Origin of the sequence: Brucella sp. IR068 (genome assembly GCF_049065885.1) — a bacterium.
Classification (GTDB): domain Bacteria; phylum Pseudomonadota; class Alphaproteobacteria; order Rhizobiales; family Rhizobiaceae; genus Brucella; species Brucella intermedia.
Genome location: NZ_JBAKHE010000009.1, coordinates 1 through 57,671 on the forward strand (window position 1 = coordinate 1; position 57,671 = coordinate 57,671).

The window sequence follows — 57,671 nt, forward strand, 5'->3', positions numbered from 1 at the left end:
CTCAAAGCTAAAGCCGAAGAGGTGGATATTCACCCGCCCCCATTCCTCGCTTGCAACCCTGACCAGCCTCTCGGAATGGGGGCTGAACGTCAGCACCTGTCGCATCTCTAATTTGCTGAAAACGTCGCAACTTTAACTTGCTAAAACAACGTATGTTAGCCAGGGTGGGTTCCAGCGTAAAGTGCGACTTGCCGATGAGCTGCCTTTTGCGTCGTGCGTTTTGTACCGATCGACCGTGCACCTGCCCGCTCTGCGTCGTTGATTTCGATCATTCCCTAGAATCGCGGACCATGGGAGACACGGCGGGGTTCACAGCCGTCCGTTTTGGCTTCTAAGACCAAAGCATGCGTGTACTGCTCGTCCATATGCGCTAATACGCAGGCGGCGCCGTGACCCGCAAATCGAACGGTGGCAGTATCCGGCGTTGGACGCAGCGAGCGCCATTTCCGGCTCAAGCCCGGAACGGCGAGGAAGGTAGTTTTAAAGATGTTGGAAGCACGTATTCGCAACACTTCGCTTCGGGACAAGATCATTACCGCGGAGCAGGCCGCGAGCCTGATTAAAGACGGCATGGTCGTCGGCATGAGCGGTTTCACCCGCGCTGGCGATGCCAAGGCCGTGCCGGTGGCCATGGCTGCGCGCGCTGCGACCGACCCCTTCAAGATCACGCTGATTACCGGTGCATCGCTTGGTCACGATGTCGACAAGCTGCTCACCGAAGCCCATGTGCTTTCGCGGCGCATGCCATTTCAGGTCGACAGAACCCTGCGGGCCGCCATCAATCGCGGCGAAGTGATGTTCATCGACCAGCATCTTTCCGAAACCGTCGAGCAATTGCGCTCGAACCAGATCGGCCCCATTGATTATGCCGTCGTTGAAGCGCTTGCCATAACCGAGAGCGGCGGGATTATTCCCACGACATCAATCGGCAATTCCGCGAGCTTTGCCATTCTGGCCGAAAAAGTCATCGTGGAAGTGAACCTCAACCAGTCCATGGCGCTTGAAGGTCTGCACGACATCTATATCCCAACGAAGCGCCCTTCCCGCGACCCGATACCGGTCACGGCCTGCGACAGCCGCGTCGGCCTGCCCTACATTCCGATCCCGCCGGAAAAGATCGCGGGCATCGTCATCACAAAGGAGAATGACAGCGCATCAACCGTCGAACCGGCCGACAGTGAAACCATCGCCATCGCTGGCCATCTCATCGAATTTCTGATGCGGGAAGTAGCTGCCGGGCGTCTGGACCTGACGCTCAATCCGCTTCAGGCGGGTATAGGCACCATTGCCAATGCAGTCTTGAACGGTTTTGCCGACAGCCCGTTTCACAATCTGCGCATGTATAGCGAAGTGCTGCAGGATAGCACCTTCGATCTCTTCGATGCCGGAAAGCTGGACTTTGCATCGGGATCGTCCATCACGCTCAGCCCCGCTTGCGGAGAGCGCGTGTTCAACAATATCGACCGTTACCGCGACAAACTCATTCTGCGTCCGCAGGAGATCAGCAATCACCCGGAAGTCATCCGTCGTCTCGGCATTATCGGCATCAATACCGCGCTGGAATTCGACATTTACGGCAATGTGAACTCCACGCATGTGGACGGCACCCATATGATGAACGGCATCGGCGGTTCAGGCGACTTCGCCCGCAACGCCTTCATTTCGATCTTCGTGACCAAATCCGAAGCCAAGAACGGCGCCATATCGTCCGTCGTACCGATGGTTACGCATGTCGATCACACAGAACACGACGTGGATATTCTCGTGACCGAGCAGGGCCTTGCAGACCTCCGCGGCCTCGCTCCGCGCGAAAGGGCGCGCGCGATCATAGACAACTGCGCGCATCCGGACTATCGCGACCAGCTTAACGACTATTTCGACCGGGCCTGTGCGCGTGGCGGACATACCCCTCACCTGATCGAAGAAGCTTTCAGCTGGCATCAGCGCCGCCGCGAAACGGGCAGCATGCGCAAATGACGAGTTGGATTCTCCAGAACTGAACAGCGCGTTGCGTTTTAAGTTCTTGCTTATAAAGCGGAACCTTCTTTTTCTTGGAACGTTAACCGGCACATTGTTTTTGGATTGGAAACGATGTGCCGGCAGCAAGGGCCCTGCTCTTCTTCCGGTAGAACGGCTCAACCGGACGACGCGGAGGAACGGTCGTCGGATGGGCAATGCAACCCCAAGTTCCGGGAAGGATCAGACCGCCCATGTCCATCCTCATCAGCCTGCTGATAACAATTCTCGTTATCTTCCTCATACTTTATCTGATCAACATGCTGCCGTTGGATGCCAAGGTCAAACAGATCGCTCAAGTTATCGTGATCATTATCGGCATCATTTCGCTTCTGAAATATCTGGCGGTCTTCTGATTTAAAGCCTTCAGCAGCTACGATCCCGGAGTTTGTGGCTTTGCGCTACTCCGGGATCTTCCAAAACGCCTTGCGAGAGGCGCTCCATACTTATATTAGCTATTGATGATTTATGTCCCATCAGGATCGTTCTTTTAAACATAGTTGTGCTTATTTACATTTCTTCGTAATATATAACCACCATGCTACCTATGATTGTGTCATTAATGGCACTCATAAACAAAAAATTGTAGGACGCGCATGGTGATACCTTTCCCCTCTCCGGCGTTCCTTTTATAAGGCCCGCAAAATATAGCCCGTTCATTCTGGGTTAAGGCGGGGTCGTTGATCATCCTCACTCAGGGTTGGGAGTGCGAGGGAATGAAGAAGACTGCTCTTGTGAAAGCAGCACTGATAACGCTGTCTGTCGTTGCGTTCTCGCTGGGGGCAACGTCGATAGTGGCTTTTTCCGCTGGCGCCACTCCTGGCATCATTGCGCTTAGCCTCAGCGCGGGCATTCCCGCTGCAACGGCCTTCCCTTCCCTTGCCTATATTTTCCACCAGCATGGGAAGCTGAAAGACGCTTATCTTCAGCTGGAGAGGGCCCATGTTGAACTACAGGCACGGTCGCGGATCGACCATATGACCGGTCTTCTCAACCGTGAGGCGCTTTTTGAAGCCATGAAGATCAGCCGTTCCCGTATCGAAACCGGCACCCTGCTCGTTATCGATGCCGACCACTTCAAGGCGATCAACGATACGTTTGGCCACGGCGTCGGCGACCGCGCCTTGAAGCTGATCGCTTTCGCGCTTCAGAATGTGACGCGGAAGGGTGATCTGGTCGGCCGGATCGGCGGGGAAGAATTTTGCGTGTTCTTGCCGGGCGCGAGCGGAGAAACCGGCATGCGTGTTGCACAGCGTATACGCGCGGAAGTGGAGAACACACCGTTTCACACGACCGAGTATCAGGTCTATCCTTTGACGATCAGTATCGGTGTTGCGTCCGCGCCGAAGAACGAGACGAACTCGCAGGTGCTAAGCCGTGCGGACCGTTGTCTCTATATGGCAAAGCAGCGCGGGCGCAATTGTGTGGTCTTCGATGAGGAAAGCGGACGGCTAGCCAGCGCGTCCATCGTTTCCATCGCGAGTGTTCGGGAAGTGGCACGCGGTTAGAGCATTTCCAGCAAAAGCGTGAAACGTCTACGCGGGGAAATCAGTTCACTGAACTGATTTCTTATCCCGCTTCGATGCGTTGGATAATGCGATAAAATAAATAGTTAGAGCGGTTCCGGCGATTCTGTTAAAACAGGAACCGCTCTAGCGCCAGCCCCTACTCCCAAGGTTCGATGATCTCTTCGGACCAACCAACCGGGACGAAACCCATTTTCTGGTAAAGCTGCAATGCGCGCGGACTGTCGAGCGTATTGGTATGGATCGTCACCTTTTGCGGTCCATGCGCCCAGGCCGCTGAAATAGCCTCGCTTAGAAAGAACTTGCCAAGCCCCCGCCCCTGAAAATCGTCAATTAGACCGAAGTAAAGGATTTCTGCGGTGGCGGGTAATGCCGACAGGTCCAATTCGACAAAGCCCGCCGGACATCCCTCCGCATAAAGAACGTGGATTTCGGTGGTGCCGGCGTGGATCGCAGCCGCAACCTCTGCGTCCGTCTGAACGCGGCGCATCATCCAGTGATGCTTGCGCCCCACCCGTTCATAGAGATAGCGATAATAGTGGACGGGCATGTCGCCCGCACGCATGATTGCCAGCCGGATACCGGAAGGTACCGGCACCGCGACTGCCTGACGGGCAGACATTTCCAGATGGGTGATGCGGGCAACCAGCTTTTCCGACATGCTTACTCGGCTTCACCCGTCACGACAGGCGTATCCTGCCTGCTGCCCCATTCACTCCAGGAGCCATCGTAAAGGCGGTTTTCGGTATGACCGAGCGATGTGAGGGCCAGCGTGATGACCGCAGCCGTTACGCCCGATCCACAGCTTGTAACAACCGGCCTGGAAAGATCGATCCCGGCCTCATCGAAAATCCTGCGCAGGCTGTCCAGATCCTTCAGTTCGCCGTTTTCGGACAGAGTGCCGACGGGAACGTTGCGTGCGCCGGGCATATGGCCGGATCGCATGCCGGCGCGCGGTTCCGCGTCGCGGCCTGTGAACCGTCCGGCAGCACGTGCATCGGCGACCTGCGAACGCCGTTCGTCCACGATATCGCGCATTTCGGCGAAATCGACCACAGCGGCTTTGTTGAAGGATGGCGTGAAAAGCGTCGATGCAATCTTTGTGGCTTCATCGGTAGCCGGATACCCGGCCTTTTTCCAGCCGTCAAAGCCGCCATCAAGCACAAAGACATTCTTCACGCCCATGACACGGAACATCCACCAAACGCGCGGCGCGGAAAACATGCCCGGCCCGTCATAGACAACGACTGTCTCATCGGCTGTAACCCCCATGGCGCCGACATGCTGGGCAAAAAGCTCTGCCGATGGCAGCGTGTGCGGCAGACCCGATTCCTTGTCGGCGATCTTGTCCTGATCGAAGAAAACCGCGCCCGGAATATGCGCCGCGTTGTATTCTTCCTGTCCATTGCGCCCAGCAGCGGGAAGATACCAGGATGCATCGACAATCGCGATGCCCGGCTTGCCGAGCCGTTCTTTCAACCAGTCACGCGAAACGACGAAAGCGCTTTTATCAGCCATGACAATCACTCCCCTACGGCTCAGGATTCCGGCAAGGCGCCGAAACGAATGCGGAAACGGCGGTTTTCCTTGCCCTTCTTTTCGATCTTGCCGATGTGGATTTCACCCACTTCCTGCGTCTCGGAAACGTGTGTGCCGCCGCAAGGTTGCGAATCCACCACTCCGTTTTCACCAATGAGAACAAGGCGTATGCGACCGAGCCCCACCGGGGGGCGTACATTCTTCGACTTCACGATATCCGGATTGGCCAGAAACTCTTCATCGCTGATCCAGCGAATGGCGACAGCATCGTTGGCGTTCACCCTCTCCATGAGCTTTTCGGTCACGAATTCCTTGGTGTAGGTCGGATCGGGAAGATCGAAATCAACGCGGCTTTCGTCCTCGCCGACAGCGGCGCCGGTAATCGGGAAAGGGCAGACAACAGACAGCAGGTGACAAGCCGTATGCATGCGCATCAGCTTGTAGCGTCGGGGCCAGTCTACATGCAGCACCAGTTTTTCGCCGATTGCGGGTGCAGCCTGCCCCTCTGCCGGCACATGAATGATTTCGTTCTTGTTTTCGCCGGTAACGGTCGCCGCGATCTCTATACGAGAGCCGTCCGCACGTTCGAAGAAACCGATATCCCCCGGCTGACCGCCGGAGGTCGCGTAAAAATTGGTCTGGTCGAGAATAATCCCGCCCGTTCCGGTAATGGCGAGCACCGTGCCCTCCGCCGTTGAAAGATAGGAATCTTCGCGGAAAAGCGCTTCGGTCTCGTATGCCATGATTATCCCTCGAACGGTATGTCTATCTCGGTTTTCGTCTCCAGCCAGCCCGGTACGGGCAGGTTCTTGCCCCGCAGGAAAGCAGGATTGAACAGCTTGGACTGATAGCGATTACCATAGTCGCAAAGCACCGTCACAATTGTGTGGCCCGGACCGAGATCTTTTGCAAGCCGGATTGCGCCTGCAATATTGATGCCCGATGAACCGCCGAGGCAAAGCCCCTCATTTTCCACGAGATCGAATACGATATCGAGCGCTTCCGCATCCGAAAGACGATAGGAGAAATCGGGGGTGAAGCCTTCGAGATTGGCGGTGATACGCCCCTGCCCGATGCCTTCGGTAATCGAGTCGCCTTCGGCTTTCAGCTCGCCCGTCGTGTAAAAGGAATGAAGTGCAGCTCCATACGGATCGGCAAGTGCGATCTTGATATCGGCATTGTGGTCCTTCAGACCGAATGCTGTACCGACAAGCGTTCCGCCCGATCCTACTGCCGCGACAAATCCATCAACCTTGCCACTGGTATCGCGCCAGATTTCCTGTGCGGTGGTTTCGACATGAGCTTGCCGGTTGATTGGATTATCGAACTGATTGGCCCAGACAGCACCATTCGGCTCGCTTTTGGCGAGTTGTTCGGCCAGGCGTCCGGAAAGCCGCACATAATTGTTCGGATTGCGATAGGGCGCGGCTGGAACTTCGATCAGTTCGGCGCCAAGCAGGCGCAAGGCGTCCTTCTTTTCCTGGCTCTGCGTTTCGGGGATAACGATGACAGTGCGATAGCCGAGCGCTTTTGCAACCATCGTGAGCCCAATGCCGGTATTGCCAGCCGTGCCTTCGACAATGACCCCGCCGGGTTTCAACAGCCCGCGCTTTTCCGCATCGCGAATAATATAGAGCGCTGCCCGGTCCTTCACCGACTGACCGGGATTGAGGAACTCGGCCTTGCCGTAAATTGCGCAGCCGGTCAGTTCGGAAGCCTTCTTCAAATGGATCAACGGCGTATTGCCGATTGCGTCGAGCACCGATTGGAACATGGCATCCGTCCTTCCTGTTTCGCAGAGGAAACTATGAGGAACAGCTCTGCCCTTCAAGCAAGCAGGGAATATTTTTCCCCGCCATTACGCAAAGCGAAACCCGTTTCGCGGCCATAAATAGAAAAGCCGCCCGAAATGGGCGGCTTTTTGGAAAAATGTTTGAGAAGCGGAATTATGCCGCGCGCTGGCCGCCATTGCCGTTGGCATTGCGGCGCTTACGGCGGAACGGGCGCTTCGCTTTGGGAGCGGCGTCCGCCGTTGCGTGGGCGGCTCCGCGATGATCGCCAGCTTTCGGGGCTGCGCGGCGCGGTTTCTGTGGCGTTCCGCCTTTGCGATGGGTCTTCTGCGGGCGTTCGCCGGGAGTTGCCGCGCGGGGTGCCGGAGCCGGTGCAAGTTCCACGGGGGCATCCTTGATCGGAAGCTTGCTGCGCGTCACGCGCTCGACCGCTCGCAGCTTGGATTCCTCCGCCGCCGGATCGTAGAGCGTGATCGATGCGCCGCTGGCGCCATTGCGGCCAGTACGGCCAATGCGGTGCACATAGGTTTCCGGCTCGTCAGGCAGATCGTAGTTCACGACATGGCTGATACCCGGAACGTCAATGCCGCGTGCAGCGATGTCGGTTGCGATCAGAATTCGCAGCGACCCGTCACGGAATCCGTTCAGCGCACGCTGGCGCGCATTCTGCGACTTGTTGCCGTGGATCGCAGCGACTTCGTAGCCATCCCGCTCCAGATGGCGCACCACTGCATCCGCACCGTGCTTGGTACGGGTGAAGACGATGACCGAACGCATGGCCTTGTCACCGAGCAGCGCGGAAAGAAGACGGCGCTTCTCCTTGGTGTGAACCGGATGCACGACCTGCGTGATTTCAGCAGCAGTCGTTCCCTGCGGAGCAACTTCGACGCCAACCGGGTCACGCAGCAGGCTTCCCGCCAATGATGCGATTTCCTTCGGCATGGTCGCCGAAAACAGCGCGGTCTGGCGTTCGGAATGGGTCGCCTTCGCGATGCGCTTCACATCGTTGATGAAACCCATATCGAGCATACGGTCCGCTTCGTCGAGAACAAGCCAGCGAGTCTGCGAAAGGTCTACCAGACCGTCACGCATCAGATCAGTGAGACGGCCGGGCGTAGCGATCAGAACGTCGATGCCCGGCGCGATGCGCTTGATCTGCGAAAGTTTGGAAACGCCGCCAAGAACAAGCGCGGTCGAGATATGCGCGTGCTTGGAAACATTGCGGATCGTCTGTTCGATCTGCACGGCCAGTTCGCGCGTCGGCGCGAGGATCAGCGCACGTGCGGTCTTGGGACGGCGCTTGTCGCCAAGCCCGATGATCTTCTGCAGGATAGGCAGGCTGAAAGCAGCGGTCTTGCCGGAGCCCGTCTGCGCAATGCCCAGAATATCGCGACCTTCAAGCTGATGCGGGATAGCCTGCAACTGGATCGGCTTCGGCTCGGTCATGCCAGCGGCTTCAACGCCCTTGAGCAAAATGCCGGTAACGCCAAGAGCGGCAAAGCCGCCCGAAATTTCTTTTGTCAATTCAATCTCTCTCAGTGGCACCATGCTGTCATGGTCCACATCCAATGCCGGTCAAGCGCAACTTGCCGAACTCTATCTGTTCAATGATAACGACGGGACGCCGGAACTTTAAACTCCTGGCGACTTGCGCTGCCGTGCCCGAACATTTCTCGGGTCTCCCCGCCTCCGGACCATTCCGGAAGACAGAGGCGAGACGCAACAAGTCCAATGCCGGGAAAGCCGACAAACACGTCGGCCCATGCGCCTGCCCCGGCATATGGGGTGTTTTCGCCAGAAAAGCAACCGATTTTGCTTAAACCACCAAAATCAGATGATGAAGTCGGCAAGAACCTGATTGTCCGTAATGTCCTGATAAGCCCAGCCCGCTTCTGCGAACTTCTTTTCCAGAAGCTTGAAGTTCGAGGCATTCTTCGTTTCGATACCGATCAGGACCGAACCGAAATTGCGCGCCGACTTCTTCAGATATTCGAACCGGGCAATGTCATCCTCGGGCCCCAGCAGGTCAAGGAACGAGCGAAGCGCGCCCGGCCTCTGCGGGAAACGGAAGATGAAATATTTCTTCAAACCTTCAAATCGAAGTGCACGCTCGCGAACATCCGGCAGGCGTTCGAAATCAAAATTACCGCCCGAAACGACAATGACGATCCGCTTACCCTTGAGATCGCTCTTCTTGAAATCCTTGAGTGCGTCGATGCCAAGTGCGCCGGCCGGTTCAAGGACGACACCTTCGATATTGAGCATCTCGACGATGGTCGCGCAAAGCCGGTTTTCCGGAACCGTTATGACAGTTTTCGGATCAAAGCCTTTGAGAAGCTTGAAGTTTTCCTTGCCGATCTCAGCAACAGCCGCGCCATCGACGAAATTATCGACGTGGGTAAGCTTGATGCGCTTGCCTGCCTCAAGGCTGCCTTTCAGGCTCGCCGCGCCCTGTGGTTCGATAAAGCGGAAACTCGTCTTCCAGCCGCGATCCGAAACATATTGGGTAACGCCGCCGGACAGTCCCCCGCCCCCCACGGGCAACAGGATAAAGTCAGGCTTCTTATCGTCGGGCAATTGCCGTTCGATCTCCAGCGCCACCGTGGCCTGTCCTTCGACAATGCCGGGATGGTCGAAAGGTGGCACCATCACGCCCTTGTTGCTTGCTGCAAATTCCTGCGACGCGGCATAGCAAACGTCGAAAATATCGCCTACCAGCTTGATTTCGATGAATTCGCCGCCAAAAGCGCGCGTCTTGTCAATTTTCTGCTGCGGCGTTGTGACCGGCATGAACACGACGCCCTTGCGGCCAAAATGGCGGCAGACAAATGCAAAGCCCTGTGCGTGATTGCCTGCGGAAGCGCATACGAACACCACATTCTTGTCGGTCGTTTCGACAGCCTTGGAAATGAAATTGAAGGCGCCGCGAATCTTGTAGGAACGGACAGGCGTCAGGTCCTCGCGCTTGAGCCAAATCTCCGCACCGTATTTCCGCGACAGGTAATCGTTAAGCTGCAACGGCGTTTCTGGAAACAGCGCGCGCATTGCCTTTTCGGCCTCGGATACGGATTTGACGAAGGCGGTCATTATTGGACTTTCTGCATTTCCAACGGAATTTTGCCCATCGCTACATGGCTTTGACCTCATAGACAAGGTTGAAGCCTTGCCGGATGCCAAATCAGCGATCTGGAGCGGGCATATATTCGGCAGTTCTAACTGTTGATGTTAACAGGCTTTGTGGCTTGAAATCGTGATACAAATCATGACATAGACAATGGCAATTGCTGCGGTCGTGGCGAAATTGGTATACGCAACGGACTTAAAATCCGTCGTCTTTTAGACTTGCGGGTTCAAGTCCCGCCGACCGCACCACCTCTGCTTACTTTTGTCGTTGTGCGTCGCTGGTAGCTTTACCGGGCGGTTAGAGGCCATCAATACAAAAAGATAATAAAATACAACTCCCTAAATGAGATACATAACATACAACATGAAAAGCCGCAGATCAGGTCTGCGGCTCCTCCATGCTTGAAACCTGATTAGCCGTGCAGTCTGGCGGTAATTTCCGCAACACGCTTGCCCTGGAAATGGGCTCCCTCCAGTTCCTGCTCCGAAGGCTGGCGCGAACCGTCGCCATCGGCGGTCGTCGTCATTCCATAGGGCGCACCGCCACGCACCACATCGTTACCCATCTGCCCCTGATAGGCATAGGAAAGAGGGACGACGATCATGCCGTGATGCTGCATCTGCCATTGCGTGGAAATCAGCGCGAGTTCCGCACCGCCATGTTGTGTGGCTGTGGAAACCATCACGGACCCGACCTTATTGACGAGAGCGCCCTTTGCCCAAAGTCCGCCGGTCTGATCGAGGAAGTTTTTCATCTGGGCTGCCATCATGCCGTAGCGGGTAGCAGTAGCGATAATGATGGCGTCGTAATCTGCAAGTTCCGCCGGCGTAGCGATCGGCGCATCCTGATCCACCTTGTAGTGCGAGGCTTTTGCGACATCGGGCGGAACCAGTTCGGGCACCCGCTTGAGAGTGACCTCCGCGCCGCCTTCGCGCGCGCCTTCCACAGCGGCCTTGGCCATTTTCTCGGTATGACCATAGGCCGAATAATACAACACCAGCACCTTAACCATGTGACTCTCCCTATCCCGGTTTGCGAGGCCCCAACCTCGAAAGCTTCAATTAGGGGAGCGGCCTCCTTTGGAAAGGCGCAACCGCAGCCAAACGAATGAAATGCTGAAATAAAGCAGTTGCAGCCTCGTCCTGCTGGCGCTTAACTGATGGCAGAAAATGGAGTCTGGATATGACCAACAATCCGCAGCAAGCCGTCAGGGCCGCGATGCTGGCAATTGGCGACGAGCTTCTCTCTGGCCGCACGAAGGATAAGAATATCGGGCATCTTGCCGACGTGCTCACAGCGGCCGGCATCGATCTGAAGGAAGTACGGATTGTTCCGGACGAGGAAGCGGCCATCGTCGACGCTCTCAATGCGCTGCGACCGCATTATGATTACGTCTTCACGTCAGGCGGGATAGGCCCCACCCATGACGATATCACTGCGGATGCTGTTTCGACGGCGTTCGGCGTGCCTTGCATCTATGACGAGAAAGCCATGAGGCTGCTCGGTGATAATTACGCGAAGCGCGGGCTGGAATTTACCGACTCGCGCAAGCGCATGGCGCGCATGCCGCAAGGCTCGGAGCATATTGCGAATCCCATCTCAGCTGCTCCCGGCTTTCATATCGGCAATGTCTATGTGATGGCTGGCGTACCCTCCGTGTTCCAGGCGATGCTCGACAACGTACTGCCCACGCTGAAGACCGGACGGAAGCTTCTGTCCAAATCCGTGCGCTGTCCCTTTGGCGAAGGTGTGATCGGTGCGCCCCTGACCGAAATCCAGAAAGAAAACCCGGATACGATCATCGGTTCCTACCCGAAATTCGAGAATGGGCGCTTCAGCACCGAACTTGTCGTCCGGGGCAGCGATCCTGCGAAAATTGATGTGGCGATCAATGCAATCGAGAAAATGATCTCGTCACTCGAAGAGATGGGCGCCGCTTGATCGCCTGCAACCTTTTGCCTGCGCAACTCGTTGCATTATATGCTAAAATAGAAACACAGCCGGAAGGAGTTCTATCATGTCCTACAAGACGGTGGTTGCCTATTCTCGCAGTGAATCCGAGTTGAAGCGGGTTTTGTCCGCCGTTGGACTTTTGAAGCAGAAGCTGCCCGATATTCATGTCATCGGGCTGTATGCCACTCCTTCGCCCATCGTCTATGCCGACCCGAACGGCTTCATCGATCCCGGAATGTTCGAACTGCATGACAAGCAGCACAAGGAACTTTCCGAAAGATTGAAACATGTCTTCGAAGAGGAAATGCGCCGTCAGGGTACCAATTATGAGTATCGCATCACGCGCTCGGAAACGGGCACAGCCGCAGACGGCGTGCTGACGGCTTGTCTTGGCGCGGAATTGCTGATCGCAGGACAACCGGACCCGGACGATCCGGCCACCAACGACGAGACCGCCGATACCATCGTTTTCAATTCAAGCTGCCCTGTTCTGCTCGTACCCTATGCACCGGTGCTGCCTATGGTTTCACTGGATCGTATCGTCGTCGCCTTCAACGGCAAGCGTGAAGCCGCCCGCGCTGCGTTCGACGCCCTGCCCCTGATGAAACATGCGGACAGGACGGAAATCGTTTGGGTTGATCCGCCGGAAGTCGAAGGCGAGGATCAGGCGCTGGCAAGCCACGATATCGCAGAATCAATTTCGCGCCACGGCATCGAAGTAACGCCGACGGCAATCGCCTCGAACGGACGCTACGCCCAGGATGCTTTGCGGGAGCACATTATCGCGCAACGTTCCGATCTTCTCGTGATGGGCGCCTATAGTCATTCAAGGTTGCGAGAACTGGTCTTTGGCGGCGTGACGCGCTCCATGTTGAACGAATTGCCAATCCTCACACTTTTCTCGCGTTAAAAGGCATGGCTGAGGACCGGTTTGTTCGCTCAGCCCCCATGTGATCGCACGACACGCTTGCAAGAACGCCATTTTTGCGGTTATCAGCATCACCCGGCGCTGACTGTGCCGGGTGGAGAGCCTTTTTCTTACTCGCCGCCTGCCTGAATTGGCGCGGGTGGAAAAGCCGCAGATCCTGACAGTTACAGCGCTTGGCAACCGTCACAGCGCATTTTTGGTTTTAAAAGGTCCGGAGAACAAACTCCGGATCGTTCCACGGAGCGTTTCGATGTCCTTGCCAGATAAAGCCTTTCCCGTTTCCTGGGACCAGTTCCACCGCGATGCCCGCGCCCTCGCCTGGCGGATCGCCGGCATGAACCGCGATTGGCACGCAATTGTTGCCATTACGCGTGGCGGACTGGTTCCAGCGGCCATCGTTTGCCGCGAACTCGGCATTCGCCTCATCGAAACCGTCTGCATCGCCTCCTATCATGACTACACATCGCAGGGAGACATGCAGATTCTTAAGGGCGTCAGCGAAACGCTTCTCGAAAATGGCGGTGAAGGTGTCATCGTCGTCGACGATCTGACCGATACGGGCAAGACTGCCGCCATCGTTCGCGAAATGATGCCGAAGGCCCATTTTGCAACCGTTTATGCCAAGCCGAAAGGCCGCCCGCTGATCGATACCTTCGTGACCGAAGTATCGCAGGACACCTGGATCTACTTCCCGTGGGATATGGGCTTCACCTATCAGGAGCCGATTGCAGGCGGAAAGCGCGGCTAAAGCCCGAAGCGAACTTGCCCTAAATCCATAGGGATTCCTTTGAACCGGGGCTCTCAGGTTTACCGGATCATAACGCTACAAAACGAAAACAAACGAATGCTATTGCGGTGATATTTCCGCCGCAATCGCACCTTATAGAAACTCCACCGAAATAACGCCGACCAAGGGCAAAGTGCCTTTCCTAAGCTGCTATCCCATCTCGTAATTTCAGTAATGCCTTTAAATTAAAAGATTTTTTGGAACATTTTCGAAGGTTCGCAGTCTAAGTAATCAGTTGTTATTTTGGCGAATCGGATCATGCTATAAAGAAAGAGGGGATTTTCGCGGTGAAGTCGCAAGCAAAACAACTTATTGCAACCGAAAAGCGTATTCTTACGCCTTCGGGTCGTTTGCAGCAGGTTGCAGCACTTGTGCATCGTCGCGACATGGGCGCACTCAAGGTTCTCCTCATCACGAGTCGTGGCACAGGGCGATGGATCATTCCAAAGGGCTGGCCGCAAGTGGGTCGTACCCTTGCAGAAACCGCTCTTCGCGAAGCCTATGAAGAAGCTGGCATTCGCGGCGAAGTCTCTCCAATACCGATTGGCAGTTTTTGCTACTGCAAGACGGACCTGCCGCCCGAGCGCATCAACCAGTTCGTGGCTGCGGTATTTGCCGTGCAATTCACAGGTCAGGAAAAAGACTGGCCTGAGCGGGACCAACGCATCAGCGAGTGGGTATCGCCGCAGGAAGCTGCATGTCGTGTCGAAGAGAGTGAATTGAAGCAGATTCTGACCCAGTTTGGTGATTCGGGAATAGCGGCGGCCGCCGAGTAGGCAGCTAGCCGCCCCGCCACCGCAATTTCTCCCGGCTTGCGACCTATTTGCGGGGATTTCCCCTTTCTATAGAAAATCCTACCGAAATTGCTCCATGAAGCGCCACGAGGGGCGAGGTTCCAGGCCCTTCGTTCTCCAGCCGGCTTGTTTCTTAAAACTGTCGCTTCTCCCCGTTATCCACATTTGCCCCAACTGGTTACGCACAATATCTAGATGCTGAAGCGTTGCAGCAAACCATTGCTTGACGCTCGAAGCCGAGTCGTTTTTTATGAGACTATCGTTGCGTAAGTAGCGTGGTCGGGCGTTGTAAATCCGTCGATCTTTTTTCGGTCAAGTTGAGTATCGAACGAGCGTCACGCTTTGAAAGTGTGTTTTTCGCTCGGTGCTTTCTTGCGCCCGTATTCTGGGCATTCCGGTCTTTGGAGAAGCAGATGCAGCGTCGGAAAGAAACAGCGTTAACACTAGATTTAGTATTTGCGCTCACACTCCTTACAAGATAAGGTATTTTTCGTTCTGCTGATTTTTAATCGCGAATAGCGTTAGCAAGGTTGCAATTAAGCTCCCCTGAGGCGTTTTTTCGTGGGATTGAAAGAGGCGGAAGCGGATTTCCGGGAGCTTTCTCCCCAACAAGACGCTCCTCCCCGCAGAAGAGCTGTTTTGACAGAGACGCGATACAGACAGGCCGTGGCTGAAAACCGTCACTAAAGCTACTATATATAGAACGTTTGGATGGGACAGATGAAGATCGAACGCCGTTTCACGAAAGAGAATCAGTCGGCCTATGCGGACATCGCGTTCCGGACTGCGACCAGCGAGATCAAGAATCCCGATGGGTCCATCGTATTCCGTCTTGAAAACATCAATGTGCCCGCGCAGTTCAGCCAGGTGGCCGCTGACATTCTCGCCCAGAAGTATTTTCGCAAGGCCGGCGTCCCCGCGCAGCTGAAAAAGGTTGAGGAAAACGACGTCCCTTCATGGCTCTGGCGCTCGGTCGCCGATGAGGAAGCGCTCGCCAAGCTGCCGGAAAACGAACGCTATGGCTCCGAGATGGATGCCTGCCAGGTTTTCGATCGTCTCGCCGGCACCTGGACCTACTGGGGCTGGAAAGGCGGCTATTTCGCCTCCGAAGAAGATGCCCTCGCCTTCCGCGACGAGCTTGCCTATATGCTCGCAACGCAGCGTGTGGCGCCAAACAGCCCGCAATGGTTCAACACCGGCCTGCATTGGGCCTATGGCATCGATGGTCCCGGCCAGGGCCATTTCTACGTCGACTGGCAGACTGGCAAGCTGACCAAGTCCAAGTCGGCCTACGAACATCCGCAGCCACATGCCTGCTTCATCCAGTCCGTTGGCGACGATCTGGTCAATGAGGGCGGCATCATGGACCTTTGGGTCCGCGAGGCGCGTCTGTTCAAATATGGTTCGGGCACCGGTTCCAACTTCTCTTATCTGCGCGGCGAAGGTGAAAAGCTTTCTGGCGGCGGCAAGTCCTCCGGCCTCATGAGCTTCCTGAAGATCGGCGATCGCGCTGCGGGCGCAATCAAGTCCGGCGGCACGACCCGCCGTGCCGCCAAGATGGTCGTTGTTGATATCGATCACCCGGATATCGAGGAATATATCGACTGGAAGGTGAAGGAAGAGCAGAAGGTTGCTTCGCTCGTCACCGGCTCCAAGATCGTCAAGCAGCATCTGACGGCCATCATGAAGGCTTGCGTCAATTGCGAAGCCGGCTCTGAAGCAACTCGGGACGATTGCTTCGACCCGGCGAAGAACCCTGCCCTGAAGCGTGAAATCCGGGCCGCGAAGAAGAACCAGGTCCCGGAAAACTACGTCAAGCGCGTGATCCAGTTCGCGCGGCAGGGCTACACCGACATTCAGTTCAAGACCTACGATACGGACTGGGATTCGGAAGCCTACCTCACCGTTTCGGGCCAGAACTCCAACAACTCCGTCTCGCTGAAGGACGAATTCCTGCGCGCTGTCGAAAATAACGGCGATTGGAACCTCACCGCACGCCGCGACGGTCGCGTCATGAAGACGCTCAAGGCGCGCGACCTTTGGGAAAAGATCGGTTACGCCGCCTGGGCGTCCGCCGATCCGGGCCTGCACTACAACACGACCATGAACGACTGGCACACCTGCCCGACGGCTGGTCCTATCCGCGCCTCCAATCCGTGCTCGGAATATATGTTCCTCGATGATACGGCCTGCAATCTGGCGTCGATCAACCTGCTCACCTATCGCAACAAGGACGGTTCGTTCGACATTGCAGCTTACGAGCACACGGCCCGCCTGTGGACCATCGTTCTCGAAATTTCGGTAATGATGGCGCAGTTCCCGTCCAAGGAAATTGCCCGCCTCTCCTATGAATACCGCACGCTCGGCCTCGGCTATGCCAATATTGGCGGCCTGCTGATGACTTCCGGCATTCCTTATGACTCCGACGAAGGCCGCGCTATTTGCGGCGCGCTGACCGCGATCATGACCGGCGTGGCCTATGCGACCTCCGCCGAAATGGCGAAGGAACTGGGCACCTTCCCGAGCTACGAGCCGAACGCACAGCACATGCTGCGCGTCATTCGCAACCATCGCCGCGCCGCACATGGTGAAACGCAAGGGTACGAAGGTCTTGCCGTCAACCCGGTCGCGCTCATTGCCGAGGATTGCCCGGATCAGGATATGATCGTCCATGCCCGTGCGGCCTGGGACAAGGCGCTGGAACTGGGCGAAAAGCATGGCTATCGCAATGCACAGGCAACCGTTATTGCGCCGACCGGCACGATCGGCCTCGTCATGGATTGCGACACAACCGGCATCGAACCGGACTTCGCTCTGGTGAAGTTCAAGAAGCTAGCCGGCGGCGGCTACTTCAAGATCATCAACCGCGCCGTGCCGGAAGCACTCCGCACGCTCGGCTACTCGGAAAGCCAGATTGCCGAAATCGAAGCCTATGCTGTCGGCCACGGCAACATCAATCAGGCGCCTGGCGTCAATCCCTCTTCCCTGACGTCCAAGGGCTTCACCGATGAGAAGATCGAAGCCCTGAATGCGGCTCTCAAGAGCGCGTTCGACATCAAGTTCGCTTTCAACAAGTGGACGCTGGGCGAAGATTTCTGCAAGGATGTGCTGAAGCTCACGGACGAGCAGCTCAATGACTTCTCGTTCGAAATGCTGCCTGCCCTTGGCTTTACCCGCAAGGAAATCGAAGCTGCCAACATTCATGTTTGCGGCGCGATGACCCTCGAAGGCGCTCCCTTCCTGAAGGAAGAACACTACGCCGTGTTCGATTGCGCCAATCCATGCGGCAAGATCGGCAAGCGTTATCTCTCGGTAGATAGCCACATCCGTATGATGGCTGCCGCGCAGCCGTTCATTTCGGGCGCGATCTCCAAGACGATCAATATGCCGAACGATGCAACCGTCGAGGACTGCAAAGACGCATACATGCTTTCATGGAAGCTGGCGCTCAAGGCCAACGCGCTTTATCGCGATGGCTCCAAGCTCTCCCAGCCGCTCAACGCCTCGCTGATCGCGGACGATGAGGATGAAGACGACGCAATCGAGGCGCTGATTGAAGCACCGGCAGCCGCTCGTGCCGTTCAGGTTACCGAACGCATCGTCGAGAAGGTTGTCGAGAAGATCGTCCACGAACGCGAAAAGCTGCCGAACCGCCGTCAGGGTTATACCCAGAAGGCAGTCGTCGGCGGACACAAGGTCTATCTGCGTACTGGCGAATTCGGCGACGGACGTCTCGGCGAGATCTTCATCGACATGCACAAGGAAGGCGCCGCCTTCCGCGCAATGATGAACAACTTCGCCATCGCCGTTTCGCTCGGCCTGCAGTATGGTGTGCCGCTTGAAGAATATGTGGAGGCTTTCACCTTCACAAAATTCGAACCAGCCGGCATGGTTATCGGCAACGATGCCATCAAGACCGCGACGTCGATCATCGATTATGTCTTCCGTGAACTGGCTGTGTCCTATCTCGGTCGCAACGACCTCGCCCATGTCGATACGAGCGATTTCGGCAATACGGCGTTGGGCAAAGGCATCAAGGAAGGCAAGACCAATCTGGTTTCGACCGGTTGGACGCGTGGATACAAGCCCACGCTCGTGACGAATTCGAACAACGAAGCCAAGGGATCGACGAGTTCTGCGCCGCAGGCCTCCAACGTCACCACCTTGAAGTCGACCTCTCCGGCGGGCAATCGCCCGGCAACGATCGGCTTGGTCACGGATGGCGCAACGGCTTTCAAACGCGAATTCGAGGAACAGCCTGCACCGGCGCAACAGCAGGAAAGCACATCGGCAACGGAGCTGTTCTCGGACAAGGCCGCCGCAGACGCTGCCTCGGCCCGTTCGGAAAGCGCAAATGCCGCCAAGAAGCTGGAAGCTGATCGCCGCATCAAATCGATGATGCAGGGCTATACGGGCGACAGCTGCACCGAGTGCCAGAACTTCACCATGGTTCGCAACGGCACCTGCCTGAAGTGCGACACTTGCGGCGCAACGAGCGGCTGCAGCTAAAGGTCGTCGGTAAAAACAGCAATACTGAAAGCCCGCCTCGCGCGGGCTTTTTGTTTGTCGAATGGTAGCGGGGAAAGATATTCCCCCGTAAGCAAAACTGTAACACTTGGCAGATTGCAATGAATTTTGGAACGAAGGAGCAATTTCAGCGTTTGGATTGAATAACCGGAACGTATAAAGGAGATAGTTATGTTCAGAACTACACTTCTGACGACGACCTGTGCTTTGCTGATCGGCGGATCGGCTTTCGCCCAAACAGCAACTCCCTCGCCTGCTCCGGCAGAAGCGCCCGCAACCACGCAAGACATGCCGGTTTCATCCAAGGACATGTTCGGCAAACCCATAACCGGCGAAGCGGGCAAGGTCGGCTTTGTGGAACCGAAAGAAGGGCAGTTGCTTGTTTCGTCCTTCATCGGGCGAAGCGTTTATGAAAGCGATGCGCCTGACGCACAGTCCGTGGGCAAACTGAATGACCTGATCGCCAGCCCCGATGGACAGATCGAAGCTGCCATCATCGGTGTCGGCGGTTTTCTCGGTGTCGGTGAAAAGGACGTCGCGGTCAGCCCTGATCAACTTCAGCTTGCTACACGCAGCGACGGAAAAACATGGCTGGTCATCAAGGCCAACAAGCAGCAGTTGAATGACGCACCGGCCTTCGACCGCTCAAAATTCTTTGCTGATGGCGTCGCCGATCCATCTGCGGCAACGGAGACCAACGCGCCAGCGACGGACACGCCCGCAAGCGGGACCGCGCCTGCGCCAGCCTCCCCGGCACCCGCTCAGTAGAGCTGGCAAATTCCGTCACGGAAAATGGAACATAAAATTACCCCGGCGACCCAGCCGGGGTTTTCGCATAGGCAAAACACGCCCCGCGGTTGAATTCAGCGCCCAACCACGCTACGCACAATATAACTCCGTATCGAAAACAGGTCCCGGGAAAGAATATTGTCGGAATTCTTGCTTGCTCATCCTTGGGCCGAGACGCTTGCTGCGCTCGGCGGATTATTCCTTTCGGCATTCATTGCGAATTTTCTCATCAAAGCCATCTTGCTGAAACTGCTCGATCGGATTGTCGAGAAAACATCTTTCGGACAGGACGAAGAGCTTAAGAGGCACGGGGTCATCAGCCGCCTTGCCAATATCGTTCCTGCCTTGATTATTTCATCCGGGATCATGGCCGTGCCGGGTCTGCCTGAGGGCGTGATCACCGTCATTCGGAATGTGGCCATAGCCTTCATCATTCTGACGCTGGCATTGGCAGTTAATTCGGCTTTTGGGCTTGTCGATACGCTCTATCACCGTCGTCCAGAGGCGAGATTCCGCCCTATGAAGGGCTATATCCAGGTCGCCAAGCTGGCGGTCTATATCATCGCGACGGTTCTCATCATTGCCACCTTGCTGGACAAATCGCCGGTTATCCTGCTTTCCGGTGTCGGTGCCATGGCGGCAGTGCTGATCCTCGTCTTTCAGGATACGCTGCTTTCCCTCGTCGCCAGTATGCAGATCGCTTCCTCCAACATGGTGCGTGTCGGCGACTGGATCGAGATGAAGAACCTCGACGCCAATGGCGATGTCACGGAGATCGCGCTCTATACGGTCAAGGTGCAGAATTTCGACAAGACGATCACCACAATTCCCATCCGCAAGCTCATCACCGAGCCGATGAAGAACTATCGCGGCATGCAGGAATCCGGGGGCCGACGGATCAAGCGCGCGCTTTACATTGATCAGAACACCATTCGATTTCTGTCGGAGGAAGAGCGCGCCAGACTGGGCACGGTCGATTGGCTGGCGGAATACCTGCCGAAGAAAGCCAGGGAAATCGCCGAATGGAACCAGAAGCTGGGCGACCGCGCCAACAATCCGGTCAACCGGCGTCAGTTCACCAATATAGGCACGTTTCGGGCCTATGTAGAAAATTATCTTCGCAACCATCCCGGCGTGCACAAGGGTATGACGCTGCTGGTGCGTCAGATGGACCCTACGCCCGAAGGTTTGCCGCTCGAGATCTATTGTTTCGCCAACACAACGGTCTGGGCCTCGTTCGAACAGATCCAGTCCGACATTTTCGATCACCTCTATGCGGTACTGCCAGAATTCGGCCTGAGCGCTTTCCAAAATCCGAGCGGCAACGATATTCGCAAACTGACGTTCAACGCTCCCCCTGGAGAGCCTCAATGATTTTGGCGTTCAGCAATTGAACGTTATAGCCAGTGCGGGATGGTGTCAGGCCAAGGCGAACCACGGCAAGATGCATTGACGGAACGACCATGACGCTTTGCCCGTCATGTCCCGACATCCAGAAAGCATCTTCCGGAATACCGTCTTCACCTGCTTTCACGCCGCCCAGTTGAAGCCAGACCTGCGCAGAACCGTAACGTCCTTGCGACTCCGGCGTGGGCTTGCGCATGAACGAAATATAGTCCGCAGGCAGTACCGGTCTTCCGTAAAGCTTTCCGTCATCTGCGAGAAATGCACCCAGACGTGCCCATTCGCGCGCCGTCGCGTACATATAAGAGGAGCCGACAAAGACGCCCGAAGCGTCAGTCTCCAAAATGGTGCTGCGCATGCCAAGTGGGCCGAAAAGCGCAAGTCGAGGATAGGCCAGCGCCTCTTCGCGGCTGTTAAAACTATCCATGAACAGCTCTGATAGAATATTCGCCGTTCCGCTGGAATAGTTGAACTTCGTGCCGGGTGCTTCCTCCAGCGGCAACGAGGCGGCAAATCGGGTCATGTCCGGCTCGAGAAAAAGCATACGCGTGACATCCGCCACGGTACCGTAATCCTCATCGAAGCGCAGGCCGCTGTTCATCGCCAAAAGGTTTGCCAGGGAAATCCTCGACCGGCCGTCATTCTTCCATTCAGGCAAAAGGTCCGTACGTTCCGTCGCCATGCGTCCCTCTGCGATGCGCATGCCGATCAGCGTTGCCATGACGGATTTGGTCATCGACCATCCCAGCAAGGGCGTATCAGCACTAAAGCCCGGACCATAATTCTCCGCGATCAGTTTGCCGTCGCGGATAACGGCGATCGCCCGCATGCCGGGGCCAGCCAGGGCATCGTTTTCGATTACGGCCTGTATCGCCGGGTCGCTCTCGATTTGGATGGGCTCTGCCGGCACTTGCGGCCCCGTCGGTAATTCAAACCGCAAATCACTTTGGTGGATATTCGCGCATCCAAGCGCCGGGCGGTAGGTTGCGGTACTTGGCGCGAAAAAGCCGAAAATGCGCACTGTTACGCTGCCGCGATCCTTGTCGACGGATGCATTGAGAAACCGGAGCAACGGATTCCCCGGTGCCTGAACATCGTCTGCAAGAACACTGGCAGCATCACGTCCTACTATGAAGACATTTGAACAGACGATCTTGGCGGCGTAGCCCGTGCCGACACGCAAAAGTTCAGGCGGTTTGACAGCCAGCCACACGATTGCTCCAAGCAGGGTGGCAAGCAGTGCTCCCCCTGCAAACTTCAGAGTGCGCTGCATGCTGCCCCTCGCAAAATTGGTTGCATCAGATCATATCAGTCCAAGGTGGCTTGCCAACTCCCGCGCTGCCGCGCCACCTGCCCTGTTTGCACCGATGGTTGAAGCTGACGGACCGTATCCGACGAGATGAATGCGGGCATCGGCAGCCACTTGTGTCGCCAGACGCCCGGTCATGAGAATGCCGCCTTCGGAGTTGCGCAACTGCAGCGGGGCAAGATGATCGAGCGAACTGCGAAATCCGGTGCACCACAAGATCACGTCGAAAGATTGTTCCCTTCCGTCTTCCCAACGAACCCCGGTTTCCGTAATCTCCTTGAACATTGGCAGCCGGTTGAGCACACCGCGAGCCCGCGCTGCTTCAATGGCCGGAGTCAGCGGCAAGCCGGTCACAGAAACGACCGATCCCGGCGGCAAGCCTCGGCGCACACGCTCCTCGACCAGAGCCACCGCAGCGCGCCCCAGTTCAGGCGTAAACGGTCCTTCCCTGAATGCAGGCTCCTTCCGCGTCACCCATACGGTTTCCGTCACGCGCGATATTTCGTCCAGAAGCTGCACGGCCGAGATGCCAGCGCCGACGACCAGAACCCGTTTACCTCTGAACTCCTCCGCTGTCTGATAATCACGAGTGTGTAGCTGCTGGCCTCTGAACAGTTGCGAACCCGGATAAGGCGGAACATAGGGCGTCTCCCATGTGCCGGTCGCGTTGATCACCCCGCGAGCCGAGTAATTGCCCTGATCAGTCTCCACCCGAAGCCGCTCGCCACGGTCACAGACAACTCTTACGGTTTCGGGACGATGCACGGGAAGATCGAACTTTTCTTCATAAGCCCGATAATATTGCGGGACGGCCACCGACGCGCGCACTTCGCCATTCTCCGTTTGGACGATATCTTCAAACTTCATGCCAGGCAGATCGTGAATGGCATTTGCAGTCTTGAGCGTCAGCGAAGGCCATCGAAATTGCCAAGCCCCACCCGCCCCTGGAGCCTTGTCGAGAACCACGAATTGCCGTTCTCCGGCAAGACCGAGCCTGTTCAGGTGATAGGCTGAAGAAAGCCCTGCCTGCCCGGCGCCAATGACTACGATGTCGACCTTTCGGGCAACTTTGACATGAGTATTTTCGGCTGCTGGTTCAACGACGGGCTGCGTATCTGACATGGTGCGCTACAAGTTCCAAAACACGGGTCTGACTTCGTAGATAGGGATTGGACAGACGAGCTGGAAGTCCAGTTAACTCATCATTGCAGGGGCGCGGAGCCGCTTGTTGAGCCCTTCCCAGACACTCACGACGAGCATGATTACCGTCGTCAGGATTCCCATCTGTAACAGATTGGCCGCGTAACCTATGGGGATGGCCATCAGCAGGGCCAGCACGCCAAAAATATGGGACGCCGGGATCAGGCCATAGACAACTTTTTTGTAGATCGCGCTGCCCATCAGATAGATTGCCGGTCCAGCGACAAGAATAAGAACATAGGCAGTTTTCAGCGGATCATGTGGATGTTCCATCACCAGATCGTTTCCCACTGCCGTCGCAATAATGCCGGCGACCAGTATTGCGTGGACATAATGGAAATATGCGCCGATCCGCCCTGAGTCTGGGGAGTGAGTGATCGTTTCTGTCGCGTCCTTGCTGGAAGTTCCGAAATATAGCCACCACATCGCAAGTGTGCCGCCGAAGGTTGCAAGCACAGCGGATATCAAGGCGACATTCCAGACATCGGCACTCGACAGCGATGCACCGGTAGCGAGCAGTGTTTCGCCAAGCGCGACGATCACGAACAATTGGCAACGTTCCGCCAGATGCCCTCCTTCGATGGTCCAGTCCCTCGTATGGGAACGTCCGAGCCCCGGCAATGCAAAGCCGAACATCGGCGATAGATATTCGCAAAGCACGGCGATCAGCCAGAAAGCCATGCGGATTTCATGTTGAACAAAACAACCGGCGATCCAGAAGACGGCTGCAATGGTGAGCCAGCCGAGCATTCGCCGGTAATTGGCGGCAAGCGGATGCTTCTGCCCAAGTACAAAAACGATATAGCCGGTCCGGCCGAGCTGCATGGCCACATAAGCCAGCGCGAATATCCAGCCATTCTCCGCAAATGCGCCTGGAATAGAAGAAGCCATCACCAGGCCGAGCAGCATGATACAAAACAGAAGGCTGCGTATCTGCGGCGTCTCCGGGTTGAACCAGTTTGTCACCCAGCAGGTATATTGCCAGCCCAGCCACACGGCGAACCAGAGGATAAGCGTTTCCGCTACGCCGGTTAATGTCAGATTGTGCAAAAGCTCATGGCTGAGTTGCGTAACCGCGAAAACATAGACCAGATCGAAGAACAGTTCCTCGAAAGTTACCCGGGCATGGTGCCCGTCTCTTTCTCTCAGAAGCGGATGTGCGGCGGTGGCAGAAGCTGTATTCATGCGAATGTACCTTCCCCTCAGACGGCAGACATTCAATCCAACTCCACCAGCTTATCCTGTAGTGAGCACATCGCATATCCGGCTATGCTGATTTCCACGTGAAGAAGCCAGTTCGGGTCACCTCGCGTCAAGCGTGTTGCCAGCCTTGATCCATACGTCGATTCCATCGGCCGCCGCACGGCCCATCGCGAAACAGGCAGTCAGAAGATACCCGCCAGTGGGCGCCTCCCAATCGATCATTTCTCCGGAAACAAAGACGCCGGGAAGCTTCGGCAGCATGTAGTGCCCATCGATTTCATGCCACCGAATGCCGCCAGCCGACGAAATCGCTTCCTCAAGCGGGCGCGGACGAATAAGCGGAATGGAGAGCGCCTTGATGGTGGAGGCCAGCGCTTTCGGACTTCTGTCACGTGTAAACTCGGTCACAAGCGCGGCTTTTACGCCCGTAAGCCCCGCTGCCTTGCGCAACAGGTTTCCAAAACTCAGCTTTGCATCCTGCCGGGCAATATCGCTTTCCAAGCGCTCGACAGTTCGTCCCGGCGCAAGATCGAGGGTCAGGGACGTCTGCGCGTTTTCCTCCAAGCTGTCGCGCAGGGCTGCGGAATGCGCATAGATGAGGCTCCCCTCGACACCGCCTCGGGTAATGACGAACTCGCCTTGTGTCGTGCCTGCATCAGACGTGGCTGTGACAGACTTTACCGGTTCACCGGCGAAACGCTGGGCAAAGAAATCGCTCCACGCGACATCAAAACCGCAATTGGCTGAGCGAAACGGCGCTATGTCGATTGCTTTGCGTCGAAATTCGTCGATCCAAGCCCCGTTCGAACCGAGTTTCGGCCAACTTCCGCCGCCAAAGGCAAAGAGCGCAGCGTCGCATCTGACGACCTCAACGCCATCAGGCTTCTCAATTCGCAGGCCATTGCCCTCGAAACCAAGCCAGCGATGCCGGGTAAGAATACGAACGCCCTGATCTTCGAGACGTTTTACCCAGGCGCGTAAAAGCGGCGATGCCTTCATTGCCTTGGGAAAAACACGGCCAGAAGAGCCGACGAACGTGTCGGCCCCCAATTCATCCGCCCACTTGCGCAACTGGATGGGACCAAAGGCCGTCAAGGCTGACAAGACGAGCTCGCTGCTTGAGCCGAACCGTTTGGCGAAAGCTGTAAAATCTTCTGAATGCGTGATATTCAGGCCGGACTTTCCGGCAAGCAGGAACTTGCGGCCAACCGTCGGCATCTGCTCGTAAACCGTCACCCGGTGGCCCAGAGCGGATAGTCTTTCGGCGGCCATCAAACCCGATGGCCCGCCTCCGAGAATGGCTATATTGCCCTTCATGTTCAAAGCCAACGAAGCATTAGTCCTGCTTCTCCAGCATTTCCTTAACTGTCGTTGCCAATTGCTTGAGCGAGAACGGCTTTGGCAAGAACCCGAACTTGGCGTCCGCGGGAAGATTTCGCGCAAAGGCGTCCTCTGCGTAACCCGATACAAAGATGAACTTTATATCCGGATGCGTCTTGCGCAGTTCACGCAGCAATGTCGGGCCGTCCATTTCGGGCATGACCACGTCCGAAACGACAATATCCACCTCGCCGCCCAGCTCTTCCATCACTTCAAGCGCTTCGACGCCAGACGCGGCTTCATGCACCGTGTAGCCGCGCGACTGGAGTGCACGCACTCCGCCCATGCGGACTGCATCCTCGTCTTCCACCAGAAGAACCGTCGCGGAACCGGAAAGATCGGTGGCTTTCTCCACCTTCTTTTCCTTCACGACGACAGGCGCATCATCTGCGCGTTTTTCCTCAATGTGGCGCGGCAGGAATATCTTGAACGTCGTGCCTTTTCCGACTTCGGAATCACAATAGATGAAGCCACCGGTCTGCTTGATGATGCCATAGACCATCGACAAGCCAAGGCCGGTGCCCTTGCCCACTTCCTTCGTGGTGAAGAACGGCTCAAAAATCTTTTCGAGCACGTCTGCGGGTATGCCCGTTCCTGTGTCTTCGACCTCGAAGACTACATAATCCGCTTCCGGCAGATCACGATAATGAAGCTTCGCGGCTTCCTGCATCGGCACATTGCGGGTGCGCAGCGTAATTTCACCGCCTTCCGGCATGGCATCGCGCGCATTCACCGCCAGATTGACCGCAACCTGCTCGAACTGCCCGAGATCGGCCGTGACCGACCATAGATCGCGACCATGATCGATTTTCAACTCGATGTCCTTGCCAACCAGACGTGCCAGAAGCATGCGCAAGTCCGCCAGAACGTCCGTCAGGTCGAGCACTTCCGGACGCAGCGTCTGACGGCGGGAGAATGCGAGCAACTGCCGCACAAGCGAGGCGGCCCGATTGGCGTTCTGCTTGATGTTCATGATGTCTGGGAATGACGGATCGGATGCGCGGTGATTGGTCAGCAGCAAATCCGACGACATGATGATGGCAGTGAGCACATTATTGAAGTCGTGTGCGATACCGCCTGCCAACTGGCCAACCGCCTGCATCTTCTGGCTTTGCGCCATCTGGTTTTCGAGGGCTTTTTGCTCGGTCGTCTCAACCGCAGAGATAATCGCAGCTTCTTCGGCGCGCTCGCCACCCAGGTCGGTTACGGGGCTCATGTAGAAGCGGATATGCCGCTCTTCATTGCCCGGCAGCACTGTATCGACGGGCGAAATGCTCGCCTGCCCCGCAAAGGCAGCGGCAAGCGCCCTGTTGAAGGTCTCGCGGTCGCGCTCATGCACGACGATCTCAAGCTTCGCATTTCCGTCAATCGCATCGCGATCAACGACAGGCGCGAAAATATCGAGGAAACGCGCATTGGTGCGCAATATATGTCCGGCGGCATCAACCGCTGCGATAGCCATGGGAGCCGAATTGAAGAAGCGCGTGAACCGCACTTCGGCGGAGCGCAGCGCCATTGACGAATCTTCACCCTCCGCACGATCAAGAACGATGGTGCGGCTCGTGCCGCGCGTTCCGTCACGCGCGGCCTGAACACGGTGATAGAACCGGACGGCAAGGCTCTGCCCGTTGCGCTTGATGAGATCCAGATCAATGACGGTATTGCGGCTTGTGCCCGGCTCAGCCTTCACTGCCTTGATGAGCGCCATTCCGCTGCCGGCCACAATATCGTTGAGCGTCAACGATCCCGGCGTGAATTGGGTCAGGTCGACGCCGAGCCATTCGGCGAGGGTCGCATTGAGATAGATAATCCGGCCCGAAGGATCAGCCGAAAAGAAGCCAGCCGGCGCATGATCGAGATGATTGATCGCCTCCTGCAGTTCCTGAAAGAAGCGCTCCTGCTCGGCACGCTCGTCGGAAATATCGGCAATCTGCCACGCGACGAGCGGACTTTTGAATTCCTGCCCTGCTTCAATGGGACGTGCCTTGATGCGATACCAGACCGGTGCCAGCGAACCGCGTCCTTCGCGGGAAAGTCCGCCCGAAAGCCGCACTTCCTCTTGCGCCGACAAGCCATCACGCACGGCATTCGTCAGACGGTAAATTGCGTCCGATGCAGCAGGTTCCGCTGTCAGCACATTGTCGAGCGAGCGGACGCCTTCGGCATTCGCCACGCCGGTCATCATGGCATAAGCCTGGTTGGCATAAACGATCTGGCCGCGCGCGTCGGAAATGACTGTCCCTTCCGGCTGCGAATCCATGAAGGAATGCGCGAGATCCTGCTCGCCGTTCTTCTGGCTGAATTGAATGAGTCCTGTCGCTGCGCCGAAAAGATAAAATACGCCGACCATTGACAGAATGCCCATGAGAACGAGGGCAAATCCATCTCCCAACTGGTCGCGAAACACAAAATAGGCGATGGCTGCGACCGTCAGCAATATGCCTACGATCAGGAGGCGAAGGGCACCACTGCGATTGCGCTTGGGCATGACGAGCGGTTTCGGGTAGGCATTGTCCGTCTGTCGCGACATCAAGCCAGCTGCCCTTTCATGTTGCGTGGCTGAACATGAGCGGGCATCAGAGTGCCGTGCATCTTCTTGATCAGCCAAGACGTCATTTCAATCATCTGCATATCCGATTTTCTCGAATGCACTTTTCCGCGCGGTTCGGCTATCACGTGGGACCGCAAAGCCGATATGTCAGGGTATACCCGATTCGCAGAATGCTTTATTCGGCGAGCAGTACAAGCATTGCTGCACTGAAACGGTGCAAATTGGACTTTTTTGCACTGTTTTGCCTGGGGATCATATATTTCTCGCATTCCCAAGAAACATTCCCAAGGCTTAGAAATTCAACTACTGTATGAACAACGCGATGATGTGGAGTGTCGGGGGAAGCGCAGTCTCCATTCATCGCAGGTTTTCGTTTATTGTATAAGAGGGTATCCGCATGAAGGAATGGCTCAGCGGCATCGTTGGAGAGAGCGCGGCTAATATTGTCGGCTTCATCCTAATATTTGCGATCATTCTTTGCGGAATTTTCGTTGTTCTCAGTATTATCCGCCGTTTCAGCGGCGGTACTTACGTATCCAACGGACGTACGCGGCAACCGCGGCTCTCCGTGATGGATGCGGCGGCAGTCGACAGCAGGCGCAAGCTGGTCCTTATTCGCCGTGACGATGTGGAGCATCTGTTGCTCATCGGCGGCCCCACGGACGTTGTGGTGGAGCAGAATATCGTCATGGAATCGCGGGCCCATGCGCGGGTGCAGCCTTCTCGGATAGAACCGGAGCACATCGAACGCTTCAAGCAGCACGAAGTGCTGACCAATGAAAAGACCCCTGCTCTGTCGCTGCAGACGCCTCCGGCAAACGAGAAGGACGAAGCGATCCAGATCAGTTCCGCAATCGAAACACCGGCTTACCGCAAACCCGAGCCAGCACGAGATGAACCGGCCCCACAGGCTGCTACGCCGGTTCGTGTTCCGCCCCAGGCTCCGGCTGTGGCGTCACACTCGTCGCAATCGCCTGTCGAGCCGAAACCCGCTCAGCCGGTGCAGGCTCGACCACAACCACGGCCCGCGCCGAATTACCCCCCGCAACCGCGCACAGTATTGCCGCCCCGCCCCGCGCAGGCACAGCCACAGTCAACACGCGCCCACCCGGCCTATCCATTAAGCCAGGTCTCGCGCGGAGTGGTGAGCTCAACCTCCTCAGGTGGTGTCACCGCTACCGGCGTTGCTGCCGTTACGTCCGTCGCCTCGGCAAATCTCGGCAGTATCGTTCCTGAGCGTGAAACAACGGTCGCGGACAAATCTCCAACGCTCGACGTAGCGGGTCCCATGGTATCCACAACGGCAGCGCCGGCATTCTCCACGCCTTCCGAACCGAAGCGTATCGAACCTGAGATTCCGATTGCGGCGTCAAAGCCGGCGGTATCCGAGCCAGTTTCGACAGAACCGCCCGCTGATGATCTGGCGGACCTCGGCAATGCATTGCAGGACGCCATCACCGCAGACATCAATTCGCAGAGCTCTGCCAGCGAGGAGAGCAAGGAAGCGGCCTCATTCGATACCGAGTTCTTCGAGAATGAGCTTCTGAGTTCGCTTGATATTTCGGCAACCGACGATACGCTCGAAGACAAGACAAAGGACGATATCGAGGACGAAATGGAAAAGCTCCTCGGTGAATTGACCAAGGATGGAATCCGCCGGGATTGATTTCCCGCCGAAGCCGTATCGATAAAAGAAAATAGGCTGCGGAAACCGCAGCCTATAATTTTCAAACCGTCTCGGACCTAGAGCATATTGCGATCAGATTGAATTAGATCGACGCTCTGTTTCACACGTTCCGGAAGGCGCACTAGTCGTCGCGATAGACTTTTTCTCGACGCTCATGACGCTCCTGTGCTTCGATTGAAAGCGTAGCGATCGGACGCGCATCAAGCCGCTTCAAGCTGATAGGTTCTCCCGTCTCTTCGCAGAAACCGTATGTTCCTTCATCAATGCGGCTCAGGGCCGCGTCGATTTTTGAGATCAGTTTGCGCTGTCTGTCGCGAGCTCGCAGCTCGATTGCCCGATCCGTTTCGGAGGATGCCCTGTCCGCCAGGTCGGGATGGTTGGCATTTTCCTGCTGCAGCGCCTCAAGCGTTTCGCGCGCTTCACGCAGAATATCGTTCTTCCATGCGATGAGTTTCGCACGGAAATAAGACTTCTGCCGCTCGTTCATGAACGGCTCGTCTTCAGTGGGCCTATAGTCAAGGTCAATCAATTCACTCATTCTGAATTACCCCACATCTAGGAGACGCGAGCGGTTATATAGTTCCATAGCAACAAGGACACAACATCAAACAAGCGTACTTCACTACTTTTTAGTGCATCAATTTTGTATGATTATGCGTAAAAATGATGCAACATAGAACTGAACGCAAAAATTTGCTCTTGCCACTTTCAGAATAACTTCAATCAATTGCGGAAAACACCGGTATATTTTCAGTCGAAACCACCCTCCCTCGGGAGAAGTTCCTGAAGCTCAATAATTAGGCAAATGGCACCTGTAAATAATGCTGACAGCCATCAAAAAATCGGGAGAATAGGCAACCGGAGCGTTCATTCGCTCTCGGATTATGGCGAAAAATGCAGGAAAAACACAGCTTGGAACGTTACAGATGAGTCGCTTGCTTCTTCTAAGACACGCGAAAGCCGTGTGGGCCAGACCGGGAATGAAGGATTTCGATCGCCCTCTTGATCAGGAAGGCAAAGCTGCACTCGACCGGCTCGCAAGGGCTATGAAGTCAACCGAGCTTTATCCCGATCGGGTGGTTCTTTCCGGTTCGTGCAGAACGCGAGAAACTGCGTTCGGCCTTGTTGAGCGTCTCGGTATCGAGGTCGAAACCATCGTCGACGATACGATCTATAGCGGCGGCGCGGCTGACTACATGCAAGCCATATGCAAACACGGTGACGCGGCGACGCTGATGCTTGTAGGACATAATCCCAGCATTGAAGATCTGGCACTCGCCTTGTGTAGCGATGGCAACCAAGATAGCCTTCTGAAACTGCGCGCTGGCTTTCCTACTGCCGCACTGGCCAATATCACGTTTCCCGCCTCGCTCACCGATCTTGAGCGTGGCGCTGGTTATCTGGAAAGCTTCATACTGCCCCGGTAGATTTTCCGCGAAGCAACCGGCATTCCTTGCCAAGGGCGCTGGGGCCACCCTATCTATACCGCTGACAGATCAGTGAATTCGGCGAGGATTAATTGGCTAAGCTGACAAGTATTGGCGACGAAGCGAAGATCGCACTGGATACGTTGGCAGATCGTGCGACCGGGATTTTGTCTCCATCATTGCGGCTCGGCGTGACGGGTCTGTCGCGCGCCGGAAAGACGGTCTTCATCACGGCTCTCGTTCACAACATGCTGCACGGTGGCAGGCTTCCGATGTTCGAAGCCTATAAATCGGGCCGCATTTCACGAGCCCTGCTCGAACCGCAACCGGACGATGCTGTCCCCCGCTTTCAATATGAAGAACATCTGTCGGCATTGATCGATGAGCGTATCTGGCCGGACTCCACCCGCGCCATCTCCCAACTGCGCCTCACGATCGAATATGAATCCGCTTCCGCCTGGGGACGTTGGCTGTCACCGGGCAAGCTCTCGGTTGATATTGTCGATTACCCGGGCGAATGGCTGCTCGATTTGCCTCTGCTTGGCAAATCTTATGCGGAATTCAGTGCGGACTCCTTTGCTCTGGCCCACGAGCCAACACACAAGGATCTGGCCCAGGAGTGGATTAGTGAAGCCGCTCTCGTCGCCCCTTCTGAAAAAGCAGACGAACTGACGGCCCAGCGCCTCGCCAGAAGTTTCACGGCGTATTTGCGTGCTGGCAAAGCCGATGAGCGCGCATTATCCACCCTGCCGCCGGGACGCTTCCTGATGCCGGGAGACCTAGAGGGCTCGCCCGCGCTGACATTCGCGCCGCTTCCAAATCTGAAAGCGGACGATCTGAGGGCCGGCTCGCTGGGCGCAATGATGGAACGGCGTTACGAAGCCTATAAAACCTATGTCATCAAGCCATTCTTCCGCGAGCATATTGCGCGGCTCGATCGGCAGATCGTGCTTATCGATGCCACGCAGGCGATGAACGCAGGAGGCGCCGTCGTGGCCGATCTCGAACGCGCGCTCACCGATATTTTGTCGTGTTTCCGGCCGGGGCGCGCCAATCTGCTGACGGGCCTGATCCAGCGCCGGATCGGGCGTATCCTTGTTGCGGCAACGAAGGCCGATCATCTGCACCATGAAAGTCATGACCGCCTGCAAGCCATCGTGCGGCGTCTGGTCGAGCGAGCTATCGAACGCGCTGACTTTTCGGGCGCGGATATTGATGTCCTCGCAATGGCTGCGGTCCGCGCGACCCGCGAGGCAACCGTAACCCAGGGCAAGGAAACTCTCCCGGTCATCGTGGGTACCCCGTTGAAGGGCGAGAAGATCGACGGGGAAGTGTTCGATGGTGAAACCGAAACAGCCATCTTTCCCGGAGACTTACCGAAGAATCCCAATGCGATCTTTGAAAAGTCTTTTGCGCAGGATGATCCGGCCATCCGTTTCGTCCGTTTTCGCCCTCCGCGGCTTGAGCGTACCGCCGAAGGCCTGACACTTTCCCTGCCTCATATAAGGCTGGATCGCGCCTTGCAGTTTTTGATTGGGGATCGTCTCGCATGACTGAGAAGACACCACGTAGACCGGCTTCATTCACGGTAAATCAGCCCACGATCCATCCCGAGACGGTGGATGAATCGCCCCGCCGTCCCCGCGCGGTCCGTGACCTGGATGCGGTTATCGCGCAACCGGACGTTTTCGCTTTGAGCGACGACGAGGCAGCCGAGCTGGAGATCCTCGACCCATCCTATGAAGCGCCCGAACGCAAGGGCTGGTCGCTCAGCAAAATACTGTTCGGCGCGCTCGGCTTACTTGTTTCCTTCGCCGTCGGCATCTGGATTGAAGACCTTATTCGGGCACTGTTTTCGCGTGCTGACTGGTTGGGCTGGACCGCCTTGGGCGTCGCTATAATTGCGCTTGCCGCCTTTATCGCCATCGTCGTTCGCGAACTGGCAGCACTCCGCCGCCTCGCTTCAGTGCAGCATCTTCGCAAGGACGCGGCAGATGCAGCGGAGCGTGACGATATGGCGGCAGCCAGAAAGGCCGTGGACGCGCTGCGCTCGATTGCGGCAGGCCTGCCTGAAACTGCGCGCGGACGACAGCTTCTGGACGGCCTCACGGACGATATCATTGACGGGCGAAATCTGATCCAGCTTGCCGAAACGGAAATTCTCCGCCCCCTTGACCGAGAGGCGCGCGCACTCATTCTGAATGCGTCCAAACGCGTTTCGATTGTCACTGCGATCAGCCCGCGGGCGCTGGTTGATATCGGATACGTCATTTTTGAATCAGCCCGGCTGATCCGCAGGCTTTCACAACTCTACGGCGGTCGGCCCGGAACATTGGGTTTCCTTAAACTTGCCCGCCGGGTCATCACTCATCTGGCCGTGACGGGCACGCTGGCCATGGGAGACAGTGTGATCCAACAGCTTGTCGGCCATGGTCTTGCCTCCCGCCTGTCGGCCAAACTGGGCGAAGGCGTGGTCAACGGGCTGATGACGGCACGCATCGGAATTGCAGCTATGGATGTGGTGCGTCCATTCCCGTTCAATGCCGAAAAACGGCCCGGTATTGGCGACTTTATTGGCGATCTTGCAAGGATCAACGGTGAGCGCACCGATAAGAAGCCTTCTGGAAAATAGCAGTTTATTTCCGAAGCATTAACCATTCCCGCCGATTATGGCAGATAGAAATCTGCGCCAGAATCGAGCGATCCGGTGTATCGGCACACTCCCCTTCAATCCGTGCCCTTCCCCTTCAATCGGCTTTTGGCAGCCTCGGAATATCCGACGGCTTGCGAGGTGCGGCCAGTTTTGGTCGTGACATGCTGAAAAACAACGATTAGGAATGACGTCCAATCAAGGTCGTGAATCCGGGACAGAGCTGAATATGAAGAATTGCATCGCCGCCTGCCTGACGCTGCTGCCCGTGTCATTTTCTGCCGCGCCGGTTCTGGCCGCCGACAAAGACAAGCAGTTCTTTCAAACGATCGAAGGCCAATGGTCGGGCCCGGGCGAAATCGTTGCCGGAAAATACAAAGGCACGAAGTTCGTTTGTAATCTCGCTGGATCGACGCCGGATGAAAGCGTCGGAATGACGCTGGACGGCACTTGCCGCGTCGGCGTTTTCTCGCAACCGATGAAGGCCACGGTTACACGCGTTGGCTCGGCTTATTCCGGGAAGTTCAACGACGGCGCCGAAGGCAAGGGGCTTGACGTAACATCGGGCTCGGTCAGCGGCAACAAGGTCGTCTTCGGCCTGAACCGCAAGCAGCTCAACGGTGCGATGCTGGCGCGCATCTCTGATCCGAACACGATGAACGTGACGGTTTCCGTTCGCGTCGACAAGGAGCTGGTTCCGGTCATCGGCATGAATTTGAAGCGCGTCGATAATATCGCTGTCGGTAGCATCGCCAAGAACTGAGCCGACCCTATTCCCGCCACCAGCCCGCATCCGTGCGGGCTTTTTCTATTCCAGACTGTTCGATCCCGGCATTCCAGTCGGCAATCGTCTTGCCTCCGATTTCGAGAGAAGGCGCGATATCGTTCAGCGGCACGAGCACGAAAGCGCGCTCGTGCATACGTGGATGCGGCAGTATCAGAGGGGTATCAGTCATAATGACAGCCCTGCCCGCTTCATCCTGCATTGCCAGTATATCTATATCGATAATGCGCGGTCCCCATCTCTCCAGCCTGACACGCTTTAAGGAGCGTTCAACATCGAGACAGGTCGAAATCAACTTCAATGGCTGCAACGAAGTTTCGACTTCGGCGCAGGCATTGTGAAACCATGCCTGGTCCGTCTTTCCCCATGGCGGCGTGCGATAAACTGCCGAAACGGCGAGGATATTCGTGTCGGCCCGTGCGTCCAGCATGCGCAAGGCCTTGCCCATCGAGGCGACAGGATCTTCGATATTTCCGCCGAGCCCCAGCCAGGCGCGGTAGGATTTGCTCGTATTCACTGCGGATAGACCACGGTCACTTCAACATGGTCCAGGACACCCGGTACTGGCGCGTTCGGCTTGCGTACGGTGATTTCTGCACGCTTTACCTGCGGAAACCGGGCGGCGAGCGCTTTGGCAACGTCGAGAGCCAGCGTTTCGATCAAATAGCGCTGGCGCCCCGTGATAATGTCCTGAATGACGGCGAATGCGATACCGTAATGCACCGTGCCGTCAATATCGTCGTTCTCCAGCGCGTTGCCCGGATCGACATCGAGAATGGCATCGACATAAAAACGCTGGCCGAGCTTATGCTCTTCATCGAAAACGCCGTGGTGCGCAAAGAACGCGCAATTCATCATTCGGATCGTATACACGGCTTCACTTTCTGTTTTCGCTGCGTCTTGATTGCAGGATATCATCTGCAACGGCAAGTGCGTCTCTATTAAAAGCGACATTGTGAACACGGAAGATGTCGGCACCCGCCAAACGCAGTGCGACCGACGTTGCCGCAGTTCCTATATCACGGTCAAGCGGATTATCCCTTCCCGTCATACCGCCAATAAAACGTTTGCGCGATGTACCGACCAGTAACGGAAACCCGAGTTTTTGCAGTTCATCCGCCCTGGCCAAAAGCGCAACGTCTTCAGCCTTGTTCTTGCCGAAGCCGAACCCGGGATCGAGCACGACGCGGGATTCTTCAATACCTGCGTCTTTCGCTATATCCAGCGAGACATTGAGGAACGAGCACTGATCTTCAATGACATCGGCAAGAACGGGGCGATCCCTGCTGGTGTGCATGATGACCAGTCCCGCGCCGCTGTATCTAGCTACATGAGCAATTTCCGGTTCGCGCTGGAGCCCCCAGACGTCATTGACGATATGTGCTCCGGCATTGACCGCGGCCTGCGCCGTTGCAGCGCGGTAAGTATCGATGGAGATGATGCAATCATATCTCCTTGCCAATGCCTCGATGACGGGGACAACGCGTGCGATTTCAGTTTCGGCATCGACGGCGGAGGCTCCGGGACGGGTCGATTCCCCTCCCACATCGATGATTGTCGCTCCGTCGGAGAGCATCTGGCCAGCCGCTTCAATGGCCTTTTCCAGCTCTTCATGTTGGCCGCCATCGGAAAAAGAGTCAGGCGTAACATTTAGTATGCCCATGATAATGGCCTTGGTCCCCACATGGATGCTTCGTCCATGCGCGAGGTGCCATTCTTTCGTCATAGCGAAATGTTCCTGTGCCATTCTCGGTGCCACTTTTCATTGCGGCGAGGTTGCAACCAACCTCGCCTGAAGTCATTTTGTGAAGGGCGTTATAGTTCTCTTGACGATTGCATGCCATGCTTGTGGCAGCAAAAAGCGAATTTCCTACTGGTTTTAGAAAGAGGTGCCAGGACATGAATTTCAGAAAGAAGGTTCTGGCTCTCGGTGCACTTCTTGCCATGGTAGTTCCCCAGGCCGAAGCCGCGTCGATCTTTCGCGAATTCAGCTATTACACCGTAAGCGGCAAAACGGCGGCGGACCTCGACAAGGCGCTTTCCCGCAGCGGACCCTTCCTCAAGAAGACAGGCCGGCATCACCCCGGTGCCGCTGAAATCCGTTTCGACGCGAAAGTGCGCTATGGTCGTGCACCCGGAAAAGACTGCAAGGTGCAGGATGTTTACGTGAATGTTCATGCAAAGGTCTCCCTGCCCCGCTGGAAGCAGCGTCGCAAGGCTACGCCGGAACTCGCGTTGATCTGGGATACGCTGGTGCAGGATATTCGTCGGCATGAAGAAAGCCACATCGTGATCGCCCGAAGCTTTGCGAGCCGGATGGAACGGGAAATACGTGGCCTGCGCAGCCGCCCGGATTGCGTGGTGCTGCGCGCTGACATAGACAAGGTAACAGCCCGCCTCATGGAAGCACATGACAAGGAGCAGCAGCGGTTCGACCGGGTTGAGACAATCAATTTCGAAGATCGTTTCGCGCGCTTGTTGACCTATCGCATGGAGCGCGCCCAGCAGGCTTCCAAATAGCGAACCGAAGCTAGGCCAAATCCCGTCGTATGGCCTGCGTCATCAAAGCAGCTTCGTGAAACCCCGACAAGATCAGTTTCAGTTTGCCCGGATAATGACAGGCATCCCCGATGGCATAGACCTTCGGACTCGAAGTTCTGAAGGTCTCCGAACTTTCAGCCAGCATGTTACCCGTTTTCAACAGTGAAAGCTTTGCAAGCGGGTCAGGACGGATAACCTGCCCATTACCGGTAAACGCGCCGAGACCGGAGGCAATCACCGCAGCGCGGGCGTAGAACTTTTCACCATCGCAAGTGCTGGTGGTCACCCCGTATTCATCGACAGAGATGCTGTCTGCAATCTTACGGAGATGAAAAACCGGATTATACGGCTCGATCTGCCTGAGAAGCCGTTCAACGAGTTCCTCGCCCATGATTTCGGGAAATCCGGGTACGTCATAGATCGGCTTGTCAGCATAGAGTGCCGTGCATTGACCGCCGGGCCGATCACAGGCTTCTATGAGATGGCACTTGAAACCAAAAAGCCCAAGCTGGAAGACGGAAAAGAGTGCGACGGGTCCGCAGCCGATAATAACAATATCGTTCTGCGGCTCATCACCCATCGCATCCCTACTTCTTTAAAAGCCTAGTTCTGGCGTTCGGGTACCTGTACGACCAGACCCTCAAGGTCGTCCGACACCCGGATCTGACATGAGAGGCGCGAGGTCGGGCGAACTTCATAAGCGAAATCCAGCATGTCCTCTTCCATCGCGTCCGGCCCACCGACAGTGTCCGTCCAATCCTCGTCAACATAGACATGGCAGGTCGCACAGGCGCAAGCGCCGCCACATTCCGCATCGATGCCAGGAATGCCATTGCGAATGGCAGCTTCCATCACGCTGGACCCGTTGTCGGCTTCGACTTCGGTTCGGGTCGCGCCGTCAGCGGATACGAATACGATCTTCGTCATTTTAATTCCTTGAAACGCGCAAATTTCACGCGATCTTTGTCTTCAGCGTTCGCACCATCCCGGCTTGAAAACGCAAATAAACTCGAAATCGCAGATACGGCGTTCTGGAAACAGTTTCAACCTTCACCGGGCACTTGTCCGCAACTGCGCCAATATGCCGTGCGTCGATTGAAGGTTTCCTCGCCTGACAAATCCGACAGTTGCGTTCACGACTGTAAAACTCTTCCTTGCCGTCAGCCAAAAGTGCATCATATGATATGAAGCAATGATTGTGAGAAAGAACGGATAGAATCCCGAGCCGACACGATGCAATCATAGAGAGGACCCCGAAAGGCTTTGCACGCAAAGAGAGTATTTTTGTTAATAAATTTGCGGTGCTCTTTCAGGCAGTCCCAATGGTTCAGATCAATTTCCACAACTTGCTGGTAAATGCCAGAAGGCCGGAAATGTCGAATTTTCACGAATTGAGCCGGTTTCCGTTAACCTTGTATTTAAAGTTTTAGGTATCGGCAAAAGACGCCTATTTCCTTAACAGGCACGACCCGATACGATGCAAAATGGCGGAGAAAGTTTTGTAACGGCTCTTTCATGGTCCGGCCGTCGCAGTAATGAGTACGAGGTAGGCAAACAATGGCTTCCAAATCCAAGGCACAGAAGCTCGACCTTGAGGTTGAAAAGGCACTGGAACAGGCACTCGATATCGATTTCGGTGACGATCTTGATATGGATATGGACTTGAGTGCGTTCGATGAAGGCTTCTCGGTCGATGATCTGGAAGAGCAGATTTCGCGCGCGGCTGAAGAACTAGTTGCCGAACAGAAGACCAAAACGGCTGAGCCCGCTGCCGTTTCCCCAGTGGAAACCGCTGCAAAAGCCGCTACCATCACCACAGCCTCCGTGATTGCGACGCCTGCGGCGCCACCGGTTCCGCCGGTCGTGAAAGCAGCAGGTCCCGTGGCGCAAGCCGTGGCCAATGTACAGCACAAGCCGGCCAATACCTCGAAGTCAGCAGCACCCACGCCAGAGCCGGTCAGCAAGCCTGTTTCCGCTCCGTCTGTCGCGACGACTGCCAATGTCGCCTCCTCTACCTTCACGCCAGCAAACGACGATTCCCGCAGTGAAAAAGCAATAATCGCAGCTCCACGCCGCGTGACCGAAAACTCGTCGAAGCTGTTCTGGACCACGACCGCAATCAGCGTGCTTTGGGCTGCTGGCGGTGTTGCGCTGAGCAAGGCCATCAATCCTGATGTCTTCTCGAGCATGCAGGCCACCAAGGACTTCTTCACTTCACCCGCCGGTCTCGGCGTCGTGGCTGGTGTAGCCTTGCCCGTCGCCATGTTCTGGGGATTTGCGCAGCTCGTAAAGCGTGCGCAGGAAATGCATCTGGCTGCGCGCAGCATGTCGGAAGCTGCCATGCGGCTGCTCCAGCCGGAAGCTGTTTCCGGTGATCGCGTTTCTACTCTTGGACAGGCTGTGCGTCGCGAAGTCGCCGCCATGAACGAAGGCATCGAACGCACATTGGCGCGGGCCGTCGAGCTGGAAACGCTTGTTCAGTCCGAAGTCAATCAGCTGGAACGCGCCTATAGCGATAATGAAGTTCGCATTCGTTCGCTGGTTAGTGACCTCGGTAACGAGCGTGAAGCTGTCGTCAGCCATGCCGAGCGCGTGCGTTCGTCGATCTCGGGCGCGCACGAACAGCTCAAGGAAGAACTTTCGAGCGCTTCCAACATCATCCGCGACAATGTTCTTTCTGCCTCGCAACAGTTGAGCACCCTGCTCACCGAATCTGGCGAACGCCTGATCGGCAGCATCAATGAAAGCGGCGGCGCTATTGCCGAAGCCATCGAAACCCGCACCGGAGACATAGGCTCGCGCATCACGACTTCCGGTGAAGCCTTTGCCAACCTGCTGGACACACGTATCGCGACACTTGATGAACAATCCCGCACCGTATCCGACCGTCTGGCTGAGGCTTTGGACGAACGTACGACCGGTATTGCCAATCTGCTTGGCGGCGCAACGCAGTCCATGGTCAGCGAATTCGACACTCGCCTCGCCAACCTCGAAAGCACGCTTTCCGAGCGCGGCCGGTCGCTTCTGTCCGAATTCGAAGCTCGCGCACATGCGCTCGACAGCAGCACTGAAAAACTCAACGCTGCTCTCGAAACCCGTTCGCGTCAGATTAATGAAAATCTCATCGCCCGTACCCGCGAAATCGCAGAGACCTTCTCCAGCGGTCGCACTTCGCTGAGCACGATGATCGATGAAACCAAGACGAAGATCGGTGAAGATCTGACGTCTATCGGCGAAAGCGTCGGCAACATCCTCGGCGAAAAGGCGGATGCCTTTGCCGGAAAGCTTGCCGAAAGCCGCGATGTTCTCGCTGCATCGCTGGAAGGCGAAACCGAACGGGTTTCCGCCGTTATCCGCGGACACGCCGACACGCTTGCGGCACGCACAAGTGACATCGAAAATGCCGTTAACGCGAGTGCATCGGCGCTCAATTCTGTTGCCGACAACCATGCGGCAATTCTGGAAGAGCGGACCCATGCGCTGCGCCAGACAATGGAAAGCCACTCTGCTCTGCTCGATGCGAGCTTCGCAGATCACAGCCGTTCGCTCGAAGAACGTGCCACCACGCTTCATGGCATCATTGCAGGCAACCAGGCTATGCTTGCTCAATTGATGGATGAGCGCGCGGCCGCAATGCGGGATAACTTCAACGAAAATCGCGAAGTTCTCGCCCGCACCTTCGATGAACGCGTAAATTCGCTTCAGGCACTTATCGCCGACAATCAGGATACGCTCGCGCGTATTCTCGATGAGCGCGCCAGCAGCATGAACGCGTCCATCGGCGCCAGCCGCGACACGTTCGTCGCAACATTGGGTGAACATATCCGTCAGGTCGAAGAACGCACGAGCGGCCTGCATACCGTTCTGAATGACCACAACAATGCCCTTTCCGGCATTCTTGACGGTCATGAGCGCACGATTGAAACCCGTGCCGCCGAAATCCGCTCGACGCTGAGCGAAAGCACCGCCTCGCTGAGCCAGACGCTTCAGGATCACAGCGACATTCTGGAACAGCGCACGGCCAACCTGCACAATGCAATTGCCGACAGCAGTTCCGCTATTAGCCGCGCTTTCGAAGGCCAGACCGGCATTATCGAAGAACGCACCCAGACGATGGAAAAGGCGCTCACCATCGGCGTCGACAATGTCCGCCGGGCACTGGAACAAAGCGCCGGCATCGTTGCAGGCACGCTACGTGAAAAGATCGGCGAAGCAGCAAGCACGCTTTCAGCTGAAGCAGCCAAGGCCGGTGAAGCTCTGGACGGTTTCGGTGAGGCATTCAGCGCACGCCTGATCGATAACCTGTCTGGCACGGAAGCCCGCCTCGGCGACCGCGCCGATGCGATTGCCGGTCGCCTCGGCGAGATCGAAAGCCGCCTCACTGGCGAGTTGGGCTCGATCGAAGCCCGCATCGCCAACACGGCCAGCAGAACCAGTGAAACGCTTGCCGGTCACAGCGAGGCCTTTGCGGCCAGCGTCGCCGACAATCTGGCTGGAACAGAGAGCCGTCTCAGCGAACGCGCCAATGCCATCGCGAGCGGGCTTGAAGCAATCGAAAACCGCCTCACCAGCGAACTCAGCACGATTGAGGCTCGTATTGCAGATACGGCGTCCAAGACGAGCGAGACGCTCGCAGGTCACAGCGAATCCTTCTCGGCCAGCGTTGCCGACAATCTCGCTGGCACCGAAACCCGTCTTGCAGAACGTGCCGATGCAATCGCTACCCGTTTGGGCGACATCGGTTCGCGTATCACGATGGAACTCGGCTCCGTCGAAGCACGCATCGCACAGGTAACCGACACGACTGCGGTTACGCTGGAAGAACGCACCCGCGAACTCAACGCCGTTCTTGCTGCCCGTTCGCAGGAAATCACCAAGATTCTCAACGATACGGCAGAGCCGCTCGTGCAGCGGCTCGCTGATAGCGGTCGTGGGCTGGCACAACAGCTTGAAGAAGCAACCCATGCCGCAACCGACAGACTTCGTTCGGAAAATGCCGCATTGGTCAATGCACTCGCGAGCCGGACTGCAGAAACAATTGCTGCTGTCCAGCAGGCCAAAACCGGACTTTCCGATAATGTCAGCGAACTGATCGACCGTCTCGCCGCATCGAACGGCGAGTTGGGCAAGCTGATCGATGCAGCGACGCGCAATCTTACCGACATTGATGGTCGCCTTGTCGACACGACATCAAGCTTCGTCGAAAACACCAACCGCGCCGCGCAAATGTTCCAGGCCTCCACGGGCCTGATCGACGGCAATATCGGTACTTTGCGGGCTATCTCGGACAGCACGCTGTCTCAGATTGCAGACATCGCCGACCGCTTCGAAGAGCATGGAAAGGTTCTTTCCTCGGCTTCCGAAATGATCAATTCGGCTCAGAACGGTCTCGTCAGCACGCTTGAAGATCGCCACCAGGCGCTCGACAAGCTGGCATCCGGCCTGGTCGAGAAGTCGGAAGGCGTGGAAAAGCTGATGCAATCCTTCGAAGAACTGGTGGCATCTGCATTCCAGCGCGCCGAAGGCCAGACCCGCTCTTCTGCCGAAAAGATGCGCGAAAGCGTTTCGGAAATCGTCGAACAGGCTGCACAGAAGTTCTCTGCGGCAACCGACGACATCCGTCGCACGGCCAGCGAAATCCGCAACGAGCTCAATACGACGCGTGGCGAATTGAAGCGCGGCGTTCTGGACATGCCTGCTGAGGCAAAGGAAACAACGACGGCGATGCGCAAGGCCGTGAGCGAGCAGATCAATGCGCTCAAGGAACTGGCCGAAATCGTCAACAAGTCCGGTCGCCTGGTAGATGTCGGCGAAAGCCGCGCAGATCGCCCTGTTTCGCGTCCTACACCGGCTGCAGCTCGTCCGGCTCCCGTTCAGGCGCCTGTGGCGCAGGCAGATGTCGCTCTCCGTCAGCGCGTCTACGAAGCGCCGAAGGCGCAGCCTGCATCATCCGAAGCTGCGCAACCGGAAAAGCCGCGTGGTTGGGTGTCTGATCTCCTTGCCCGCGCATCCCGTGAAGAAGAAGAGGCCGCGCAGCCCAAGGCACAGCCGACAGCAACGCCTCGCTCGCCAAGCCATGTCGTTGAATCGCTGAACTCGCTATCGGTGGATATTGCGCGCGCTATCGACCATGAAGCTTCTGTGGAACTGTGGGACCGCTATCGTCGTGGTGAGCGGAACGTCTTTACCCGTCGCCTCTATACGCTGAAAGGTCAGCAGACCTTTGACGATATCAAGCGCAAGTATCAGACGGATGGCGAATTCCGCCGCGCCGTGGACCGCTACATGGATGACTTCCAGCGTCTTCTCGAGGACGTCGCCCGCAACGACCGTGACAACATGGTAACGCGGACTTACCTCACTTCAGATACCGGCAAAGTCTACACAATGCTTGCTCACGCAAGCGGTCGTCTCCGCTAAGAAACGGAAATGAAGAAAAACGCGGCCTTCGGGCCGCGTTTTTTGTTGGTTGGACTATCGGCCAGCAACAGGCTGCGTCAATCCATAAAAAAGGGCCAGCGACTAGAGCATTTCCAGCAAAAGTGTGAAACGGTTTTGCGTTGGATAATGGGATAGAACAAATAGTTAGAGCGGTTCCGGCGATTCTGTTAGAATAGGACCGCTCTAATCGCCGGCCCTCCTCATCAATCAACTTTCGCGGGTTCAGAGCGTCGTCACCGTCCAGCTCACGATTTCGCTGGCAGTCCGTTCAAAGGCGGCGTCGAGCGCCTTCACATAAGCTGCATTCGTCGCGCTGCCGACGGGAATGGCCGTACGGAAAACACGGGTCGCACGAACCTCCCCGTTCTTATCGTTCATCAGCCTCACGGCCAGCTCGACAACTGCGAGCTTTGGCGAGGCATAGGCCTGAATGCCGAACATTCGAAGATCGGTCAGGATCTGATAGTTGATTGCCAGTCCGTCTCCCGGACGGCCAATCCCGCCAAATACACCGGTATTCTCATAGGCTTGCACCAGACGAGACTGCACGATGTTTGTCAGCCTGTCTCCCCATTGGGCGCCCTTCAGATATTCGATGGAACCCGGTGCGGAACTGACGACTATATTCTCGCTATCAAGCGCCTTGAGAGCTGTTGGCGTCGGAACCAGCAACTGCACATTTTTGCGGCTCGGTGAAGTCACACCGGGCTGGGGCGCAGACAGATTGAACGTGTCGAGCGGTGTTGTCGTCCCGCAGCCGGCAAGAAGCAGGCCGAAAATAAAAGGAACCGAAGCTGTGCGGAGAACGACGCGACGTGATTTCATATCATTAAAGCCGGTTTTGAAATTCAATGACGCGTCCTCCCGTCATAACGAGGTACATTCCCCTGACCGCCAAAGATAAGACGCTGGGGATTGCGCTCAAGATCGGTGATAGCTTGTTCTATGCGCTGAATGGAACGGCGGCTGTCAACCACAACGGACTGGACATCCCGCAGTCCCTGTCCGGAAAAACGCTGCAGATTGTCTGCAATAGGTCCCAGTCGCTTGTCGAGATTGTCTGACGTCTGCCGGATGGACTCCAGTGTTGCCTTCGCTTGGGCAACAACGCCATCCTTGTCATCGCTGGACAAAAGCTTGTCGGTCTTGGCCAGGATGGCATCGACGCGCACAGACGCGGCATTCAAGCGAGCCATCATGTCCTTGGCGTCGGTGACGATCTGGTTGATATTGCCGGTATTCTGGCCGAGTTCCTCAATGATGTTGGCATTCTTCGCCAGAGCGTCGGTGAACGTCTTCGTATTGTTGATGGTATCTGTCAGTGGGCCGCGCGCATCCTTCACAAAGCCTTCCAACTGACCGAGCACCGAATTTGCGCGTGCAGCGATATCCTGCGCGGTTGCGAGAAGATTGTTGATTGAGGATGGGTCGGCATCAATGCGGGCAACACTGTCTACCTTCGCAGCCTCTGTCAGAAGATTGGGCTCATCGAGGCGGCCGCCCTTCAGCTCGATATAAGCCTGTCCTGTCAGCCCCTGAAAACCAAGAGTTGCTGCCGTTGAGCGAGTAATAGGCGTGGTCGCGTTGACGCGGGTCTTGACGATAACCATTTCGGGATTGGTTTCATCAAGATGCAGCGCCCGTACATCGCCAACCTTGATACCGTTGAACAGAACCTGGCTTCCGATCGAAAGGCCTGTGACTGAGCCTGGAATACGAACGTCAAGTTCCAGAGAATCGCGTGCTTCCCCAAAACGGGCGATCCAGAACACGAAAGCGAAAGCCAATAGGCTGACGATCAGCGTAAAGACACCCACCAGTACGTAATTGGCTTTAGTTTCCATATCTTATCCAGTCTGCAAGCGGCTGCCGGGCCGCCGTCTCGTTGGCGCCGACGGATCGATCTGACGCGCACGCTTGCCCCGAAAATAGGATTTAACCCACGGATCGTCCACCGTCAGCATGTCTTCAATAGTGCCGCTGACGAGCACCTTCTTGCCTCCAAGCACAGCAATCCGATCGCAGATTGCAAAAAGACTGTCGAGATCATGCGTGACCATATAAACGGTCAGCCCCATCGTATCCCGCAGATTGGCGATCAGGTCATCGAATTCGGCTGCACCAATGGGGTCCAGTCCCGATGTGGGCTCATCAAGAAACAAGATGTCCGGGTCCAAGGCCAGCGCGCGTGCCAGTGCAGCGCGCTTGATCATGCCGCCGGAGAGCTCGGATGGAAATTTTTCCGCTGTGTCCGGCTTCAAGCCGACCAGATCGATTTTCAGCCGCGCCAGCTCGTCCATCAGTTTCGGTGACAGGTCAAGATACTCGCGCATCGGAACCTGAATGTTTTCAAGAACGTTCAATGCTGAAAACAACGCCCCATGCTGAAACAGAACGCCCATGCGCATATCGATGGACATCTTTTCCAGCTCGTTCAACTGATCAATATTGCGGCCGAGTATCTCGATTTCCCCGGTCTGCTTTTTATTGAGACCAAGAATGGTTCGCATCAAGACGGATTTGCCCGAACCGGAAGGGCCGATAAAACCGAGCACCTCTCCCCGATAAATCTCAAGAGACAACTTGTCGAGCACCGTCTGGCGTCCGAACGAAACCGTTACGTCGCGTACCGAGATCATCGGCACGGCCGTCTGGCGAATGTCTTCATCCTGCGGTTGCGACCGATGGTCGATGCCGTTCTCCATAACCATTCTTTAGCTGAGCTTGGCTTCGGACTGAACCAGTGAACAGGATTGAGGGTTCAATTTTCTGTGCAACTGTGTCTCAAAGAACCCATTAAAAATAAAGAACATAAGCTGCATTTAAAAATTGATAGCCGCATAGAACATTGCGAACAGACCATCCACAACAATAACCACGAAGATTGCCTTCACAACGGAAGCAGTCACGCGGCGTCCTAGTGATTCCGCGCTGCCTCCAACCTTCATACCTTCTACCGAAGCGAGAATTCCGATGATCATCGCCATGAACGGGGCCTTGATAAGACCTGCAAAATAAGTGTTCAGCGCCACAGCGTCATGCAGGCGGCTGATGAAAGCATCTGGCGAAATATTGGAATAGAACCAGGCAACACCACCTGCCCCGATCAGCGCGGCGAGATCGGAGACGATGGTGAGCAATGGCAGCACTATGACCAGCGCCACGAGACGTGGAAAGACCAGAACGCCGACCGGATTGAGACCTATGACCGTAAGAGCGTCGGTCTCCTCACGCATTTTCATGGAGCCGATTTCGGCTGTAATGGCGCTTCCTGAGCGCCCCGCGATCATGATAGCCGTCAGAAGTACGCCGAGCTCACGCAACACCAGAATGCCGACCAGATCGACGACAAAGATTTCAGCGCCGAAATAGCGCAACTGAAACGCACCCTGCTGGGCAATGATTGCACCGACAATCGTCGACATCAGAATGATGATGGGAATTGCCCCCACCCCCATGCGGTCCATCTGCGTGACAATCGCAGCGAAGGGGATGCCGCTACCGCGTCCATATTTCAGCTGGGCTCCGCGGATGGTGGCACCAAGAATGTGCATCGCCATCTTGAAGTCACTACCCAAGGAAACAACGCCACCGCCCAGCGCGGCCAGAAATGAAATAAGGAAGAACGGTTTTTTCTGGCGTGGGACATCCAGGGTACGCTCGACGGCCTGCCCTACTTCCTCCATAAGAGGAACCCAGGATTGACGCACACCTTCCAGTTGCACTTCCACTTGCTGCGCGACAAGACGCTGCCGCAAACGCTCAATGAGCCAGGCGCCTGCCGTATCGAGACCGGACACGCCAGAAATATCAATGATCGTGGCTTCTCGCTTGTCCGCGTTCTCCAGGCGGCGCACCTTGTCATCGACAAGATTGACGCTCTGCGATACCCAGCGACCGTTCATCCGTATATGGCGCACGCCGTCGTGCTCCGCCAAATCAATCTTCGGCGCAGAGTTGTCGGTGGCTCTTGCTTTGTCGGCAGTGTCGGTCAACATGGCCTACCTCATATACGAGTCGTTGAACGACCGAAATACTGCGTCCCAGAGGGCATCTCTATGCACAATACCTTGAATATCACTGTAGAACGCTATCCCATCGCCGGAAAATTCACAATCTCCAGAGGCTCCAAGACAGAGGCCGCTGTTGTTGTGTGTGCGATCAGCAACGGTTCTCGTCAAGGGCGTGGCGAATGCGTTCCTTACGCACGCTATGGCGAGAGTATCGAAAGCGTAAGCGCCCAGATCGAGGCCGTCCGCTCCGCTATCGAGAACGGCGCGACGCGACAGGATATTCAGCGTTTGATGCCTGCTGGGGCTGCACGCAACGCAGTCGATTGCGCTCTATGGGACCTCGAAGCAAAGCAATCGGGCAAAAGCGTTGCCGATATGCTCGGTATGCCGCCACGCCCCCTCGAAACGGCAATCACCGTTTCGCTCGGCACGCCTTCCGAAATGGCGGAATCAGCGGCAAAAGTCGCCCATTATCCTCTTATCAAGGTGAAAATGGGCGGTGAAAACGATATAGAGAAAATCCGCGCCGTCGCAGATGCTGCTCCGAACAGCCGGATCATCATCGATGCGAACGAGGGATGGACAGCCGACAGTATTGCCGAGAACATGCGCGCCGCCGCAGCAGCAGGCGTCGTCCTTATTGAGCAGCCCTTGCCAGCCAACAACGATCAGATTCTCAGTGAAATCGAACGACCGGTCACTATATGCGCCGATGAGAGTGTTCATACGTCGGTGGGCCTTGAAGAACTTGCCAAACGCTATGACGCAGTCAACATCAAGCTCGATAAAGCGGGAGGGCTGACGGAAGGCCTCATCATGCGGGACAAGGCGATCGACCTGGGGCTTGAGATCATGGTCGGCTGCATGGTCGGCACGTCGCTCGGTATGGCGCCGGCAGTCCTGCTTGCCCAGAAAGCCAATGTGGTCGACCTAGATGGACCGCTGCTTCTGGCCCATGACCGTAATCCCGGCCTGCGTTATGAAGGCGCTCTGGTCTATCCGCCGGAAGCTGCCGTCTGGGGCTGATCTACGCGTTTATAGCTCTCGCTCCCTGTCCCGTTGACCGGAGCGAGCGCACTTTCAAAGATATCGGCGCAGGCATCCCAGGTGAATTGTTTGAGCACTGTTGCAGGCTCAAACGGCTCCATCTCCAGGGCGGCCAAGCATGCCTTGCCTAGGTCTTCGGAAAGAACGCCTGCACCGGTAACACCGACAACATCTCGTGATCCGGGGACCGGATAGGCTGCGACCGGCAGGCCGGATGCAATCGCTTCAAGCAAAACGAGACCGAACGTGTCCGTTCGGCTAGGAAAGACAAACACGTCGGCTGCGGCATAAGTCTGGGCCAGTGCTTCGCCTTCGCGTTTCCCGACGAACACCGCTTCTGGAAACCGCGTCTGCAGATCATTAAGGGAGGGGCCGTCTCCGACAATCAGCTTTGTGCCGGGAAGATCGAGTTCCAGAAATGCAGGCAGGTTCTTTTCTGACGCGACCCGTCCCACACAGATAAACACCGGTCGGGGCAATTCCTTCAGCACCTCGGGTCGGGGATAGAACAATGTCCGGTCGACACCGCGCGTCCAGAGATCCAGTTGCGTAAAGCCACGGGCCTTGAGGTCATCCAGTATGGATTGGGTAGGCACGAGCGTGTGCCGGGCTGCATTGTGGAAACGCCGAAGGAATGCGTAGGTCCAACTCGGAGGGACCGGAAAGCGTTCCTGCAGATATTCTGGAAACCGTGTGTGGAAACTCGTCGTGAAGGACCACCCCATTTTCATACAGGCACGCCGAGCCATAAATCCAAGTGGGCCTTCAGTTGCAATATGCACGAAATCCGGCTGCAGGGTTTTTAAGCGCCGCTTGAACGCGCCCGGTGTCGTCAAGGCCAGCCGGATTTCCGGGTATGTCGGACACGGAACTGATCTGTAGTCTAATGGGGATACGACAGTGACGTCATATCCCCGTTCAATCATCAGATCATGACACTTGGTCAACGTGCGCACGACGCCGTTGACTTGTGGATGCCAGGCGTCGGTGACGATGACGATTTTCTTCATCGGCGAAGGTTCGCCAATTCGCGAACGGGGCGCGGCAGTTGGATTATCCTGCCCTCGTCATACTCTTCGCTGTCGGAATTGACGCGTCCTGCCTTCGGGCGGTGGTCACGGCGTTCGGTCCATTCGACGAGTTCCATCCGACCGTCGAAATGTTCGATCACAGCGGTGCAGCTTTCCACCCAGTCGCCCGTGTTGATGTATTCGACGCCATTCATGCTTTCGATCGTCGCATGATGGATATGACCGCAGATCACTCCGTCGACACCAATACGCTGCGCTTCTTCAGAAACCACATTCTCGAACTGGCCGATAAAATTGACCGCCTTCTTGACCCGGAATTTCGCCCAAGCCGAAAATGACCAGTAGCGCAATCCGAAAAGCGAGCGGACACGGCTCATCACTGTGTTTATCCAGATTGCACTGTCATATGCCCAATCGCCGAGATAAGCGATGAAGCGAGCATTGCGGACAACTACATCGAACTGGTCGCCATGGATGACCAGAAACTTGCGACCGTCCGCCGTCTCATGAATCGCCCGGTTCATCACTTCGATGCCGCCGAAATGCGTTCCCTGGAAATTTCGCAGGAATTCGTCGTGGTTGCCGGCGATGTAGATGATATTGGCGCCCTTGCGGCTTTTGCGAAGCAGCTTCTGGACGACATCATTATGTTCCTGCGGCCAATGCCAATTGCGCCGCAGGCGCCATCCATCGACAATATCCCCTACGAGATAGATTGTCTCCGCTTCATGATAACGGAGAAAATCCAAAAGCAGTTCAGCCTGTGCTGCTTTTGAACCGAGATGCACATCCGAAATGAAGAGCGTTCGGAGTTTTCTGGGCTGTGGAGCATCTGCGCTCATTGGTTGTCCCCTTCAATGGCAACCTGATCTGAGCGCAGAAAACCCGATTCCTGTCACAGCGATATGACAGCTGTTTTTATGGTACCGTGAGCAACTTCACACAGCTTCGAACTATGTTTCAAGCTACGAGCTCCACCTTTGGACCAACATAACGCGATTGCGGACGAATGAGCTTGTTGGTCGCGATCTGCTCTCGGCAGTGAGCTATCCAGCCCATGGCTCTGCCCATTGCAAAGACGCAGGTGAATGCCTCGCGAGGGAAACCCAGTTGCTCAAGCAAAAGGGCGGTATAGAACTCGACATTGGTTTCGAGAGCCCGATCCGGCTTGTGGCGCCTGAGAATTGCTATGGCTGCCTTTTCCACCGCCTCCGCCAACTCAACCCGGTGTTTTCCACGCTCATGCCCAAGGGATTCTATACGCTTCAAGGCGCCTTTCAGGGCGTCGGCACGCGGGTCGCGCACACGATAGACCCGATGGCCGAAGCCCATCAACCTTTCTCCGTCGGCAATTGCCGATTCAAGCCACCACTCTGCGTTATCAGGCCTGCCAATGGCATCAAGCATATCGAGTACCGGCCCTGGAGCTCCACCGTGTAACGGCCCTTTCAACGCACTGATTGCGGCGAGCAGGGAAGAAGTCAGGCCGGCACGTGTCGATGCCACGACGCGGGCGGCGAATGTCGAGGCATTCAATCCATGATCGCAAACCGCCATGAGATAAGTATCCAGCCCGGCAACTTCCACTTCGTCAGGCATTCCGGCATTCATCATGCGGAGTATGTCCGCACTATGCGGCAGTGTGGGATCAGGGCGAATGGGGCGCCGCCCCTTTCGTTCACGCAAAATGGCGGTTGTGAAAACCGCCGGTGCGGCCATCAGATGCAAGGCGGCTGTCAAATCGTCCTCGTCCGGGATGCGCGCCATCAAGGCACGCAGTGCTTCCAGCGGCGACAATTCCATCAGTGCGTCATCAAGCGCATCCGTGTGATAAAATACCTGCAAGCGGGCTTCGCCGAGCGCCTTCTGAAGCTCTTCTCCTGTCGGGAGTTGTTCGAAGAATCCGTCCCACAAAAGTTCAATTCCATCTTCGACGCTGCTGTGGGGGACCAGATCATCCAGCGATCGACCGCGGATGACCAGCCTGCCTGCAAGCCCATCAACATCAGACAGCACGGTTTCGGCAGCAACCACATCTTCAAGTCCGCTATTCATGGTATTTCTCCTTGTTTGCCTTTCGACATTGGTTCCAAGTATAATTGACGTCAATCTTGATGAAATCGATCAATGTTGGGAGCAATAATGAACTGGCTCACAGCGGAGGAAGCGCTTTCCATTCTTCAGACAAAGCCGCAAACCCTTTATGCCAACGTCAGTCGCGGCCGCATTCGTTCCAAGCCGCTGCCCGACGACCCCAGACGCAGCCTCTACAGAACGGAGGACGTTCATCGATTGGCCGAGAGGCGTCCCGGTCGCAAAAGAGACAGCGTTGTTGCTGCCGATACTATTCGTTGGGGGCTTCCCATCATGCGTTCGGGCATTTCGACCATTGTCGACGGTCGCCTGCTCTATCGCGGTCGTGACGCGGCCGAACTGTCCGAAACAGCAACCCTGGAAGAAGTGGCCGCCCTGCTATGGCAGATGAATTTCGATACCAGTGCCAGCAGTCTCGACGAGACGAAGCTAAGCAGACATCAGTCACAATCTTCGCCGTTGGAAAGGCTGTTTACCGTCTTTGCCATTCAGGCAGCGAACGATTTGCCCAGTTCCGGACGTTCCACGGCAATCCTGCAGCAAGAGGCTTTCGCTCTGCTGCAGTTATTCCACAATACGATCCTTGACGTTCCCTCATCCAGCGCCCCTATGCATGAACGCGTTGCGTCAGCCTGGCAAAAGCCGCGGGCGAGCGATGTGATCCGGCGCGTACTGGTGCTTCTGGCTGATCATGAACTCAACGCATCAGCCTTTGCCACCCGCGTTGCGGCCTCGACAGGAGCGCCACTTTCCGCAGCAGTTCTTGCCGGGTTATCTACTTTGATCGGCCCGCGACATGGACGTGCCGCAACTGCCGCAACGACAATTATCGCACAAGCCCGTCAGATAGGCGCCGAAGCCACCATCAAGGACCTGCTCAGGCAAGGTGCCCAATTTCATTTGTTCGGCCATCCGCTTTACGGCGAAACCGGGGATATCCGTGCTTCCGCCCTGCTGAAACATCTGGAACTGCCCGCGCCTTATCGCGATCTTGAACAGAGCGCTGCAGATATTCTTGGTGAGAAACCGAATGTCGATTTCGCCCTCGCCGCAGTGACTGAAATCTATGGACTGCCGTCGGATGCGCCACTGTTGTTGTTTGCGCTCGCGCGCATCGCAGGTTGGCTCGCTCATGCGCTGGAACAGGCGGATAGTGGATCGCTGATACGGCCAAGGGCAGAGTTTACGCCTCCGCTTGAATAGCGGAACTCACTAAATTTTGTTCTCGAGTAACACGGTTTCTGACCTAAAAGGTGGACATATGAGCCGATGAACCAGAATCCGGTTGATCAGACTGCTTGCTTGGTGGCATGTCTTGAAAACTGAACGAATTGCGAGGACGAAGCCGTGGATTTGGGCCTGAAAGGTCGAAAAGCAATTGTGTGCGCTTCCAGCAAGGGGCTCGGACGAGCCTGTGCAGAGGCACTCGCCGAGGCCGGGTGCGACCTGGTTCTCAATGGGCGAAATGAGCAAACCCTCGCAGAAACCGCGAAAGCAATTCGGCAGGCATTTAATGTAAGGGTTGACGCTGTTGCCGCGGATGTATCCACCGCTGAAGGACAGGCTGAACTGCTTTCCGCCTGTCCTGCGCCTGACATTCTCGTCAACAATAACGGCGGGCCGGCCTTTAAGGATTTCCGCCTTCTCGACCGCGATGCGATCCTTCAAGGTGTAACGCAGAATATGGTTACTCCTCTGGAGTTGATCAAAGCCGTGATCGACGGAATGGTCGAGCGCCGGTTCGGTCGTATCGTCAACATCACATCGACGTCTGTATACGCGCCTATTCCTGGCCTCGATCTTTCATCCGGGGCTCGCGCCGGTCTCACCGCGTTTCTCGCCGGTGTCGCCCGTACGGTCGCAGCCTCCAACGTGACGATCAACAACATTCTCCCCGGCGCTTTCGACACAGACCGGCTTCGCAGCGGCTTTGCATTTTCCGCCCAGAAGAATGGCACAACGCCCGATGCGGAAGCTGCGAAGCGAGCGTCGGCAATTCCTGCCGGGCGAATTGGCCAGCCAAAGGAGTTCGGGCAGGCATGCGCCTTCCTTTGCTCGGAACATTCCGGGTTCATTACCGGGCAGAATCTCGTTATCGATGGCGGCGCTTATCAGAGTGCGTTTTAACAGCACCAAACGATAGATCTGCAAATTTGGAAAAACTCATTCTCGAAAACGGGCCTACTGAGACTTGAGCCGATAGACTAAGAACAATAATGGCCCAGCGTGCGGAAGTTGTGAGCGAAAGCTGCGTGCAGAAACGGGATGTCACCGTTTCGTCCGCGTGCAAACAAGCTTTTGCCCTGCACAAAAGATTTTGGAAAGCGATGCGACCATGACCAAGAAAACACCTTCCACTTCCCGTTCGGATTTCGATGAAGCAGCCTTGTTCTTTCACCGTTATCCGAAGCCCGGAAAGCTGGAAATTCAGGCGACAAAGCCCCTTGGCAACCAGCGAGATCTGGCGCTCGCCTATTCGCCCGGTGTAGCCGCTCCCTGCCTCGCGATCCACGAAGACCCTGCAACGGCTGCCGAATACACCGCCCGGGGGAACCTCGTCGCCGTCGTATCGAACGGCACGGCGGTTCTTGGCCTTGGCAATATCGGTGCACTTGCTTCCAAGCCGGTCATGGAAGGCAAGGCCGTCCTTTTCAAAAAGTTTGCCGATATCGACGTGTTCGATATCGAAATCGACGCGCACGAAATCGATCGCATCGTCGATGTAGTCGCTGCCTTGGAGCCAACTTTCGGCGGTATCAATCTTGAAGATATCAAGGCTCCCGAGTGCTTCGAAGTTGAAGAGCAGCTTCGCGCAAAAATGAACATCCCTGTCTTCCATGACGACCAGCACGGCACGGCGATTATCGTCGCTTCCGCAGTGCTGAACGGCCTGGAACTCGCTGGCAAGAAAATCAGCGATGCCAAGATTGTCACCTCCGGAGCAGGTGCAGCGGCTCTTGCCTGCCTTAATCTGCTCGTCAATCTCGGTGCAAAGCGCGAAAACATCTGGGTCTGCGATCTCGAAGGTGTCGTCTACGAAGGCCGTAACACGCTGATGGATCGCTGGAAGGAAGTTTACGCGCAAAAGACCGACGCGCGCGTTCTGGCAGACGTTATCGGCGGAGCCGATGTTTTCCTCGGCCTTTCGGCCGCTGGCGTGCTAAAGCCCGAACTTCTCAAGCAGATGGCCGAAAAGCCTCTTATCATGGCACTCGCCAACCCGAAGCCGGAAATTATGCCGGAAGAGGCCCGTGCTGCCCGCGCCGACGCCATGATCTGCACCGGACGTTCGGATTATCCGAACCAGGTCAACAACGTCCTCTGCTTCCCTTATATCTTCCGTGGCGCGCTCGATGTCGGTGCCACTGCAATCAACGAGGAAATGAAGCTCGCGGCGGTTCGCGCGATTGCTGCGCTCGCCCGCGAAGAGCCTTCCGATGTCGCCGCACGCGCTTATTCCGGCGATACGCCCACTTTCGGACCCGACTATATCATCCCCTCGCCATTCGATCAGCGCCTGATTCTCCGCATCGCCCCGGCAGTGGCCAAGGCCGCCATGGAAACAGGCGTGGCGACCCGCCCGATCGAAGACATGGAAGCTTATCTCGATCGCCTCAATCGCTTCGTTTTCCGGTCTGGCCTCATCATGAAGCCAGTCTTTGCCGCAGCGCGTGCACAGGAAAAGCCGAAGCGCGTAATTTATGCCGATGGCGAAGATGAACGCGTGTTGCGTGCAGCCCAGGTTGTGATCGAAGAGCGCGTCGCCGCTCCGATCCTCGTCGGTCGTCCACAGGTTATCGAAACGCGCCTGCGCCGCTACGGCCTGAAAATCCGTCCGGGAACGGATTTCGAACTCATCAATCCCGAAGACGACCCGCGCTATCGCGACTACGTCGATCTCTATCTGTCCTATACTGGCAGACAGGGCGTCACGCCGGAAGCCGCGCGCACCATCGTACGTACGAATTCAACCGCGATTGCCGCCCTGGCCGTCATGCGTGACGAAGCAGACGCCATGATCTGCGGTCTTGAAGGCCGCTTCGAACGCCACCTTCGTGTCGTGCGCCAGATTATCGGCAAGGTTCCCGGCATCCGCGACTATTCCGCTTTGAGCCTGCTCATCTCCCAGCGCGGCGCGCTGTTCCTCACAGACACTTATGTCAACGTCGAACCGAGCGCGAACGAAGTCGCCGAAATGGCAATTCTTGCCGCCAAAGAAATCAGCCGCTTCGGTATCGAGCCGAAAGCGGCGCTGGTGTCGCATTCGAATTTCGGATCGAAAGAATCAGCAAGCGCGGAAAAAATGCGTGAAGCAGCCGCAATTCTCGCCGAAAAGGCGCCGGAACTTGAGTCCGACGGTGAAATGCATGGCGATTCGGCACTCTCGCAGGCCCTTCGCGACCGCGTTTTCCCGAACTCGCGTCTGAAAGGTGAAGCCAACCTTCTCGTCTTCCCGAACCTCGACGCTGCAAACATTACGCTGAATGTGGTCAAGATGGTTACAGACGCGCTGCATGTGGGGCCAATTCTGCTCGGAGCAGCTCGACCAGCTCATATTCTGACCCCTTCCGTCACCTCACGTGGCGTTGTCAACATGACCGCGCTGGCAGTGGTTGAGGCTTTGCAGAAATCCGGAGAAACCCTTCGTAAAAGAGGTTGATCATCTAAAACTAAGTTAGAATTACTTAATATAGGTATAGTTGGTGGCGAGTATATTTAGGTATACTCGCCATTAATATTTAATTTACTATATTCTTCAAACATGTTTTCATCGCTAACACGAGGAAATCATGTCTATTATTTCACAGTGTTCTAATAGAAATTTGTTTTACTCAGTACTTTTGATAATTTCGGGAGCGTTGGCCGGCTGTACGACGGTACCTCCCGCAGAATTGTGCTCACCCAAAGAACAAAAGCAGCTTAGAAAGCAACTTCTCGTTACCCAGTCACTTCTGGATCGAAACGAAACCAATCTCTCGGTTTTGCGAAAGACAGCAACTCAGGATCGTTGCCTGGGAAGTTTATTTGCTCCAGCGGCAAAATCAGCCCAGTGCACCAAATTGCTGACAAAGATGGATCGGCTGACAGCGGAAACAAGAACTTTGCACGAGCGCGTTCACGAGTTGAATATGGCAC

General features: G+C 56.2%; 46 protein-coding genes and 1 tRNA gene. 22 read left to right on the plus strand and 25 right to left on the minus strand.

Translation table 11 applies throughout. The features are described 5' to 3' along the window. Nucleotides 1-486: 486 nt before the first annotated feature. The 3 genes from ACOWVS_RS15530 to ACOWVS_RS15540 all read left to right on the plus strand — a co-directional run bounded on the left by ACOWVS_RS15530 (nt 487) and on the right by ACOWVS_RS15540 (nt 3,524). On the plus strand, nt 487-1,977 hold the full coding sequence (locus tag ACOWVS_RS15530; protein WP_075041922.1) for an acetyl-CoA hydrolase/transferase family protein: 1,491 nt from the start codon (nt 487-489) through the stop codon (nt 1,975-1,977). Nucleotides 1,978-2,210: 233 nt separating this feature from the next. After that, the gene (locus tag ACOWVS_RS15535) at nt 2,211-2,372 is read left to right on the plus strand and encodes a Thivi_2564 family membrane protein (RefSeq protein ID WP_006470469.1); all 162 of its coding nucleotides are present in this window, start codon (nt 2,211-2,213) and stop codon (nt 2,370-2,372) included. Between the two features lie 360 nt (nt 2,373-2,732). Next, nucleotides 2,733-3,524 (plus strand): GGDEF domain-containing protein, encoded by a 792-nt coding sequence (locus ACOWVS_RS15540; RefSeq protein ID WP_006470470.1) that lies wholly within the window; start codon nt 2,733-2,735, stop codon nt 3,522-3,524. A gap of 157 nt (nt 3,525-3,681) precedes the next feature. Here the strand turns inward: ACOWVS_RS15540 and ACOWVS_RS15545 are convergent, their stop codons facing one another. From ACOWVS_RS15545 to ilvA, 6 genes are all read right to left on the minus strand, one after another. After that, nucleotides 3,682-4,203 carry a GNAT family N-acetyltransferase gene (locus ACOWVS_RS15545; protein WP_075041923.1) on the minus strand — a complete coding sequence of 174 codons (522 nt, stop codon included), beginning with the start codon at nt 4,201-4,203 and terminating at the stop codon, nt 3,682-3,684. 2 nt (nt 4,204-4,205) lie between these two features. Then, nucleotides 4,206-5,060, minus strand: coding sequence for a 3-mercaptopyruvate sulfurtransferase (sseA, locus tag ACOWVS_RS15550; protein WP_075041924.1), 855 nt, complete (start codon nt 5,058-5,060; stop codon nt 4,206-4,208). 20 nt (nt 5,061-5,080) lie between these two features. Continuing rightward, nucleotides 5,081-5,824 carry an alanyl-tRNA editing protein gene (locus tag ACOWVS_RS15555; RefSeq protein WP_075041925.1) on the minus strand — a complete coding sequence of 248 codons (744 nt, stop codon included), beginning with the start codon at nt 5,822-5,824 and terminating at the stop codon, nt 5,081-5,083. A 2-nt stretch (nt 5,825-5,826) separates the two neighbouring features. Beyond that, nucleotides 5,827-6,855 carry a cysteine synthase A gene (locus ACOWVS_RS15560; protein WP_075041926.1) on the minus strand — a complete coding sequence of 343 codons (1,029 nt, stop codon included), beginning with the start codon at nt 6,853-6,855 and terminating at the stop codon, nt 5,827-5,829. 172 nt (nt 6,856-7,027) lie between these two features. After that, entirely contained in the window at nt 7,028-8,419 is a 1,392-nt protein-coding gene (locus tag ACOWVS_RS15565) for a DEAD/DEAH box helicase (RefSeq protein ID WP_210272958.1), read from the minus strand. A gap of 282 nt (nt 8,420-8,701) precedes the next feature. Beyond that, nucleotides 8,702-9,961: a threonine ammonia-lyase IlvA gene (gene ilvA / locus ACOWVS_RS15570; protein ID WP_075041970.1), complete on the minus strand. Its 1,260-nt coding sequence runs from the start codon at nt 9,959-9,961 to the stop codon at nt 8,702-8,704. A gap of 196 nt (nt 9,962-10,157) precedes the next feature. Between ilvA and ACOWVS_RS15575 the strand changes: the two genes are divergently transcribed. Continuing rightward, nucleotides 10,158-10,243, plus strand: a tRNA-Leu gene (locus tag ACOWVS_RS15575). Between the two features lie 164 nt (nt 10,244-10,407). Here the strand turns inward: ACOWVS_RS15575 and wrbA are convergent. Beyond that, nucleotides 10,408-11,007, minus strand: coding sequence for an NAD(P)H:quinone oxidoreductase type IV (gene wrbA / locus ACOWVS_RS15580; protein WP_075041927.1), 600 nt, complete (start codon nt 11,005-11,007; stop codon nt 10,408-10,410). A 170-nt stretch (nt 11,008-11,177) separates the two neighbouring features. Here wrbA and ACOWVS_RS15585 point away from each other — a divergent pair, with 170 nt between their 5' ends. From ACOWVS_RS15585 to ACOWVS_RS15615, 7 genes are all read left to right on the plus strand, one after another. After that, nucleotides 11,178-11,936 carry a competence/damage-inducible protein A gene (locus ACOWVS_RS15585; RefSeq protein ID WP_075041928.1) on the plus strand — a complete coding sequence of 253 codons (759 nt, stop codon included), beginning with the start codon at nt 11,178-11,180 and terminating at the stop codon, nt 11,934-11,936. 76 nt (nt 11,937-12,012) lie between these two features. Next, nucleotides 12,013-12,858, plus strand: a complete 846-nt coding sequence (locus tag ACOWVS_RS15590; RefSeq protein WP_075041929.1) for a universal stress protein — start codon at nt 12,013-12,015, stop codon at nt 12,856-12,858. Nucleotides 12,859-13,126: 268 nt separating this feature from the next. Then, nucleotides 13,127-13,624: a xanthine phosphoribosyltransferase gene (gene gpt, locus ACOWVS_RS15595; RefSeq protein WP_006470476.1), complete on the plus strand. Its 498-nt coding sequence runs from the start codon at nt 13,127-13,129 to the stop codon at nt 13,622-13,624. Between the two features lie 326 nt (nt 13,625-13,950). Next, nucleotides 13,951-14,439, plus strand: a complete 489-nt coding sequence (locus ACOWVS_RS15600) for an NUDIX hydrolase (RefSeq protein WP_075041930.1) — start codon at nt 13,951-13,953, stop codon at nt 14,437-14,439. A gap of 738 nt (nt 14,440-15,177) precedes the next feature. Then, nucleotides 15,178-18,966, plus strand: coding sequence for a vitamin B12-dependent ribonucleotide reductase (locus tag ACOWVS_RS15605; protein WP_075041971.1), 3,789 nt, complete (start codon nt 15,178-15,180; stop codon nt 18,964-18,966). Nucleotides 18,967-19,155: 189 nt separating this feature from the next. Next, nucleotides 19,156-19,752: a PRC-barrel domain-containing protein gene (locus ACOWVS_RS15610; protein WP_006466849.1), complete on the plus strand. Its 597-nt coding sequence runs from the start codon at nt 19,156-19,158 to the stop codon at nt 19,750-19,752. Nucleotides 19,753-19,911: 159 nt separating this feature from the next. Next, on the plus strand, nt 19,912-21,147 hold the full coding sequence (locus ACOWVS_RS15615; RefSeq protein ID WP_075041932.1) for a mechanosensitive ion channel family protein: 1,236 nt from the start codon (nt 19,912-19,914) through the stop codon (nt 21,145-21,147). Here the strand turns inward: ACOWVS_RS15615 and ACOWVS_RS15620 are convergent. The 5 genes from ACOWVS_RS15620 to cckA form a co-directional block, all read right to left on the minus strand. Beyond that, on the minus strand, nt 21,119-22,450 hold the full coding sequence (locus ACOWVS_RS15620) for a serine hydrolase domain-containing protein (protein ID WP_075041933.1): 1,332 nt from the start codon (nt 22,448-22,450) through the stop codon (nt 21,119-21,121). The genes ACOWVS_RS15615 and ACOWVS_RS15620 overlap by 29 nt on opposite strands. A 30-nt stretch (nt 22,451-22,480) precedes the next feature. Continuing rightward, nucleotides 22,481-23,608 carry an NAD(P)-binding domain-containing protein gene (locus ACOWVS_RS15625; protein ID WP_170873264.1) on the minus strand — a complete coding sequence of 376 codons (1,128 nt, stop codon included), beginning with the start codon at nt 23,606-23,608 and terminating at the stop codon, nt 22,481-22,483. A gap of 72 nt (nt 23,609-23,680) precedes the next feature. After that, entirely contained in the window at nt 23,681-24,871 is a 1,191-nt protein-coding gene (locus ACOWVS_RS15630; RefSeq protein ID WP_075041934.1) for a low temperature requirement protein A, read from the minus strand. Nucleotides 24,872-24,988: 117 nt separating this feature from the next. Beyond that, complete coding sequence (locus ACOWVS_RS15635) at nt 24,989-26,206, minus strand: TIGR03862 family flavoprotein (protein ID WP_075041935.1); 1,218 nt, start codon at nt 26,204-26,206, stop codon at nt 24,989-24,991. 19 nt (nt 26,207-26,225) lie between these two features. Continuing rightward, nucleotides 26,226-28,799 (minus strand): cell cycle histidine kinase CckA, encoded by a 2,574-nt coding sequence (gene cckA, locus ACOWVS_RS15640; protein WP_075041936.1) that lies wholly within the window; start codon nt 28,797-28,799, stop codon nt 26,226-26,228. Between the two features lie 418 nt (nt 28,800-29,217). On the opposite strand from cckA, the gene ACOWVS_RS15645 reads away from it, so the two are divergent. Then, a complete protein-coding gene (locus ACOWVS_RS15645; protein ID WP_075041937.1) occupies nt 29,218-30,486 on the plus strand; it encodes a flagellar biosynthetic protein FliO in 1,269 nt (422 codons plus the stop codon). A gap of 142 nt (nt 30,487-30,628) precedes the next feature. On the opposite strand, the gene dksA is transcribed toward ACOWVS_RS15645, so the two are convergent. Further along, the gene (dksA, locus tag ACOWVS_RS15650; protein ID WP_006466858.1) at nt 30,629-31,045 is read right to left on the minus strand and encodes an RNA polymerase-binding protein DksA; all 417 of its coding nucleotides are present in this window, start codon (nt 31,043-31,045) and stop codon (nt 30,629-30,631) included. A gap of 388 nt (nt 31,046-31,433) precedes the next feature. Here dksA and ACOWVS_RS15655 point away from each other — a divergent pair, with 388 nt between their 5' ends. The 4 genes from ACOWVS_RS15655 to ACOWVS_RS15670 all read left to right on the plus strand — a co-directional run bounded on the left by ACOWVS_RS15655 (nt 31,434) and on the right by ACOWVS_RS15670 (nt 35,347). After that, complete coding sequence (locus ACOWVS_RS15655; protein ID WP_006470501.1) at nt 31,434-31,934, plus strand: SixA phosphatase family protein; 501 nt, start codon at nt 31,434-31,436, stop codon at nt 31,932-31,934. A gap of 92 nt (nt 31,935-32,026) precedes the next feature. Further along, entirely contained in the window at nt 32,027-33,487 is a 1,461-nt protein-coding gene (locus ACOWVS_RS15660; RefSeq protein ID WP_075041938.1) for a YcjX family protein, read from the plus strand. Continuing rightward, complete coding sequence (locus ACOWVS_RS15665) at nt 33,484-34,566, plus strand: YcjF family protein (protein WP_075041939.1); 1,083 nt, start codon at nt 33,484-33,486, stop codon at nt 34,564-34,566. Before ACOWVS_RS15660 ends, ACOWVS_RS15665 begins: the two co-directional genes overlap by 4 nt. A 247-nt stretch (nt 34,567-34,813) precedes the next feature. After that, entirely contained in the window at nt 34,814-35,347 is a 534-nt protein-coding gene (locus ACOWVS_RS15670; protein ID WP_025089520.1) for a hypothetical protein, read from the plus strand. Between the two features lie 7 nt (nt 35,348-35,354). Here ACOWVS_RS15670 and folK read toward each other — a convergent pair whose 3' ends face one another. The 3 genes from folK to folP all read right to left on the minus strand — a co-directional run bounded on the left by folK (nt 35,355) and on the right by folP (nt 37,094). Beyond that, nucleotides 35,355-35,816, minus strand: a complete 462-nt coding sequence (folK, locus tag ACOWVS_RS15675; RefSeq protein WP_247644432.1) for a 2-amino-4-hydroxy-6-hydroxymethyldihydropteridine diphosphokinase — start codon at nt 35,814-35,816, stop codon at nt 35,355-35,357. A 65-nt stretch (nt 35,817-35,881) separates the two neighbouring features. Continuing rightward, on the minus strand, nt 35,882-36,241 hold the full coding sequence (folB, locus tag ACOWVS_RS15680; RefSeq protein ID WP_006470502.1) for a dihydroneopterin aldolase: 360 nt from the start codon (nt 36,239-36,241) through the stop codon (nt 35,882-35,884). A 4-nt stretch (nt 36,242-36,245) separates the two neighbouring features. After that, entirely contained in the window at nt 36,246-37,094 is an 849-nt protein-coding gene (gene folP, locus ACOWVS_RS15685) for a dihydropteroate synthase (RefSeq protein ID WP_075041973.1), read from the minus strand. A 173-nt stretch (nt 37,095-37,267) separates the two neighbouring features. Here folP and ACOWVS_RS15690 point away from each other — a divergent pair, with 173 nt between their 5' ends. Then, nucleotides 37,268-37,888 (plus strand): DUF922 domain-containing Zn-dependent protease, encoded by a 621-nt coding sequence (locus ACOWVS_RS15690; protein ID WP_075041941.1) that lies wholly within the window; start codon nt 37,268-37,270, stop codon nt 37,886-37,888. 10 nt (nt 37,889-37,898) lie between these two features. Here the strand turns inward: ACOWVS_RS15690 and ACOWVS_RS15695 are convergent, their stop codons facing one another. Together ACOWVS_RS15695 and ACOWVS_RS15700 are read right to left on the minus strand one after the other, a co-directional pair. Beyond that, on the minus strand, nt 37,899-38,489 hold the full coding sequence (locus ACOWVS_RS15695; RefSeq protein WP_075041942.1) for an NAD(P)/FAD-dependent oxidoreductase: 591 nt from the start codon (nt 38,487-38,489) through the stop codon (nt 37,899-37,901). A 23-nt stretch (nt 38,490-38,512) separates the two neighbouring features. Then, nucleotides 38,513-38,836, minus strand: coding sequence for a 2Fe-2S iron-sulfur cluster-binding protein (locus ACOWVS_RS15700; protein WP_021585170.1), 324 nt, complete (start codon nt 38,834-38,836; stop codon nt 38,513-38,515). 630 nt (nt 38,837-39,466) lie between these two features. On the opposite strand from ACOWVS_RS15700, the gene ACOWVS_RS15705 reads away from it, so the two are divergent. After that, entirely contained in the window at nt 39,467-44,329 is a 4,863-nt protein-coding gene (locus tag ACOWVS_RS15705) for a kinesin (protein WP_075041943.1), read from the plus strand. 243 nt (nt 44,330-44,572) lie between these two features. Here the strand turns inward: ACOWVS_RS15705 and ACOWVS_RS15710 are convergent, their stop codons facing one another. From ACOWVS_RS15710 to ACOWVS_RS15725, 4 genes are all read right to left on the minus strand, one after another. Continuing rightward, nucleotides 44,573-45,175 (minus strand): ABC-type transport auxiliary lipoprotein family protein, encoded by a 603-nt coding sequence (locus tag ACOWVS_RS15710; protein WP_075041974.1) that lies wholly within the window; start codon nt 45,173-45,175, stop codon nt 44,573-44,575. A gap of 23 nt (nt 45,176-45,198) precedes the next feature. Further along, nucleotides 45,199-46,194, minus strand: a complete 996-nt coding sequence (locus ACOWVS_RS15715; protein ID WP_006466872.1) for an MlaD family protein — start codon at nt 46,192-46,194, stop codon at nt 45,199-45,201. A 3-nt stretch (nt 46,195-46,197) separates the two neighbouring features. Further along, nucleotides 46,198-47,061, minus strand: coding sequence for an ABC transporter ATP-binding protein (locus ACOWVS_RS15720; RefSeq protein WP_006466873.1), 864 nt, complete (start codon nt 47,059-47,061; stop codon nt 46,198-46,200). Between the two features lie 111 nt (nt 47,062-47,172). Continuing rightward, nucleotides 47,173-48,348: an ABC transporter permease gene (locus tag ACOWVS_RS15725; protein ID WP_075041944.1), complete on the minus strand. Its 1,176-nt coding sequence runs from the start codon at nt 48,346-48,348 to the stop codon at nt 47,173-47,175. Nucleotides 48,349-48,408: 60 nt separating this feature from the next. Here ACOWVS_RS15725 and dgcA point away from each other — a divergent pair, with 60 nt between their 5' ends. Continuing rightward, nucleotides 48,409-49,389 carry an N-acetyl-D-Glu racemase DgcA gene (dgcA, locus tag ACOWVS_RS15730; protein WP_075041945.1) on the plus strand — a complete coding sequence of 327 codons (981 nt, stop codon included), beginning with the start codon at nt 48,409-48,411 and terminating at the stop codon, nt 49,387-49,389. On the opposite strand, the gene ACOWVS_RS15735 is transcribed toward dgcA, so the two are convergent. From ACOWVS_RS15735 to ACOWVS_RS15745, 3 genes are all read right to left on the minus strand, one after another. Then, the gene (locus tag ACOWVS_RS15735; protein WP_075041946.1) at nt 49,359-50,420 is read right to left on the minus strand and encodes a glycosyltransferase family 4 protein; all 1,062 of its coding nucleotides are present in this window, start codon (nt 50,418-50,420) and stop codon (nt 49,359-49,361) included. The two genes, dgcA and ACOWVS_RS15735, sit on opposite strands and share 31 nt — an antisense overlap. Then, entirely contained in the window at nt 50,417-51,283 is an 867-nt protein-coding gene (locus ACOWVS_RS15740) for a UDP-2,3-diacylglucosamine diphosphatase (protein ID WP_075041947.1), read from the minus strand. The genes ACOWVS_RS15735 and ACOWVS_RS15740 overlap by 4 nt, the downstream gene beginning before the upstream one ends. 118 nt (nt 51,284-51,401) lie before the next feature. Beyond that, nucleotides 51,402-52,496 carry a citrate synthase/methylcitrate synthase gene (locus tag ACOWVS_RS15745; protein ID WP_075041948.1) on the minus strand — a complete coding sequence of 365 codons (1,095 nt, stop codon included), beginning with the start codon at nt 52,494-52,496 and terminating at the stop codon, nt 51,402-51,404. An 87-nt stretch (nt 52,497-52,583) separates the two neighbouring features. Here ACOWVS_RS15745 and ACOWVS_RS15750 point away from each other — a divergent pair, with 87 nt between their 5' ends. The 3 genes from ACOWVS_RS15750 to ACOWVS_RS15760 all read left to right on the plus strand — a co-directional run bounded on the left by ACOWVS_RS15750 (nt 52,584) and on the right by ACOWVS_RS15760 (nt 57,195). Beyond that, nucleotides 52,584-53,738 carry a citrate synthase gene (locus ACOWVS_RS15750; protein ID WP_075041949.1) on the plus strand — a complete coding sequence of 385 codons (1,155 nt, stop codon included), beginning with the start codon at nt 52,584-52,586 and terminating at the stop codon, nt 53,736-53,738. A gap of 144 nt (nt 53,739-53,882) precedes the next feature. Continuing rightward, nucleotides 53,883-54,662 carry an SDR family oxidoreductase gene (locus tag ACOWVS_RS15755; protein WP_075041950.1) on the plus strand — a complete coding sequence of 260 codons (780 nt, stop codon included), beginning with the start codon at nt 53,883-53,885 and terminating at the stop codon, nt 54,660-54,662. A 208-nt stretch (nt 54,663-54,870) separates the two neighbouring features. Beyond that, nucleotides 54,871-57,195 (plus strand): NADP-dependent malic enzyme, encoded by a 2,325-nt coding sequence (locus tag ACOWVS_RS15760; RefSeq protein ID WP_006470512.1) that lies wholly within the window; start codon nt 54,871-54,873, stop codon nt 57,193-57,195. Nucleotides 57,196-57,671: the final 476 nt, after the last annotated feature.

Bases quoted from the DNA above. Each gene is read 5' to 3' on its own strand.
- ACOWVS_RS15725 (WP_075041944.1), bottom strand. From the start codon at position 48,348: ATGTTGACCGACACTGCCGACAAAGCAAGAGCCACCGACAACTCTGCG.
- ACOWVS_RS15610 (WP_006466849.1), top strand. From the start codon at position 19,156: ATGTTCAGAACTACACTTCTGACGACGACCTGTGCTTTGCTGATCGGC.
- ACOWVS_RS15565 (WP_210272958.1), bottom strand. From the start codon at position 8,419: ATGGTGCCACTGAGAGAGATTGAATTGACAAAAGAAATTTCGGGCGGC.
- folK (WP_247644432.1), bottom strand. From the start codon at position 35,816: ATGGGCAAGGCCTTGCGCATGCTGGACGCACGGGCCGACACGAATATC.
- ACOWVS_RS15735 (WP_075041946.1), bottom strand. From the start codon at position 50,420: ATGAAGAAAATCGTCATCGTCACCGACGCCTGGCATCCACAAGTCAAC.
- ACOWVS_RS15670 (WP_025089520.1), top strand. From the start codon at position 34,814: ATGAAGAATTGCATCGCCGCCTGCCTGACGCTGCTGCCCGTGTCATTT.
- ACOWVS_RS15540 (WP_006470470.1), top strand. From the start codon at position 2,733: ATGAAGAAGACTGCTCTTGTGAAAGCAGCACTGATAACGCTGTCTGTC.
- ACOWVS_RS15710 (WP_075041974.1), bottom strand. From the start codon at position 45,175: ATGAAATCACGTCGCGTCGTTCTCCGCACAGCTTCGGTTCCTTTTATT.
- cckA (WP_075041936.1), bottom strand. From the start codon at position 28,799: ATGTCGCGACAGACGGACAATGCCTACCCGAAACCGCTCGTCATGCCC.
- ACOWVS_RS15545 (WP_075041923.1), bottom strand. From the start codon at position 4,203: ATGTCGGAAAAGCTGGTTGCCCGCATCACCCATCTGGAAATGTCTGCC.
- ACOWVS_RS15690 (WP_075041941.1), top strand. From the start codon at position 37,268: ATGAATTTCAGAAAGAAGGTTCTGGCTCTCGGTGCACTTCTTGCCATG.
- ACOWVS_RS15535 (WP_006470469.1), top strand. From the start codon at position 2,211: ATGTCCATCCTCATCAGCCTGCTGATAACAATTCTCGTTATCTTCCTC.
- ACOWVS_RS15700 (WP_021585170.1), bottom strand. From the start codon at position 38,836: ATGACGAAGATCGTATTCGTATCCGCTGACGGCGCGACCCGAACCGAA.
- ACOWVS_RS15605 (WP_075041971.1), top strand. From the start codon at position 15,178: ATGAAGATCGAACGCCGTTTCACGAAAGAGAATCAGTCGGCCTATGCG.
- ACOWVS_RS15590 (WP_075041929.1), top strand. From the start codon at position 12,013: ATGTCCTACAAGACGGTGGTTGCCTATTCTCGCAGTGAATCCGAGTTG.
- ACOWVS_RS15620 (WP_075041933.1), bottom strand. From the start codon at position 22,450: ATGCAGCGCACTCTGAAGTTTGCAGGGGGAGCACTGCTTGCCACCCTG.
- ACOWVS_RS15630 (WP_075041934.1), bottom strand. From the start codon at position 24,871: ATGAATACAGCTTCTGCCACCGCCGCACATCCGCTTCTGAGAGAAAGA.
- gpt (WP_006470476.1), top strand. From the start codon at position 13,127: ATGTCCTTGCCAGATAAAGCCTTTCCCGTTTCCTGGGACCAGTTCCAC.
- ACOWVS_RS15655 (WP_006470501.1), top strand. From the start codon at position 31,434: ATGAGTCGCTTGCTTCTTCTAAGACACGCGAAAGCCGTGTGGGCCAGA.
- ACOWVS_RS15645 (WP_075041937.1), top strand. From the start codon at position 29,218: ATGAAGGAATGGCTCAGCGGCATCGTTGGAGAGAGCGCGGCTAATATT.
- ACOWVS_RS15745 (WP_075041948.1), bottom strand. From the start codon at position 52,496: ATGAATAGCGGACTTGAAGATGTGGTTGCTGCCGAAACCGTGCTGTCT.
- ACOWVS_RS15530 (WP_075041922.1), top strand. From the start codon at position 487: ATGTTGGAAGCACGTATTCGCAACACTTCGCTTCGGGACAAGATCATT.
- ACOWVS_RS15720 (WP_006466873.1), bottom strand. From the start codon at position 47,061: ATGGTTATGGAGAACGGCATCGACCATCGGTCGCAACCGCAGGATGAA.
- ACOWVS_RS15750 (WP_075041949.1), top strand. From the start codon at position 52,584: ATGAACTGGCTCACAGCGGAGGAAGCGCTTTCCATTCTTCAGACAAAG.
- sseA (WP_075041924.1), bottom strand. From the start codon at position 5,060: ATGGCTGATAAAAGCGCTTTCGTCGTTTCGCGTGACTGGTTGAAAGAA.
- ACOWVS_RS15715 (WP_006466872.1), bottom strand. From the start codon at position 46,194: ATGGAAACTAAAGCCAATTACGTACTGGTGGGTGTCTTTACGCTGATC.
- dgcA (WP_075041945.1), top strand. From the start codon at position 48,409: ATGCACAATACCTTGAATATCACTGTAGAACGCTATCCCATCGCCGGA.
- ACOWVS_RS15760 (WP_006470512.1), top strand. From the start codon at position 54,871: ATGACCAAGAAAACACCTTCCACTTCCCGTTCGGATTTCGATGAAGCA.
- ACOWVS_RS15665 (WP_075041939.1), top strand. From the start codon at position 33,484: ATGACTGAGAAGACACCACGTAGACCGGCTTCATTCACGGTAAATCAG.
- folP (WP_075041973.1), bottom strand. From the start codon at position 37,094: ATGACGAAAGAATGGCACCTCGCGCATGGACGAAGCATCCATGTGGGG.
- wrbA (WP_075041927.1), bottom strand. From the start codon at position 11,007: ATGGTTAAGGTGCTGGTGTTGTATTATTCGGCCTATGGTCATACCGAG.
- dksA (WP_006466858.1), bottom strand. From the start codon at position 31,045: ATGAGTGAATTGATTGACCTTGACTATAGGCCCACTGAAGACGAGCCG.
- ACOWVS_RS15555 (WP_075041925.1), bottom strand. From the start codon at position 5,824: ATGGCATACGAGACCGAAGCGCTTTTCCGCGAAGATTCCTATCTTTCA.
- ACOWVS_RS15695 (WP_075041942.1), bottom strand. From the start codon at position 38,489: ATGGGTGATGAGCCGCAGAACGATATTGTTATTATCGGCTGCGGACCC.
- ACOWVS_RS15560 (WP_075041926.1), bottom strand. From the start codon at position 6,855: ATGTTCCAATCGGTGCTCGACGCAATCGGCAATACGCCGTTGATCCAT.
- ACOWVS_RS15740 (WP_075041947.1), bottom strand. From the start codon at position 51,283: ATGAGCGCAGATGCTCCACAGCCCAGAAAACTCCGAACGCTCTTCATT.
- ACOWVS_RS15625 (WP_170873264.1), bottom strand. From the start codon at position 23,608: ATGTCAGATACGCAGCCCGTCGTTGAACCAGCAGCCGAAAATACTCAT.
- ACOWVS_RS15705 (WP_075041943.1), top strand. From the start codon at position 39,467: ATGGCTTCCAAATCCAAGGCACAGAAGCTCGACCTTGAGGTTGAAAAG.
- ACOWVS_RS15585 (WP_075041928.1), top strand. From the start codon at position 11,178: ATGACCAACAATCCGCAGCAAGCCGTCAGGGCCGCGATGCTGGCAATT.
- ACOWVS_RS15635 (WP_075041935.1), bottom strand. From the start codon at position 26,206: ATGAAGGGCAATATAGCCATTCTCGGAGGCGGGCCATCGGGTTTGATG.